This is a genomic window from Streptomyces sp. NRRL F-5650, from assembly GCF_000721365.1.
Taxonomy (GTDB): Bacteria; Actinomycetota; Actinomycetes; order Streptomycetales; family Streptomycetaceae; genus Streptomyces; species Streptomyces ardesiacus.
In genome coordinates this window covers 56,837-114,507 of sequence record NZ_JOGV01000008.1, presented here as the reverse complement: position 1 = coordinate 114,507, position 57,671 = coordinate 56,837, and the positions used below count along the sequence as shown (strand labels likewise).

General features: G+C 72.0%; 47 protein-coding genes and 1 riboswitch (2 of these 48 running past the window's edge). Of the genes, 32 read left to right on the top strand and 15 right to left on the bottom strand.

From position 1 onward, the window contains the following. Together IG88_RS0110270 and IG88_RS0110265 are read right to left on the bottom strand one after the other, a co-directional pair. On the bottom strand, nucleotides 1-240 hold the 5' end (the start) of the coding sequence (locus IG88_RS0110270; protein WP_031037825.1) for a trypsin-like serine peptidase. The gene continues 975 nt to the left of window position 1, outside the view; 240 of the gene's 1,215 nt are visible here — the first part of the coding sequence; its start codon is at nucleotides 238-240; the stop codon falls past the left edge of the window. 126 nt (nucleotides 241-366) lie between these two features. Further along, a complete protein-coding gene (locus IG88_RS0110265) occupies nucleotides 367-1,599 on the bottom strand; it encodes a trypsin-like serine peptidase (RefSeq protein WP_031037821.1) in 1,233 nt (410 codons plus the stop codon). Nucleotides 1,600-1,955: 356 nt separating this feature from the next. On the opposite strand from IG88_RS0110265, the gene IG88_RS0110260 reads away from it, so the two are divergent. The 4 genes from IG88_RS0110260 (at nucleotide 1,956) to IG88_RS0110245 (ending at nucleotide 8,130) form a co-directional block, all read left to right on the top strand. Further along, on the top strand, nucleotides 1,956-3,236 hold the full coding sequence (locus IG88_RS0110260; protein ID WP_051851866.1) for an aminotransferase class III-fold pyridoxal phosphate-dependent enzyme: 1,281 nt from the start codon (nucleotides 1,956-1,958) through the stop codon (nucleotides 3,234-3,236). A gap of 39 nt (nucleotides 3,237-3,275) precedes the next feature. Continuing rightward, the gene (locus IG88_RS0110255) at nucleotides 3,276-5,210 is read left to right on the top strand and encodes an IucA/IucC family protein (protein ID WP_078861458.1); all 1,935 of its coding nucleotides are present in this window, start codon (nucleotides 3,276-3,278) and stop codon (nucleotides 5,208-5,210) included. After that, nucleotides 5,207-5,899, top strand: a complete 693-nt coding sequence (locus IG88_RS0110250; protein WP_031037812.1) for a GNAT family N-acetyltransferase — start codon at nucleotides 5,207-5,209, stop codon at nucleotides 5,897-5,899. The genes IG88_RS0110255 and IG88_RS0110250 overlap by 4 nt, the downstream gene beginning before the upstream one ends. Nucleotides 5,900-6,117: 218 nt before the next feature. Continuing rightward, nucleotides 6,118-8,130, top strand: coding sequence for an ATP-dependent DNA helicase (locus IG88_RS0110245; RefSeq protein WP_031037810.1), 2,013 nt, complete (start codon nucleotides 6,118-6,120; stop codon nucleotides 8,128-8,130). 107 nt (nucleotides 8,131-8,237) lie between these two features. Here IG88_RS0110245 and lexA read toward each other — a convergent pair whose 3' ends face one another. Next, nucleotides 8,238-9,017: a transcriptional repressor LexA gene (lexA, locus tag IG88_RS0110240; RefSeq protein WP_030402615.1), complete on the bottom strand. Its 780-nt coding sequence runs from the start codon at nucleotides 9,015-9,017 to the stop codon at nucleotides 8,238-8,240. Nucleotides 9,018-9,546: 529 nt separating this feature from the next. Here lexA and nrdR point away from each other — a divergent pair. Further along, nucleotides 9,547-10,095 (top strand): transcriptional regulator NrdR, encoded by a 549-nt coding sequence (gene nrdR, locus IG88_RS0110235; RefSeq protein ID WP_031037806.1) that lies wholly within the window; start codon nucleotides 9,547-9,549, stop codon nucleotides 10,093-10,095. 165 nt (nucleotides 10,096-10,260) lie between these two features. After that, nucleotides 10,261-13,161, top strand: coding sequence for a vitamin B12-dependent ribonucleotide reductase (locus IG88_RS0110230; protein ID WP_031037803.1), 2,901 nt, complete (start codon nucleotides 10,261-10,263; stop codon nucleotides 13,159-13,161). Between the two features lie 76 nt (nucleotides 13,162-13,237). Here the strand turns inward: IG88_RS0110230 and IG88_RS0110225 are convergent, their stop codons facing one another. Beyond that, on the bottom strand, nucleotides 13,238-13,771 hold the full coding sequence (locus IG88_RS0110225; RefSeq protein WP_031037801.1) for a TerD family protein: 534 nt from the start codon (nucleotides 13,769-13,771) through the stop codon (nucleotides 13,238-13,240). A gap of 158 nt (nucleotides 13,772-13,929) precedes the next feature. Here IG88_RS0110225 and IG88_RS38585 point away from each other — a divergent pair, with 158 nt between their 5' ends. From IG88_RS38585 to IG88_RS0110210, 3 genes are all read left to right on the top strand, one after another. Continuing rightward, complete coding sequence (locus tag IG88_RS38585) at nucleotides 13,930-14,544, top strand: YdbC family protein (protein WP_037835696.1); 615 nt, start codon at nucleotides 13,930-13,932, stop codon at nucleotides 14,542-14,544. Between the two features lie 106 nt (nucleotides 14,545-14,650). Continuing rightward, nucleotides 14,651-15,310 (top strand): histidine phosphatase family protein, encoded by a 660-nt coding sequence (locus IG88_RS0110215; RefSeq protein WP_031037795.1) that lies wholly within the window; start codon nucleotides 14,651-14,653, stop codon nucleotides 15,308-15,310. A 12-nt stretch (nucleotides 15,311-15,322) separates the two neighbouring features. Next, a complete protein-coding gene (locus tag IG88_RS0110210; RefSeq protein WP_031037792.1) occupies nucleotides 15,323-16,228 on the top strand; it encodes an ADP-ribosylglycohydrolase family protein in 906 nt (301 codons plus the stop codon). Between the two features lie 293 nt (nucleotides 16,229-16,521). Here the strand turns inward: IG88_RS0110210 and IG88_RS0110205 are convergent, their stop codons facing one another. Further along, nucleotides 16,522-18,069: an MFS transporter gene (locus tag IG88_RS0110205; protein ID WP_031037788.1), complete on the bottom strand. Its 1,548-nt coding sequence runs from the start codon at nucleotides 18,067-18,069 to the stop codon at nucleotides 16,522-16,524. A 187-nt stretch (nucleotides 18,070-18,256) separates the two neighbouring features. Between IG88_RS0110205 and IG88_RS0110200 the strand changes: the two genes are divergently transcribed. The 3 genes from IG88_RS0110200 to IG88_RS0110190 all read left to right on the top strand — a co-directional run bounded on the left by IG88_RS0110200 (nucleotide 18,257) and on the right by IG88_RS0110190 (nucleotide 20,360). Beyond that, on the top strand, nucleotides 18,257-18,877 hold the full coding sequence (locus tag IG88_RS0110200; RefSeq protein ID WP_031037785.1) for a TetR/AcrR family transcriptional regulator: 621 nt from the start codon (nucleotides 18,257-18,259) through the stop codon (nucleotides 18,875-18,877). 81 nt (nucleotides 18,878-18,958) lie between these two features. After that, nucleotides 18,959-19,660 (top strand): ribonuclease HII, encoded by a 702-nt coding sequence (locus IG88_RS0110195; RefSeq protein ID WP_030402606.1) that lies wholly within the window; start codon nucleotides 18,959-18,961, stop codon nucleotides 19,658-19,660. 67 nt (nucleotides 19,661-19,727) lie between these two features. Beyond that, nucleotides 19,728-20,360: a hypothetical protein gene (locus IG88_RS0110190; protein WP_063760604.1), complete on the top strand. Its 633-nt coding sequence runs from the start codon at nucleotides 19,728-19,730 to the stop codon at nucleotides 20,358-20,360. Between the two features lie 324 nt (nucleotides 20,361-20,684). Here the strand turns inward: IG88_RS0110190 and IG88_RS0110185 are convergent, their stop codons facing one another. Further along, nucleotides 20,685-21,299: a hypothetical protein gene (locus tag IG88_RS0110185; RefSeq protein ID WP_031037779.1), complete on the bottom strand. Its 615-nt coding sequence runs from the start codon at nucleotides 21,297-21,299 to the stop codon at nucleotides 20,685-20,687. 286 nt (nucleotides 21,300-21,585) lie between these two features. Between IG88_RS0110185 and IG88_RS0110180 the strand changes: the two genes are divergently transcribed. The 7 genes from IG88_RS0110180 (at nucleotide 21,586) to IG88_RS0110150 (ending at nucleotide 32,427) form a co-directional block, all read left to right on the top strand. After that, nucleotides 21,586-23,745, top strand: coding sequence for a RecQ family ATP-dependent DNA helicase (locus tag IG88_RS0110180; protein ID WP_031037776.1), 2,160 nt, complete (start codon nucleotides 21,586-21,588; stop codon nucleotides 23,743-23,745). 119 nt (nucleotides 23,746-23,864) lie between these two features. Further along, nucleotides 23,865-25,421, top strand: coding sequence for a DUF4192 domain-containing protein (locus IG88_RS0110175; protein WP_031037774.1), 1,557 nt, complete (start codon nucleotides 23,865-23,867; stop codon nucleotides 25,419-25,421). A 52-nt stretch (nucleotides 25,422-25,473) separates the two neighbouring features. Continuing rightward, entirely contained in the window at nucleotides 25,474-26,232 is a 759-nt protein-coding gene (locus IG88_RS0110170) for an NUDIX hydrolase (protein ID WP_031037771.1), read from the top strand. Between the two features lie 67 nt (nucleotides 26,233-26,299). Next, nucleotides 26,300-28,375, top strand: a complete 2,076-nt coding sequence (locus IG88_RS0110165) for an ATP-binding cassette domain-containing protein (protein ID WP_031037769.1) — start codon at nucleotides 26,300-26,302, stop codon at nucleotides 28,373-28,375. Between the two features lie 161 nt (nucleotides 28,376-28,536). Further along, the gene (gene whiH, locus IG88_RS0110160; protein WP_031037766.1) at nucleotides 28,537-29,424 is read left to right on the top strand and encodes a sporulation transcriptional regulator WhiH; all 888 of its coding nucleotides are present in this window, start codon (nucleotides 28,537-28,539) and stop codon (nucleotides 29,422-29,424) included. Between the two features lie 427 nt (nucleotides 29,425-29,851). After that, entirely contained in the window at nucleotides 29,852-31,384 is a 1,533-nt protein-coding gene (locus IG88_RS0110155) for an RNA polymerase sigma factor (RefSeq protein WP_031037761.1), read from the top strand. Between the two features lie 155 nt (nucleotides 31,385-31,539). After that, nucleotides 31,540-32,427, top strand: a complete 888-nt coding sequence (locus IG88_RS0110150) for a S1 family peptidase (RefSeq protein ID WP_031037758.1) — start codon at nucleotides 31,540-31,542, stop codon at nucleotides 32,425-32,427. A gap of 102 nt (nucleotides 32,428-32,529) precedes the next feature. On the opposite strand, the gene IG88_RS0110145 is transcribed toward IG88_RS0110150, so the two are convergent. Next, nucleotides 32,530-32,760, bottom strand: coding sequence for a DUF7455 domain-containing protein (locus tag IG88_RS0110145; protein WP_007445070.1), 231 nt, complete (start codon nucleotides 32,758-32,760; stop codon nucleotides 32,530-32,532). A gap of 440 nt (nucleotides 32,761-33,200) precedes the next feature. Between IG88_RS0110145 and IG88_RS0110140 the strand changes: the two genes are divergently transcribed. From IG88_RS0110140 to IG88_RS0110115, 6 genes are all read left to right on the top strand, one after another. Then, a complete protein-coding gene (locus IG88_RS0110140) occupies nucleotides 33,201-35,324 on the top strand; it encodes a DNA gyrase/topoisomerase IV subunit B (RefSeq protein ID WP_031037755.1) in 2,124 nt (707 codons plus the stop codon). 263 nt (nucleotides 35,325-35,587) lie between these two features. Further along, nucleotides 35,588-36,112, top strand: a complete 525-nt coding sequence (locus IG88_RS0110135) for a DUF1453 family protein (RefSeq protein WP_031037752.1) — start codon at nucleotides 35,588-35,590, stop codon at nucleotides 36,110-36,112. Next, nucleotides 36,109-37,263 (top strand): sensor histidine kinase, encoded by a 1,155-nt coding sequence (locus IG88_RS0110130; protein ID WP_031037749.1) that lies wholly within the window; start codon nucleotides 36,109-36,111, stop codon nucleotides 37,261-37,263. The genes IG88_RS0110135 and IG88_RS0110130 overlap by 4 nt, the downstream gene beginning before the upstream one ends. After that, a complete protein-coding gene (locus IG88_RS0110125) occupies nucleotides 37,260-37,952 on the top strand; it encodes a response regulator transcription factor (protein ID WP_031037737.1) in 693 nt (230 codons plus the stop codon). The genes IG88_RS0110130 and IG88_RS0110125 overlap by 4 nt, the downstream gene beginning before the upstream one ends. Nucleotides 37,953-38,105: 153 nt before the next feature. Continuing rightward, a complete protein-coding gene (locus IG88_RS38580; RefSeq protein WP_420712080.1) occupies nucleotides 38,106-38,606 on the top strand; it encodes a DUF485 domain-containing protein in 501 nt (166 codons plus the stop codon). Next, nucleotides 38,603-40,195: a cation acetate symporter gene (locus IG88_RS0110115; protein ID WP_031037730.1), complete on the top strand. Its 1,593-nt coding sequence runs from the start codon at nucleotides 38,603-38,605 to the stop codon at nucleotides 40,193-40,195. Before IG88_RS38580 ends, IG88_RS0110115 begins: the two co-directional genes overlap by 4 nt. 36 nt (nucleotides 40,196-40,231) lie before the next feature. Here the strand turns inward: IG88_RS0110115 and IG88_RS0110110 are convergent, their stop codons facing one another. From IG88_RS0110110 to IG88_RS0110095, 4 genes are all read right to left on the bottom strand, one after another. Then, nucleotides 40,232-40,912: a response regulator gene (locus IG88_RS0110110; RefSeq protein ID WP_031037727.1), complete on the bottom strand. Its 681-nt coding sequence runs from the start codon at nucleotides 40,910-40,912 to the stop codon at nucleotides 40,232-40,234. Further along, nucleotides 40,909-42,624 carry an ATP-binding protein gene (locus tag IG88_RS0110105; protein WP_031037726.1) on the bottom strand — a complete coding sequence of 572 codons (1,716 nt, stop codon included), beginning with the start codon at nucleotides 42,622-42,624 and terminating at the stop codon, nucleotides 40,909-40,911. Before IG88_RS0110105 ends, IG88_RS0110110 begins: the two co-directional genes overlap by 4 nt. Nucleotides 42,625-42,815: 191 nt before the next feature. Then, entirely contained in the window at nucleotides 42,816-43,763 is a 948-nt protein-coding gene (locus IG88_RS0110100; protein WP_031037723.1) for a sucrase ferredoxin, read from the bottom strand. Between the two features lie 53 nt (nucleotides 43,764-43,816). Beyond that, complete coding sequence (locus IG88_RS0110095) at nucleotides 43,817-45,079, bottom strand: citrate synthase (protein WP_031037721.1); 1,263 nt, start codon at nucleotides 45,077-45,079, stop codon at nucleotides 43,817-43,819. A gap of 135 nt (nucleotides 45,080-45,214) precedes the next feature. Here IG88_RS0110095 and IG88_RS0110090 point away from each other — a divergent pair, with 135 nt between their 5' ends. Continuing rightward, on the top strand, nucleotides 45,215-46,387 hold the full coding sequence (locus IG88_RS0110090) for a citrate synthase/methylcitrate synthase (RefSeq protein WP_031037719.1): 1,173 nt from the start codon (nucleotides 45,215-45,217) through the stop codon (nucleotides 46,385-46,387). A gap of 141 nt (nucleotides 46,388-46,528) precedes the next feature. On the opposite strand, the gene IG88_RS0110085 is transcribed toward IG88_RS0110090, so the two are convergent. Both IG88_RS0110085 and IG88_RS38575 read right to left on the bottom strand, forming a co-directional pair. Next, nucleotides 46,529-46,765, bottom strand: coding sequence for a hypothetical protein (locus tag IG88_RS0110085; RefSeq protein WP_031037716.1), 237 nt, complete (start codon nucleotides 46,763-46,765; stop codon nucleotides 46,529-46,531). A gap of 328 nt (nucleotides 46,766-47,093) precedes the next feature. Continuing rightward, the gene (locus tag IG88_RS38575) at nucleotides 47,094-47,687 is read right to left on the bottom strand and encodes a DUF6082 family protein (RefSeq protein ID WP_234332110.1); all 594 of its coding nucleotides are present in this window, start codon (nucleotides 47,685-47,687) and stop codon (nucleotides 47,094-47,096) included. 315 nt (nucleotides 47,688-48,002) lie between these two features. On the opposite strand from IG88_RS38575, the gene IG88_RS0110070 reads away from it, so the two are divergent. Beyond that, entirely contained in the window at nucleotides 48,003-49,145 is a 1,143-nt protein-coding gene (locus tag IG88_RS0110070; RefSeq protein WP_031037710.1) for a CobW family GTP-binding protein, read from the top strand. Between the two features lie 16 nt (nucleotides 49,146-49,161). Here the strand turns inward: IG88_RS0110070 and IG88_RS0110065 are convergent, their stop codons facing one another. Next, nucleotides 49,162-51,618 carry a DNA gyrase/topoisomerase IV subunit A gene (locus IG88_RS0110065; RefSeq protein ID WP_031037707.1) on the bottom strand — a complete coding sequence of 819 codons (2,457 nt, stop codon included), beginning with the start codon at nucleotides 51,616-51,618 and terminating at the stop codon, nucleotides 49,162-49,164. A gap of 336 nt (nucleotides 51,619-51,954) precedes the next feature. On the opposite strand from IG88_RS0110065, the gene IG88_RS0110060 reads away from it, so the two are divergent. From IG88_RS0110060 to IG88_RS0110045, 4 genes are all read left to right on the top strand, one after another. After that, nucleotides 51,955-53,343 (top strand): M16 family metallopeptidase, encoded by a 1,389-nt coding sequence (locus tag IG88_RS0110060; RefSeq protein WP_037835688.1) that lies wholly within the window; start codon nucleotides 51,955-51,957, stop codon nucleotides 53,341-53,343. Beyond that, nucleotides 53,340-54,728 (top strand): M16 family metallopeptidase, encoded by a 1,389-nt coding sequence (locus IG88_RS0110055; protein ID WP_031037701.1) that lies wholly within the window; start codon nucleotides 53,340-53,342, stop codon nucleotides 54,726-54,728. The genes IG88_RS0110060 and IG88_RS0110055 overlap by 4 nt, the downstream gene beginning before the upstream one ends. 191 nt (nucleotides 54,729-54,919) lie before the next feature. After that, a riboswitch (cyclic di-AMP (ydaO/yuaA leader) is annotated at nucleotides 54,920-55,082 on the top strand. 12 nt (nucleotides 55,083-55,094) lie between these two features. Then, entirely contained in the window at nucleotides 55,095-55,859 is a 765-nt protein-coding gene (locus IG88_RS0110050; protein WP_031037698.1) for a M23 family metallopeptidase, read from the top strand. Nucleotides 55,860-55,986: 127 nt separating this feature from the next. Further along, nucleotides 55,987-56,682, top strand: coding sequence for a GntR family transcriptional regulator (locus IG88_RS0110045; RefSeq protein WP_031037695.1), 696 nt, complete (start codon nucleotides 55,987-55,989; stop codon nucleotides 56,680-56,682). 130 nt (nucleotides 56,683-56,812) lie between these two features. Here IG88_RS0110045 and IG88_RS0110040 read toward each other — a convergent pair whose 3' ends face one another. After that, nucleotides 56,813-57,094, bottom strand: a complete 282-nt coding sequence (locus IG88_RS0110040; protein ID WP_007445064.1) for an HPr family phosphocarrier protein — start codon at nucleotides 57,092-57,094, stop codon at nucleotides 56,813-56,815. A 202-nt stretch (nucleotides 57,095-57,296) separates the two neighbouring features. Between IG88_RS0110040 and IG88_RS0110035 the strand changes: the two genes are divergently transcribed. Continuing rightward, nucleotides 57,297-57,671: the 5' end (the start) of a bifunctional GNAT family N-acetyltransferase/acetate--CoA ligase family protein gene (locus IG88_RS0110035; RefSeq protein WP_031037688.1), read on the top strand. It continues 2,445 nt past the right edge of the window; the window shows 375 of its 2,820 coding nt (coding positions 1-375); its start codon is at nucleotides 57,297-57,299; its stop codon lies beyond the right edge, outside the window.

The window sequence follows — 57,671 nt, the reverse complement described above, 5'->3', positions numbered from 1 at the left end:
GACGTCGATGCCGTGCTTCTTGAGCCTGTCCGCGAGACCGGCCGGCAGACCGCCCTCGCCGCCCGCGTCGCCGGTGCCGGCGGCCCGGGAGGCGTCGGCGGCGGGCTTGGCGTCCGCCTTGTCCTCCTCCGACCCGCCGCAGGCCGTCGCGGTGAGCGCCAGCGCGGCGACCAGGCCGGCGGCGGTGAGTGCGGTGCGCCGGCCGCGCCGTGGCGCGGCGGACGTACGTGTGGAAATCATGGTGCGAGGACCCCCGTTGAAACGTGTGTGTGCATGGTTGTCTGTCCTGGAGCGCGAGCGCGGCGGGGTGCCGGCCTCGGCACGGCACCCCCGCCGTCCTGCCGGTTCAGCTCGGGCGGGACCTGCTCACTGGCCGGCGAACTTGCCGCTCACCGCTTCGAACACGCCCTTGGCCTCCTTGCCGAGGCGCGGGCCGGCCAGCCAGCCGGCCGTCACCGGGCCGATCGAGGTGTTGGAGACCAGCGCGGGCTTGCCGTCGGAGCCCGCGGCGACCCAGCCGCCGCCGGACGAACCGCCGGTCATGGTGCAGCCGATGCGGTACATCGTCGGGTCGGAGGCGTTGAGCGACAGCCGTCCGGGCTTGTCCTGGCACTGGTACAGCTTCTGGCCGTCGTACGGCGGCGCGGCCGGGTAGCCGATCGCCTTCATGCTCTCGACCTCGGGCACGGCGGGCGCGTCGAAGTCCACCGGCAGCGCGTCGCCGACCGTCTCCTCCAGCGACTTGCCGCCGCTGCCCTTCTCCGGCGTCACGTGGATCACGGCGAAGTCGTACGGGGCACCCTCACCGCCGGTCGCACCGCCCTGCTCGATCCACTGGTCCGAGGTCTGCGCCCAGTCGCCCCACCAGACACCGTAGGGAGCGAGCTCCTCCTTGGTGGCGTTCTGCAGCTCGGCGACCGACATGTCGGCGTCGTTGTACGACGGGACGAAGGCGATGTTGCGGTACCAGCCGCCGCTCTTGCCGGCGTGCACGCAGTGACCGGCCGTCCAGACCATGTTGGACTTGCCCGGGTGGGCCGGGTCCTTCACCACGGTCGCCGAGCACACCATCGAGCCCTTGGGCGAGTCGAAGAGGAGCTTGCCGGCCGTGGCCGCGTTGTCGTGGTACTTGGCCGGCACGGCCTCCGCCTCGACGGGGGCGGGCTCCGGGTCGGTGACGCCCTGGTCACCGGAGATGTCGTTGTCGTCGACCTCCTGGTCCGGCTCCTCGGCGTCCCGCATCCGGTCCGGGTCCCACAGGCCCTCGATGATCGGGTTGACGAAGTCCTGCGCCTCGCGCAGCCAGTCGTCCTTGTTCCAGTTCTTCCAGGCGCCGTTCTTCCAGTCGTCGACGTCGATCCCGTGCTCTTTGAGCTTGTCCTTGATGTGGTCCGGGATCCGGATGCCGCCCTTGCCGTCGTCGGCGGCGGCGGTGGCGGAGGCCGAGGCGTCGCCGCCGGCCTCGGGGTCGCCGTCCTCGCACGCGGTGGCGGTGAGCGCTAGCGCCGAGACGAGCGCGACGGCCGCGGCCGTGGAGGGGGCTCCACGCCGCCCGTGTCTGCGCCCGCGCGTGGTGAACGACGGCCGTATGGATCGCATGGTGTTGACTCCCCCTGCTGTGAACGAACGTGGTCCCGCGGTCCGCCGCCGAGCGACGGGGACCGGGAACGGCACCACACACTATGCGGTGGCTGTGGGGGAGTTCCGACGGAACGGCAACGGTTCGGACACAGCCGCCTGACCTGGCACGCGGCGTCCGCGCGGCCGGGAGACCCGGCCGCGCCGCCGCCGCGGGCCGCCAAGTCCCCCACGCGGCAACGATCTTCGGGCGGGCCGTAACCCCGTGAGCGGTCCGCGGTTGGTAGCGGTGGGGGGCCCGCTGTCCGGACGCGGTCCCCCGGGCCCGGGAGTGCCCGGCACGCCGCCGCGTCCGGACAGCGGGAGGTCGACGAGACGTGGCGGGAACCCCTGGCGGGAGCCGGGCGGCCGGAGGCGGGGACGCGGGGCCGGTCGTGGTGGGGAAGCCCGCGGGCGGCGGGCCCGCGCGGACGCACGCGCGTGCTCTCCCGGTCGTACCGGTCCGCGCGCGGGGGCTCACCATCGAGGGCGCCGACGGCCGCCGCTACCTGGACTGCGTCTCCGGCGGGGGAACCCTGGCCCTGGGACACAACCACCCCGTCGTCCTGGAGGCGATCCGCGCGGTGCTCGATTCCGGTGCCCCCCTGCACGTCATGGACCTCACCACCCCGGTCGAGGACGCCTTCGTCACCGAACTGCTGCGCACCCTGCCGCCCGGACTCGCCGGTCACGCGCGCGTGCGGTTCTGCGGCCCCACCGGAACCGATCCGGTCGCCTGTGCCGTCTCGCTGGTGCGCGCCGCCACCGGACGCTCCCGTGTGATCTCCGTCCCCGGCGAGCCGTTCCCCGACGAACGGTTCCCCGACCGGCCGTTCCCCCACGACGGAGAGGCCGGCCAGGAGCCGCCCGCGGGACTCCTCCTGGAGCCGGTCCGGAGCGAGGCCGGGGTGTTCCCCGCCGCGGACGCCCTGGTACGGCGTCTGTGCGCCCGCACCGCCGAACAGGCCGTCGCGCTCGTCGTCGACGAGAGGGAGACGGGCGTCGGCCGGACCGGCGCCTACTGGGCGTTCGAGCACAGCGGGGTCACGCCCGACGTGCTGATCCTCGCCAAGGCGATCGGCGGCAGCCTGCCGCTGGCCGCGGTGGTCCACCACGAAGACCTGGGCGCCACCGCGGACCGTCCGGTCACCGCGCCCGCCGAAGGGACCGGCGCCGGCGCCTTCCGGGGCAACCAACTCGCCCTGGCCGCGGGCGCCGCCACCCTCGCCCACGTCCGCGAGCACCGCCTCGCCGAGCACGCCGCCGCACTGGGCGGCCGGATGCTGGGCCGACTGCGCGCCCTGGCCGCCGAGTCCGCGTGCCTCGGTGACGTACGCGGGCGGGGTCTGATGGCCGGCATCGAGTTGGTGTCACCGGACGGCACGCCCGGCACGCCCGCGCAGCTCGCCGCCGCCGTCCGCCGGGAGTGTCTGCGCCGGGGGCTGATCGTGGACGTCACGGGGCCGGGCGCGAACGTCGTACGCCTGCTGCCGCCGCTCATCGTCACCGAGGAGCAGATGTCGGCCGTCCTGGACCGGCTCGCCGACGCCGTGCGGGCCGTGGACCGTCACCGCTGCGGCGCCGCGACCGCGATACGCGCCGGGCGCGGCCCGCGATGACACCCACCGCCCGGACACAGCACGCCAGGAGGACCCGCGTTGCACCCCCACTCCGCCTCCGGACCGGCCCCCGCGGTCGCCCCCGCCCCCGGGGGCCCCGTTGACCCGGCGCCCCCGGCCGCCGCCGAGGCCCTGCCGGTGCCGGCCCAGGCCACGGCGTCCCCGGCGGACCCGCTCGACCACCTCGATCCGCACGCCGCCGCCGATGCCGCGGCCACGGAGAACCTGATCCGCTGCTGGGCCCGCGAGACCGGCGCGCCCGCCCCCGGCGACGGCCTCCTCCGGGTGCCGCTCCCGGCCTGCGGCACCGCCCTGACCGTTCCGGTCCGCTACTGGTCCCCGACCGGTCTGCACCGCTTCGGCCCCCCGCGCCTGGCCGGTGCGCCCGCCTCCGCGCCGCCCGTGGACGCGGTCACCCTCGCCGCGCTGCTCGTACGCGAGACGGCCGGCGCCGCCGGGCCCGAGGGTCCCGACCTCGTGGCGCGCGTCGCCGACTCCGTCCGGCGCACCGCCGTGTTCCTCCGGGAACGCGCGGAACCGCCCCCGGACGGACCAGGAGCCCGGCGCCGCGGCGCGCAGGACCCCGGCGGAACCGACCTCTTCCTCGCCGCCGAACAGGCGCTCGTCCTCGGGCACCCGCTGCACCCCACCCCCAAGAGCCGCGCGGGGCTCACCGAGGCGGAAGCCCGCCGGTACTCCCCGGAGCTGCGCGGTTCCTTCCCCCTGCACTGGCTGGCCGTCGACCCCCGCGCACTGTCGACCGACTCGGCCTGGACGGAACGCGGCCGCCCGGTTCCGGCCCCCCGGCTCACCGCGCGCCTCGCCGCGGACGGCCCGGCACCGCCGGAAGGCTACGCCCTGCTGCCCCTGCACCCCTGGCAGTTCCGCGCGGTGCTGCACCGGCCGGAGGTGACCGCGCTGCTGGACGCCGGCCTGGTCAGGGACCTCGGCGCCCACGGCACGGCGTGGCACCCCACCTCCTCCGTGCGCACCGTCCACCGCACGGGCGCCCCCGCCATGCTCAAGCTCTCGCTGGCCCTGCACATCACCAACTCCCGGCGGGAGAACCTCCGCAAGGAACTCCACCGCGGTGTCGAGGTGCACCGGCTGCTGCGCCGCGGACTGTCCCGCCAGTGGAAGGCGGCCCACCCGGGCTTCGACGTCGTCCGCGACCCGGCCTGGCTCGCCGTCGACGCAGCGGACGGCATGCCGGTGCGAGGGCTCGACGTCGTCGTCCGGCACAACCCCTTCCGGCCCTCCGACGACGTCTCCTGCGTGGCCTCCCTCGCCGCGGTCCGGCCGCACGCCCGGACGGCGGACGGGACGGCCGCGCGCTCCCGGCTGGCCGAGTGCGTCACGCGGCTCGCCGCACGGACCGGCCGGCCGCGCGGAGCCGTCGCCGTCGAGTGGTTCCTGCGCTACCTCCACCACGTCGTCCGTCCCGTCCTGTGGCTGGACGCCCACACGGGGATCGCGCTGGAGGCGCACCAGCAGAACACCCTGGTCCTGCTGGACGCGGAGGGCTGGCCCTCGGGCGGCCGCTACCGCGACAACCAGGGTTACTACTTCCGCGAGTCCCGCCGCGCGGAACTGGAGGCCCGGCTGCCCGGCATCGGCGAACACAGCGACACCTTCGTGGCCGACGACGTCACCGACGAGCGTTTCGCCTACTACCTCGCCGTCAACAACGTGTTCGGACTCGTCGGCGCCTTCGGCTCCCAGGGGCTCGCCGACGAGGGAACACTGCTGGCCGCCTTCCGCCGCTTCCTGGCCGGGCTGGCCGCCGGCCCGGCCCCCCTGGGAGGTCCGCTGCCCGCCCGCCTCCTCGACTCGCCGGTCCTGCGCTGCAAGGCCAACCTGCTCACCCGGGTGCACGGCCTCGACGAACTCGTCGGCCCGGTGGACACCCAGTCCGTCTACGTCACCGTCGCCAATCCCCTGCGCGCCTGCTCTTCCGAAGGAGTGACCCCGTGAACCCCACCGACGCGAGCGCGGACGACACCCTGGACCTGCACCTGCCGGACGAGTTCCTCGCGCTCCTCGGGGGCGCGGGCGACGACCGCGCGAACGCGGCCGGGGCACATGCGCGCGCCGACCTCCTCGACGGCCTCGCCGACTGGGGGCCGGTCACCACCCCCGTCGGCGTGTTCCACCTGGTGCCCGCCGACGTCGAACGGGACGCCGCGCTCGTCTCCCGCTGGATGAACGACCCCGCCGTCGCCGCGTACTGGGAACTGGCCGGACCGCGCAGCGTGACCGCCGAGCACCTGCGCGCCCAGGTGACCGGGGACGGACGCAGCGTCCCGTGCGTCGGAACGCTGGACGGGGTGCCGATGAGCTACTGGGAGATCTACCGGGCGGATCTCGACCCGCTGGCCCGGTACTGCCCGGTCCGCCCGCACGACACCGGCCTCCACCTGCTGATCGGCGACGACGCCGACCGCGGCCGGGGCAGGGGCACCGAGCTGATCAGGGCCGTCGCCGGCCTCGTCCTCGCGCACCGCCCCGCCTGCACGCGCGTGCTCGCCGAACCGGACGTCCGCAACCGGGCGTCCGTCGCGGCGTTCCTGGGCGCCGGGTTCCGGCCGGCGGCCGAGGTGGACCTGCCGGGCAAGCGGGCCGCCCTCATGGTCCGCGAACGGACGGGCCCGCAGTCCCCGTGACGCGCGGCGCACCTCGCCGTCTCCCGCCACGCCCGCAGGCAGCCCGTCCAGGAGGCCCCCGTGTCCCGCCCGTCACCGCGGTGCCCCGTGCCGCCGCAATCCCCGCCGTCCAAGCGGTCCCGCACGCCGTCGTTCCCGCGTCCCGGCACGCCATTTCCGTCCCGGCCGGCCGCCTCGCCGCCCCGATTGTCAGTGCCGGGCCGTAGGGTGGTCGCGCTATGACGAAGCCCTCACTCCCCGAACTCCTGCACGCCGCCGTCGCCGCCGTCGGCGGCACGGAGCGTCCCGGCCAGGTGGCCATGGCCGAAGCCGTCGAGGAAGCCATCGACAGCGGCTCCCATCTGCTGGTCCAGGCCGGCACCGGCACCGGAAAGTCGCTCGGCTACCTGGTGCCCGCGCTGGCGCACGGGGAGCGGGTGGTCGTGGCCACGGCGACCCTGGCCCTGCAGCGCCAGCTCGTCGAGCGGGATCTGCCCCGCACGGTCGACGCGCTCCACCCCAAGCTGCGTCGCCGCCCGGAGTTCGCGATGCTCAAGGGCAGGTCGAACTACCTGTGCCTGCACCGGCTGCACGAGGGCGTCCCGCAGGACGAGGAGGAGGGCCTCTTCGACCAGTTCGAGGCCGCCGCCCCCACCAGCAGGCTGGGCCAGGACCTGCTGCGGATGCGCGACTGGGCCGGCGAGACGGAGACCGGTGACCGCGACGACCTCACCCCGGGTGTCTCCGACCGCGCCTGGTCCCAGGTCTCGGTCTCCTCCCGGGAGTGCCTGGGCGCCTCGAAGTGTGCCTACGGCGCCGAGTGCTTCGCCGAGACGGCCCGCGAGCGCGCCAAGCTCTCCGAGGTCGTCGTCACCAACCACGCCCTGCTCGCGATCGACGCCATCGAGGGCGCGCCCGTCCTGCCGCAGCACGAGGTGCTGATCGTCGACGAGGCGCACGAGCTGGTCTCCCGGGTCACCGGCGTCGCCACCGGCGAGCTGACCCCCGGCCAGGTCAACCGGGCGGTGCGCCGAGCCGCGAAGCTGGTCAACGAGAAGGCCGCCGACCAGCTCCAGACCGCCGCCGAGGGCTTCGAGCGGCTGATGGAGCTGGCGCTCCCGGGCCGCCTCGAGGAGATCCCCGAGGACCTGGGCTACGCCCTGATGGCGCTGCGGGACGCCTGCCGTACGGTCATCTCGGCCATCGGCAGCACCCGGGACAAGTCCGTGCAGGACGAGGACGCGGTCCGCAAGCAGGCGCTGGCCTCCGTGGAGTCCGTGCACGACGTGGCGGAGCGGATCACGAACGGCTCCGAGTGGGACGTCGTCTGGTACGAGCGCCACGACCGGTTCGGAGCCTCACTGCGTGTCGCTCCGATGTCCGTCTCGGGGCTGCTGCGGGAGAAGCTCTTCACCGACCGCTCGGTGGTCCTGACCTCCGCGACGCTCAAGCTCGGCGGCGACTTCAACGGCGTCGGGGCCTCGCTGGGCCTCGCCCCCGAGGGCACCGAGGGCGACGACGTGCCCCAGTGGAAGGGCGTCGACGTCGGTTCCCCCTTCGACTACCGCAAGCAGGGCATCCTCTACGTCGCCAAACACCTGGCCCGACCCGCCCGGGACGGCGACCGCGGCGACATGCTCGACGAGCTGACCGAGCTGATCCAGGCGGCGGGAGGCCGCACGCTGGGGCTGTTCTCCTCGATGCGCGCGGCCCAGATGGCCGCCGAGGAGCTGCGCTCGCGCATCCCGGAGTACCCGATCCTCCTCCAGGGCGAGGAGACCCTGGGCGAGCTGATCAAGAACTTCGCCGCCGATCCGCGGACCTGCCTCTTCGGCACCCTGTCGCTGTGGCAGGGCGTCGACGTCCCCGGGCCGAGCTGCCAGCTCGTCGTCATGGACAAGATCCCGTTCCCGCGTCCCGACGATCCACTCATGAGCGCCCGCCAGAAGGCGGTGGAGGAGGCCGGGGGCAACGGTTTCATGGCGGTCGCCGCGACGCACGCCGCGCTGCTGATGGCGCAGGGCGCGGGCCGGCTCGTCCGGGCGTCCGGCGACCGCGGGGTGGTCGCCGTACTGGACCAGCGGCTGGCGACGGCCCGGTACGGGAGCTATCTGAAGGCGTCCCTGCCCGATTTCTGGTTCACCACGGACCGCAACCAGGTCCGCAAGTCGCTCGCCGCGATCGACGCGAAGGCCAAGCAGGCCGAGGCCGCCGAGGCCGAGCGGACCGAGGAGCAGACGCAGGACGACTGAGGGGGCGGGGGCCCGGGTACAGCGCGGGGCCCCGGAACCGGCGCAGAGGTTCCGGGGCCCGGTCGGATCGGCGGGGCGCTGTCGCGCGTACCCGCCCGCCGTGGCGCTCAGACGCGGCGCAGTACGGCCACCACCTTGCCGAGGATGGTCGCGTCGTCACCGGGGATCGGCTCGTAGGCCGCGTTGTGCGGGAGGAGCCAGACGTGGCCGTCCTCGCGCTTGAAACGCTTGACGGTGGCCTCGCCGTCGAGCATCGCGGCCACGATGTCGCCGTTCTCGGCGACCGGCTGGCGGCGGACCGTGACCCAGTCGCCGTCGCAGATCGCGGCCTCGATCATCGAGTCGCCGACGACCTTGAGGACGAACAGCTCGCCGTCGCCGACGAGCTGCCGGGGGAGCGGGAAGACGTCCTCGACGGACTCCTCGGCGAGGATCGGGCCACCGGCGGCGATGCGCCCGACGAGCGGCACGTACGACGCGGCCGGCTTTCCGGCGGTGTCCGTGGGCTGCACCGACGCCGCCTGGTCGGAGCCGCGCACTTCGTAGGCCCGCGGGCGGTGCGGGTCGCGACGCAGGAAGCCCTTGCGCTCCAGTGCCATCAGCTGGTGTGCCACGGACGAGGTGCTGGAGAGGCCGACGGCCTGGCCGATCTCGCGCATCGACGGCGGGTACCCACGCCGCTGCACCGAGTCGCGGATGACCTCGATCACCCGGCGCTGGCGATCGGTGAGCCCCGAGCTGTCCGCCCGGATGCCGGGAGGTCGCCCCGGCAGGGAGCGCTTGTGCCCCTCGGGATGCGCGGCGTCGCTCATCGCGTGTACCGGCTCAGGTCGGCCCTGGGGGCGTTCCTGGGCAGTGATGGTGGCACTGTCGGCGGTGGTGGTCACGTCGGCCCCTCTCGATGGTCTCCCTGCTGCACAACGGTAGTAGCTTTCGAAAGGTTGCGCCAAACACACGTTCGAGTGAAAAACCGCGAATCCCTCGCCCGTATTGCATGTCTGGGTGTATGGCTACCGTGGTGCCTGGCGGACAAAAGGGCTGATTGCTGTACTCTTCACCGCCGTGGTGACAACCTCCGGGATGTCGCCCCAGTCTGCCATCCGGCAGCCCGTTCGACGGGGTGGGGCTCCCATCTGTTGCGGTAGTCCCACGTCCCCTCCTCGCGGCGCCCACGGTATCTCCGCATTGCTTCCGGTCGTCCCGGTGCGGGCGCGCACGCACAGGCGCGACACGCGTGCACGGCGTGTTTGTTTGAGCCAATCACCACATCTAGTGGTTGGATTGCATCTGTAGCCCACAAGTTGTGGTCCCCCGGGTCTTCGAGCCCGTCGCGATCGCCTATGCTGGGGGCTGCTTCGAGGGGCTCACAGGGCCTTTCGAGGCTGTTGAGTCTGCTGTGAGGAGGGTTCGGAGTCCATGCACTGCCCCTTCTGCAGGCACCCCGACAGCCGTGTCGTCGACAGCCGTACGACCGACGACGGCACGTCGATCCGCAGGCGCCGCCAGTGCCCCGACTGCTCCCGCCGGTTCACGACCGTGGAGACGTGCTCGCTCATGGTGGTGAAGCGGTCCGGGGTCACCGAACCGTTCAGCCGCACCAAGGTGATCAACGGTGTGCGCAAGGCCTGTCAGGGCCGGCCCGTCACCGAGGACGCGCTCGCCCAGCTCGGCCAGCGGGTCGAGGAGGCGGTGCGGGCGACCGGAAGCGCCGAGCTGACCACCCACGACGTGGGGCTGGCCATCCTCGGACCGTTGCAGGAACTCGACCTCGTCGCCTATCTGCGATTCGCCTCGGTCTACCGGGCGTTCGACTCGCTCGAGGACTTCGAGGCCGCGATCGCGGAACTGAGGGAGACGACGGGGCGGCCCGGCGGAGGCGGCGACGCCGGCGCGGGGAGCCAGGAGAACGACCGCGGGTCCACGGGGGCGGGACACGTCCCCGAGCCCGCAGGCGCCGCCGACTGACCGGCGGGCCGGACCCGGACTTCGGCGCCCGGGCCCGGCCGGACGGCGGCGAGCAGAGACCTGTTGCGGGCGCAGCGAGAGATGCCCGCAACACCAGACAGAACACCGTGCCCACGGGAACAATCGGGGCACTTCAGGGCGTTTTCGCCCGTACAGGGAGGCGGCATGACAGAGACGGCGAGCGGTCCGGCACGGAGTTCCCGAGCCAAGGCCACCAAGGCGGGCAAGGGACTCCGCGTCGAGCGCGTCCACACCACTCCCGGCGTCCACCCCTACGACGAGGTGGCCTGGGAGCGTCGTGACGTCGTCATGACCAACTGGCGCGACGGCTCGGTCAATTTCGAGCAGCGTGGCGTCGAGTTCCCCGAGTTCTGGTCGGTGAACGCGGTCAACATCGTCACCAGCAAGTACTTCCGGGGCGCCGTGGGCACCCCGCAGCGCGAGGTGAGCCTCAAGCAGCTCATCGACCGCATCGTGAAGACGTACCGGAAGGCCGGTGAGGACAACAAGTACTTCGCCTCGCCCGCCGACGCCGAGATCTTCGAGCACGAGCTGGCCTACGCCCTCCTGCACCAGATCTTCAGCTTCAACAGCCCGGTGTGGTTCAACGTCGGCACGCCCCAGCCGCAGCAGGTCTCGGCCTGCTTCATCCTGTCCGTCGACGACTCCATGGAGTCGATCCTCGACTGGTACAAGGAAGAGGGCATGATCTTCAAGGGCGGCTCGGGCGCCGGCCTGAACCTCTCCCGGATCCGCTCCTCCAAGGAACTGCTCTCCTCCGGCGGCAACGCCTCGGGGCCGGTCTCCTTCATGCGCGGCGCCGACGCCTCGGCCGGCACCATCAAGTCCGGCGGCGCCACCCGCCGCGCGGCCAAGATGGTCATCCTCGACGTCGACCACCCCGACATCGAGGACTTCATCGAGACCAAGGTGAAGGAGGAGGAGAAGATCCGCGCCCTGCGTGACGCGGGCTTCGACATGGACCTGGGCGGCGACGACATCACGTCCGTCCAGTACCAGAACGCCAACAACTCGGTCCGCGTGAACGACACGTTCATGAAGGCCGTGCAGGACGGCGGCAAGTTCGGCCTGACGTCCCGCATGACCGGCGAGGTCATCGAGGAGGTCGACGCCAAGGCGCTCTTCCGCAAGATGGCCGAGGCCGCCTGGGCCTGCGCCGACCCCGGCATCCAGTACGACGACACGATCAACGCCTGGCACACCTGCCCGGAGTCCGGCCGCATCAACGGCTCGAACCCGTGCAGCGAGTACATGCACCTGGACAACACGTCCTGCAACCTCGCCTCGCTGAACCTGATGAAGTTCCTGAAGGACGACGGCAAGGGCAACCAGTCCTTCGACGCCGAGCGCTTCTCCAAGGTCGTCGAGCTCGTCATCACCGCGATGGACATCTCCATCTGCTTCGCGGACTTCCCGACCCAGAAGATCGGCGAGAACACCCGCGCCTTCCGCCAGCTCGGCATCGGCTACGCCAACCTCGGCGCCCTGCTGATGGCGACCGGCCACGCCTACGACTCCGACGGCGGCCGCGCGCTGGCCGGTGCCATCACCTCCCTGATGACCGGCACGTCGTACCGCCGCTCCGCCGAACTCGCCGCGATCGTCGGCCCGTACGACGGCTACGCCCGCAACGCCAAGCCGCACCTGCGGGTCATGAAGCAGCACTCCGACGAGAACGCCAAGGCCGTCCGCATGGACGACCTCGACACGCCGATCTGGGCCGCCGCCACGGAGGCCTGGCAGGATGTGCTCCGCCTCGGCGAGAAGAACGGCTTCCGCAACTCGCAGGCATCCGTCATCGCCCCGACCGGCACCATCGGTCTCGCGATGTCCTGCGACACCACCGGCCTCGAGCCCGACCTCGCCCTGGTCAAGTTCAAGAAGCTGGTCGGCGGCGGCTCGATGCAGATCGTCAACGGCACCGTCCCGCAGGCCCTGCGCCGCCTGGGCTACCAGGAGGAGCAGATCGAGGCGATCGTCGCCCACATCGCCGAGCACGGCAACGTGGTCGACGCCCCCGGTCTCGCGCACGAGCACTACGAGGTGTTCGACTGCGCGATGGGCGAGCGCTCCATCTCCGCGATGGGCCACGTCCGCATGATGGCCGCGATCCAGCCGTGGATCTCCGGCGCCCTGTCCAAGACGGTCAACCTGCCCGAGTCGGCCACCGTCGAGGACGTCGAGGAGGTCTACTTCGAGGCCTGGAAGATGGGTGTCAAGGCGCTCGCCATCTACCGCGACAACTGCAAGGTCGGCCAGCCCCTGTCCGCCAAGACCAAGTCGGTCAAGGACGCGGAGAAGGCGGAGATCACCGAGAAGACCGAGGCGGCCATCCGCGAGACGGTCGAGAAGGTCGTCGAGTACCGCCCGGTCCGCAAGCGCCTCCCGAAGGGACGCCCCGGCATCACCACGTCCTTCACCGTCGGCGGCGCCGAGGGCTACATGACCGCCAACTCCTACCCGGACGACGGTCTCGGCGAGGTCTTCCTCAAGATGTCCAAGCAGGGCTCGACCCTCGCGGGCATGATGGACGCCTTCTCCATCGCGGTCTCGGTCGGCCTCCAGTACGGCGTGCCGCTGGAGACGTACGTCTCGAAGTTCACCAACATGCGCTTCGAGCCGGCCGGCATGACGGACGACCCGGACGTGCGGATGGCCCAGTCGATCGTCGACTACATCTTCCGTCGTCTGGCGCTGGACTTCCTGCCCTTCGAGACCCGCTCCGCGCTCGGCATCCACTCCGCCGAGGAGCGCCAGCGCCACCTGGAGACGGGCTCGTACGAGCCGTCCGACGACGAGCTGGACGTCGAGGGCCTGGCCCAGTCGGCGCCGCTCGCCCAGGTGAAGGCCGTCGCCACGCCGAAGGCCGAGGCCGAGGCTGCCAAGCCCGCTCCGCAGCAGGCGCACACCAGCGCCGAGCTGGTGGAGATGCAGCTGGGCATCCAGGCCGACGCCCCGCTGTGCTTCTCCTGCGGCACGAAGATGCAGCGCGCCGGTTCCTGCTACATCTGCGAGGGCTGCGGCTCGACCAGCGGTTGCAGCTGAGCGCGACCGTCCGTAGCGGCTCATGAGTAAGGGGCGACCGCCATGGGGGTCGCCCCTTACTCATGCACCCGCACCGTCAAGGCCGGTGCGCCTGGCCCATCACCCGGGTGAAGGCCGCGGGATCCCCCTCGAACCCGTGCACGCCGGCCCGGAAGCCCCAGGCCCCCGTCTCGTCCCGGACGAATTCCGCGACCGTGGCCGCGGTGGCCCCCCGGACGCCGCCGAAGTCCTCCGAGGCCAGGTCCGTGTATCCCTCACGGATGCGCAGGCCCGGGTTGGCCACGTCGGCGAACGTCCGGCCCTCGGTGTGCTGCTGGATGACGACGCCCACCACCACGCGCGCGTACCGGGCGTCGAGCCGTTCCAGCTCCAGCGTCATGACCTCGTCGAAACCGAAGCCCTTGCCGTCCTTGCTGTCCCGGTTGAGGTAGATCGTGCCGTCGGGTGAGCGACTGTCGAAATGCACCACGTAGGCGGGGCTGCCGTACGGATCGCCGGCCGGATAGGTTCCGGCGACGAGGTCCAGGTCGGCGGCCGGCTGTCCCGCCGGACTCGGGTCCCACCGCAGTGCGACCTCGACCTTGCGCATGCCCTTGCTGAGGCCGTTCACAGACTTCCCCTTCCCAGGTCCCCCGCCCTGTCCGGCCACCCGAACTGCCGGACGGTGACGGCCGGTTGTCCATCCTGCCACGCACCGGGACCACGGTGCGGGCAAGCGGTCCGCCGGAGAGCCACCGGTGCCCCGTTTCCTGGCCTTACCATGGCGCGGTGCTGGTCAAGTGGATTCGCTGCACCGTGGTGGACCGCCGCGGTTTCGAACGGGGGCAGCGGAAGTGGGCGGGGCTTCCGGGGGAGCCGGGTTTCCGGGGACAAGGGGGTGGCTGGAGCAGGGCGCGGCCGGACGTGGCGCACGTCTTCGCCTTCTGGGAGAGCCGTGCCTTCTACGACTCCTTCATGGCCCGCTCCCACGACCGACTGGCGTCGGCGCAGGTGGGCACCTTCAAGGACGCCCAGGTGCGGCTCTTCGACCACCGCTTCGACGTGAAGACCGGCTTCGAGCCGCGCTTCCACGACGCCGACCTGCTGCGCGTGGCGCTGTGCCGGGTCCACGAGGAGCGGTCCGAGCACTACGTCCTCATGCAGGAGAAGGTCTGGAACCCGGCGATGGCCGGCTCGCCGGGCATGATCCGCGGCCTGTTCGGCGAGGCCCCCGGGGACGGCTACAACGAGTACCTCGTCCTGTCCATGTGGCTGTCGGCCGCCGAACACGGGAAGTACCGCACCGAGCGAGTGGAAAGGCTCGCCCTGCGCGCCCAGACGGAGGCCGACATCGCGGCCCTGACCGGCGACATCGTGCAACTGGAGCCCTCCTGGACCGTTTGAGGCCCGGGCCCCGCCCGGTCTCGGCCAGGTGTGGAGACTGTGTGACGTACGCCGTACGGGGCCGTACGAGTGCCTGATTCCGGCCGACTCGATCTAGGGTTCTGGCATGGCACGACCACGGCGCATCGTTCTTGTCCGGCACGGCGAGTCGGTCGGCAACGTCGATGACACCGTGTACGAGCGCGAGCCCGACCACGCGCTGGCCCTCACCGACCGCGGCCGGGAGCAGGCCGAGGAGACCGGCAAGGGGCTGCGCGAGGTGTTCGGCCGCGAGCGGATCAGCGTCTACGTCTCCCCGTACCGCCGCACCCACGAGACACTCCGCGCCTTCCACCTGGATCCGGACCTCATACGGATACGGGAGGAGCCCCGGCTGCGCGAGCAGGACTGGGGCAACTGGCAGGACCGCGACGACGTGCGGTTGCAGAAGGCCTACCGGGACGCCTACGGGCACTTCTTCTACCGCTTCGCGCAGGGCGAGTCCGGTGCGGACGTGTACGACCGCGTCGGCAACTTCCTGGAGAGCCTGTTCCGCAGTTTCGAGGACCCCGACCACCCGCCGAACGTGCTCCTGGTGACCCACGGACTCGCCATGCGGCTGTTCTGCATGAGGTGGTTCCACTGGACGGTCGCGGAGTTCGAGTCGCTGTCCAACCCCGGGAACGCCGAGATGCGGATGCTCGTTCTCGGCGAGGACGGCAAGTACACCCTTGACCGGCCCTTTGAACGCTGGCGAGATCCGGAACCGTACGGGATCACCGGATAGAGTGGCAGGGCGATGACCGCTCATTCTTCTCCTCACGGGCGCCTGGACCGCGCCCTTTCCAGCCTGCGCGGACTGGCGGTGGGGGACGCGCTGGGCTCACAGTTCTTCGTTCCCGCGAACTATCCGCTGCTGGGGCGGCGCGAGCTGCCGCCCGGCACCTGGCAGTGGACGGACGACACGGAGATGGCCTGTTCCGTGGTCTCGGTCCTGGCCGCCCACCACCGCATCGACCAGGACGCGCTGGCCCTCTCCTTCGCCCGGCACCACGACTTCGACCGGGGGTACGGTCCCGCGGTCAACCGGCTGCTCCGGCTGGTCCGGGAAGGCGGCGACTGGCGCGAGCTGGCCGCGGCGCTGTTCAACGGCCAGGGGTCCTGGGGCAATGGCGCGGCCATGCGCATCGCTCCGCTGGGGGCCTGGTACGCGGACGATCCGGAGCAGGCGACCCACCAGGCGGAGATCTCCGCCTACCCGACGCACCAGCACCGTGAAGCGGTGGTCGGGGCCATGGCCGTCGCGGCGGCCGCGGCGCTGGCCGCGGACCCGGCCGGGCCGCCCCCGGCGCACGTGCTCCTCGACGGGGTGATCTCGCTCGTTCCGAAGAGCGCGGTGGGTGCCGGGCTGCGCCGCGCCCGGGACATGCTCGACTACGGCGACGCGGCCACGGTCGCGGCGGTCCTGGGCTGCGGTCGTCGTACGACCGCACACGACACGGTGCCCTTCGCCCTCTGGTCCGCTGCCCGCGCGCTGGGGCGGTACGAGACCGCCTTCTGGACGACCGCGCAGGTCGGCGGAGACGTGGACACGACCTGCGCCATCGTGGGCGGGGTGGTCGCGGCCGGTGAGGCGGGGGCGCCGCCGGCGGAGTGGACGGAGCGGGTCGAGGCGCTGCCCGCCTGGATGACGGCGTCGGTCTGACGGTCTCCGAGGTCCCGCAGGGTCTGACGGTCTCCGAGGTCCCGCACGGACTGACGGGTTCCGAGGCGCCGAACGGAACTCTCCGTGTGCGACGGGAACTCTCCGTGTTCGCCCGTCCGTTGTCATGACAACCGCTGTGCGGGGCGTCCGTCCCGTGCCGGCACGGGACGGACGTGAGGGAGGTGGTCATGGAGGCGCTGTCGGTGTTCGCCGTGCTCCTGTGTGCCTGGTGCTTCCGGCGGGCGTGCGAGACGCCCGCCGGTGGTACCCGCTCGGTCCGCGGTCTGGTGGGGTCAGCCCACGCCCGGACCGGCCGAGCCGGACAGGGCCTCCAGGTCGCTCCTGCGCACCCGGATCACCAGCCACGCCGTGGCCAGCGCGAGTACGGCCATGGCGGCGGCCGGGACGAAGGCGGCCGAGATGCCCTGTGCCAGTACGTCGTGGGACCAGGGCGCCGGCAACTGGTGCGTCTGGGCGAACTGCGCCTTCTGTTCGGGCGAACCGTTGGTGAGGAAGTCCGGGATCTGCTTTTCCGCCTCGTCCTTGCTGGCCGTGCCGAAGACCGTCGTCAGGATGGCGAGGCCGATCGATCCGCCCACCTGCTGCATCGCGTTGAGCAGCCCGGACGCCGCGCCCGCCTCGTGCGGGGCGACCCCGGAGACCGCGGTCAGCGTCAGCGTCACGAAGTTCAGCCCCATACCGAGGCCGAAGATCAGCATCGGTCCCAGGACGCCGCCGACATAGGAGCTGTCGGAGCTGATGAGGGCCTGCCAGCCGAGCCCGATCGCCGCGAGCGTCGAACCCGCGATCATGAACGGCTTCGGGCCGAAGACGGGGAGGAACCTCTGCGACACACCCGCACCGATCGCGATCACGACCGTGACCGGCAGGAAGGCCAGACCGGCCTGGATGGGCGTGTAGCCGAGCACGTTCTGCACGAACAGCACGATGTAGAAGAACATGCCGAACATCGCCGCGGCCAGGCTCAGCATGATCACATACGTGCCGGAGCGGTTGCGGTCGGCGAACATCTTCAGCGGCGTGATCGGTTCCTTGGCCCGCTGCTCGATGAGGACGAAGGCCAGCAGGAGAACCGCGGCGGCCGCGAAGGAGCCGACGGTCAGGCCGTCCCGCCAGCCCTCGTCCGCGGCCCGGATGAATCCGTAGACGAGAGAGGCCATGCCCGCGGTGGAGGTCACCGCCCCGGCTATGTCGAAGCGGCCGGAGTGCCGTTCGGACTCGCTGATGTAGAGCGGCGCGAGGACGGCGATCAGCACACCGATCGGCACGTTGACGAAGAGCACCCAGCGCCAGTCGAGCCACTCGGTGAGCATGCCGCCCGCCAGCAGGCCGATGGCGCCGCCGCCCGCGGAGACGGCGGCGAAGACACCGAAGGCCCGGTTGCGTTCCGGCCCCTCGGGGAAGGTGGTCGTTATGAGGGCCAGCGACGTGGGCGACGCGATCGCGCCTCCCATGCCCTGAAGGACCCGCGCCGCCAGCAACTGCCAGGGTTCCTGTGCGAAGCCGCCGATCAGCGACGCGAAGGTGAACAGCAGGATGCCGGTCATGAAGACCCGGCGCCTGCCGAGGATGTCACCGGCTCGGCCGCCGAGCAGGAGCAGGCCGCCGAAGGTGAGCGTGTACGCGCTGACGACCCAGGTGAGGTCGGTGGTGCTGAACTTGAGAGCGTTTTGAATGTGCGGGAGCGCGATGTTCACAATCGTCGCGTCGAGTACGACCATGAGTTGGCAGGCCGCGATGACGGCGAGTGCGATGCCGGGATGCCCCTCCCGGCGGGCCGCCCCAGGCTTTCGGTCATTGAGCAGAGAAGAGGTTGTCACGATGTGTCCCCCACGGATCACTTAGTGAACGCTCGCGTTCACTGTTGCCGCAACGTTAGTGACTCGGCGACAGTGAACGCAACCGTTCACTTATTGAGGGTGTCGCGCGTTCCGTCCCCCGTCACGACCGCACGACACGCACCTTGTCCCCGAATACCCCTTTTCACCGCTTTTGGAGACGTGCGACATGGTTGCTTCGCACTGGGCGGCCGCCTCCCCCCAGACGCCGTCCCGTCGGCGTGGCGCGGTCCTGGAGCGCGCCATCCTCGAGGCCGCGCTGGACCAGCTCGGCACCGTCGGCTGGAACGGGCTGACGATGGAAGGCGTGGCCGCCGGCGCGCAGACGGGCAAGGCGGCCGTCTACCGCCGCTGGCCTTCCAAGGAGGACCTCGTGGCGGACGCGCTGCGCTCCGGCCTGCCGGACTTCGACACGGTTCCCGACCTCGGGAGCGTGCGCGAGGATCTGCTGGAGCTGTGCCGAAGGGCGCGTGACGCGATGTTCTCCAGGCCGGGATTCGCCCTGCGTTCGGTCATTCACGAATGCGACAGCACGCAGGCCGAGCGCTTCTACGCGGTGATCACCAAGGGTGTCGTGGAACCGACGCTCACGATGATCTGCGAGGTCATCAACCGCGGAATGGAGCGCGGGGAAGTCCGTCGTGACGCGGCCAACGGATACGTCTTCGACGCGATCCCGGCGATGATGATGTATCGGTCGAAGATTTGTGCAAGTGAATGGACGGATCGCGAGCTCGAGGATCTGATCGACCAGTTGATGGTCCCGCTGCTGCGTCCCGACGGTTCCTGACCCGGCCCCGGGGCGGACCGGGTCCGCTCCGGGCGACCGGGGTGTCGCGCGGCGAACGCGGCGGCGTAGGCTAGGGGCGCCATGCCGTACGAACCACCTACTCACACCGTCGAGCGCTCCCTTCGCGCCACGACCGGAGCGAAGATCATTGCCGGTGTCGACGAGGTGGGGCGCGGTGCGTGGGCCGGTCCGGTCACCGTCTGTGCCGCGATCACCGGACTGCGCCGCCCGCCGGCCGGCCTGACCGACTCCAAGCTGCTCACCGTCAAGCGGCGCACCGAACTCGCCGTGGAGTTGCGTACCTGGGTCACGTCCTACGCCCTGGGGCACGCCTCTCCGGAGGAGATCGACGCGCTGGGCATGACGGCCGCGCTGCGCCTGGCGGCGGTGCGGGCCCTGGAGACCCTCCCGGTCCGCCCCGAAGCCGTCATCCTCGACGGCAAGCACGACTATCTCGGGGCGCCGTGGCGGGTTCGTACGGTGATCAAGGGTGATCAGTCCTGCGTGGCTGTCGCGGCGGCCTCGGTGCTCGCCAAGGTTCAGCGCGACAAAATGATGGCCGAACTGGGTGTCGACCATGCAGACTTCGGATTTGCGGACAACGCCGGGTATCCGTCGCCCGTGCACAAGGCCGCACTGGAGGAGCGGGGCCCCACCCCGCACCACCGGTTGTCGTGGGCGTATCTTGATGCGCTGCCCCAGTGGCGGCACCTCAAGAAGGTCCGCAGTTGGGTGGACGGAAGCGCTCCGGAAATCGAAGGCCAGCTTGGCTTCGACTTCTGACGGTTCGGCTCGCAGCATGTGCCACCCGCCGACGCGAGCCGCACCAACGTTTGATAAACATCAGCTCATGCCTCTCATTCCCGAGGAGCCTCAGATTCACGAGAAGGCCCAGGGTCCCCGCGCCACTCCGGCCAGTGGCCGCACCGCGCCGACCCCCCGCCCCGTACCCGGCCCCCGTCCCGCGGCTCCGCCGCGCCCCGGCCGTCCCGGCCCGGTGCGGCCGGCCCCGCCGGCGCAACGCGCCCCGCGCGATACGGCCGTGGCCAAACCCGGACCCTCGGGACCGGCCACCCCGGCCGCCACGGCCGCCGCTCCCCAGATCCAGTTGATCCCGGCCACGCCCGACGGTGCGCTCGACGCCGCCGAAGAGGCCGTGGACCTGTTGCTGGACTCGGGCCGTACCCCCGGTGACGTGCTGGTGATCACTACCGGCGACCCTCACCCGTGGGCGGCACACGAACTGTCCTTCGGCGATGCCGCCTACTGGGCGCAGCACGACGCGGGCGACGACGTCTTCTACGCGGACGCCGCCGTCGCGGACCGTGCCGCGGCGCGGGCCGTGGTCGTGGTCGCGCTCAACGGCGGTCCCGAGGCCGCCGCCGTCACCGCCCTCACCGTGGCCCACTCCCGGGCCGGCGCCCTGCTGATCGTCTGCGGTGACCCGCAGCGGATCAACTCGGTACTGGGCGCCGGCGTCTGAGCAGGCTTCGCCGAGCGCGGCGGCCGCAGGGGTGACACCAGGGGCGTCGGGCCGCAGTCCCCGTGCAGGGTCAGGGTCGGCTCCGGCGCCTCGCGTGCCCCGATGCCACGGCGCGTTGTGCGATCCGATCACGACGCGCTGCACGGGCTCGGCCCGACGCGCGGGACCGGTGGACGAGCCGGCAGTCCGGGCCTGAGCGGCGTACCGGTGACGCCGGGTTCCGCTGCGGTCCGGGGCGCAAGCCGCGTACGGTCCGGGGCACGGGCGAGCCGTGTCACCGCTCGGGCGCGGACGAGTGCGTCGTGGCCCCGGGCCCGCCGGTGTTCAGCGGGCCGCCGCGCGGCGCAGCACGTCCGAGGCGACACCGCCGGTGCGCGGGGGCGGAGGAGGTGCCTCCGCAGTGGCGAAGGGCTCCGGAGCCGATGCCGCGTTGGGCCGCCGCCCGCCGCGGCCCTCGCCGAGCACCTGCCAGCCGTCCCGCGTCAGCGTGATGTACGCGCCGCAGCGCAGCCCGTGCAGCGTGCACGCGTCTCGCAGGCCCCACATCCACGCGCCGTCCTCCTGCGTCCAACGGGCGTCGCCCTCACGGCAGTAGAGCAGCACGGCGGTGCGCACCGGGGTGCGGCGCCGCAGGTCGTGCGGGATGACGCGGCGAAGCTGGGAGAGCAGCGCGTTGCGGAACACCCAGCCGTCGGCCGGGGAGCGGCGGCTGGTGAACGAGGCGCTGGCGCGCAGTCGTTCGTCCGGGTCGAGTACGGCCACGACCGCCGTCGCCGGTGCGGGACGGTGCCGTGAGTGCAGCCCGCTGACGACCTCCCGGGGATTGCGCAGCAGCGGGATTCCGGCGGCGGCCCACTCCGCCGGTTCGAGCATGCGAGTGGCGGAAGCGGCGGACGACGAAAGCGAGGCCGCCGAGGACGGAGCGAATCCGAAGGTCACGTTCCTCCCTTCGGCTACGCGCCCACACTGCGGGCAGGGTCGGATTCGGGGAGCGCGCACCGCAGCGAAGCCCTGCCGGAGCACGGAAGGACCGTGCGGGGAGCGGACTTCAATTCTTCCTGTCGAACTGGGTTGCGGCAACGAGCAATTGGGGCCGGGGCCCTTTATCGGCTGATCTGCCTCCTATATCCCTACCCGGAGTGCCGCCGGGCGACGCACGGGACGGGCACGCGATCGGACCGCCGCGGATTCGCCGATTGTCAGTGCCATCGGGTTGCATGGGGATATGGACCACGTGGAACTCCGTACCGAAGCCGATGCCGTCCTCGCGGAGCTGGTCGGCGATCACGAGGGGTCGGCGCGGCTGCGGGAGGACCAGTGGCGGGCGGTGGCGGCCCTGGTGGAGGAGCACCGCCGTGCTCTGGTGGTGCAGCGCACCGGCTGGGGCAAGTCGGCCGTGTACTTCGTCGCCACCGCACTGCTGCGCCGGCGTGGGGCGGGCCCCACGGTGATCGTCTCGCCGCTGCTGGCGCTGATGCGCAACCAGGTGGAGTCGGCGGCACGGGCGGGGATCCGGGCGCGCACGATCAACTCGGCCAACCCCGAGGAATGGGAAACGATCTACGGGGAGGTCGAGCGGGGCGAGACCGACGTCCTCCTCGTAAGCCCGGAACGCCTCAATTCCGTGGACTTCCGGGACCAGGTGCTGCCGAGGCTCGCGGCCACGACCGGACTGCTCGTGGTGGACGAGGCGCACTGCATCTCCGACTGGGGTCACGACTTCCGCCCGGACTACCGCCGGCTGCGCACGATGCTGGCCGAGTTGCCGGCCGGGGTGCCGGTGCTGGCCACCACCGCGACCGCCAACGCGCGGGTCACGGCCGACGTGGCCGAGCAGTTGGGCACGGGCGGTGAGGACGCGCTGGTCCTGCGGGGCCCGCTGGACCGCGAGAGCCTGCGGCTGGGCGTGCTCCAGTTGCCCGACGCGGCGCACCGGCTGGCCTGGCTGGGGGAGCGGCTGGGTGATCTGCCGGGTTCCGGGATCATCTACACCCTGACCGTGGCGGCGGCGGAGGAGGTCGCGTCGTTCCTGCGGCAGCGCGGACACCCGGTCGCCTCGTACACCGGGAAGACGGAGAACGCCGACCGGTTGCAGGCGGAGGAGGACCTGCTGGCGAACCGCGTGAAGGCGCTCGTGGCGACCTCGGCGCTGGGTATGGGCTTCGACAAGCCCGACCTGGGCTTCGTGGTGCACCTGGGCTCGCCGTCGTCGCCCATCGCCTACTACCAGCAGGTGGGGCGTGCGGGACGCGGTGTGGACCACGCCGACGTCCTGCTGCTGCCGGGACGGGAGGACGAGGCGATCTGGGCGTACTTCGCCTCCGTGGGCTTTCCTCCGGAGGAGCAGGTGCGGCGCACGCTGGCGGTCCTGGCGGAGGCGGGGCGGCCGATGTCGCTCCCGGCCCTCGAACCGTTGGTGGACCTGCGGCGTTCACGCCTGGAGACGATGCTGAAAGTCCTGGACGTGGACGGCGCGGTCAAGCGGGTGAAGGGAGGCTGGACCGCCACGGGCGAGCCATGGACGTACGACGCGCAGCGGTATGCGTGGGTGGCGCGGCAGCGGCAGGCGGAACAGCAGGCCATGCGGGACTACGTGGCGACCACGGGGTGCCGGATGGAGTTCCTGCAGCGACAGCTCGACGACGAGAAGGCGACTCCGTGCGGCCGCTGTGACACCTGCGCCGGCCCCTGGCTCGACCCGGCCGTCCCGTCCGCGGCCCTGGCGGCGGCGACGGGCGAACTGGAGCGTCCTGGTGCGGAGGTCGAGCCGCGCAAGATGTGGCCGACCGGGCTCGCCGCGGTGGGCATGGACCTCAAGGGCCGCATCCCCGCGGGCCAGCAGGCCCTCACCGGGCGGGCGCTGGGACGGCTGTCGGACATCGGCTGGGGCAACCGGCTGCGCCCGCTACTGTCGGCGCAGGCGGCGGACGGACCGGTCCCGGGCGACGTGCTGGACGCAGTGGTGACGGTGCTGGCCGACTGGGCCCGCTCCCCGGGCGGCTGGGCCGACGGCTCTCCCGACGCGGTGGCCAGGCCCGTGGGCGTCGTCGCGATGCCCTCCCGCACGCGGCCCCAACTGGTCTCCTCACTGGCCGAAGGCGTGGCACGCATCGGCAGGCTTCCGATGCTGGGCCACCTCGCCCACACCGCCCACGCCGACGAGCACGCCGCCCACCGCAGCAACTCCGCCCAGCGGCTGCGCGCCCTGGCGGAGTCGTTCACCGTGCCGGACGACCTCGCCACGGCCCTGGCGGGGACTTCCGGCCCCGTCCTGCTCGTCGACGACTACACCGACTCCGGCTGGACCCTGGCGGTGGGCGCACGCCTTCTGCGCCGGGCGGGCGCCGACCAGGTGCTCCCGCTGGTCCTGGCGCTGGCGGGATAGAGCCGAGGACACCGCGTCGCGAAGCCGTCGTGCCGCCGGACCGGGTGAAGTGATGTGTCCCTGCCGAGAGTTATCCACAGGGCTCAGCGGGATTCGCCGATCCGCGAGATCGTCGAGTCATGACGAACCACAGTGAAACGACCGGATCCCACGAGAACGGTGACATCCCGGGCCCCAGGCATCCGGACCGCGCCCCGCAGGGCAGCCCCGGGGACGAACAGCAGGTCACCCTGCGCACCCCCGCCGAACTCGCCGACGCCCTGCCGTACCTGCTCGGTTACCGCCCGGAGGACAGCATCGTCCTGGCCGCCCTGCGGGACAGGGACGGGCGGGGCCGCTTCGGCGGTCGCGCGCGCCTGGGCATCCCGGCCAACCCGGACGACTGGGCGGGCGCGGCCGGGCAACTGGTCCACGGCCTGGTGACCGGGAGCGAGCGGCGAGGGGCGCGACCCGAGCAGATGGTCGCCTACCTCTGCCAGGAGCCGGGCCCCGGCGAAACCGGACGGGAGGTGATGGAGCGGCTGCGGCCGCTGGCCCAGAAGCTGCGTGTCGAGTGCGGTGCCCTCGACGTGCCCGTCGTCGAGGCCCTGTGCATCTCGGCGGGACGCTTCTGGTCGTACTGCTGCGACGAGGAGGCATGCTGCCCCGCGGAGGGCCTCCCCATGGGGCTCCCGGGTACGTCGGTGGTGGCCGCGGCGGCCACCTACGCCGGCATCCAGGTGCGCGGCACGCTGCGCGAGCTGCGGGCCAGGATGCTTCCCCGGGAGGACGCGGCGGCGGCCGAGCAGACCGCCGCCCTGGACGCGGCCGCCGCGACGCTGGTCTCCCGGATCCTGGACGCCGCCGGCCGCGCGGAGGTGGCCGAGGAAACGCTCGGGACGGCGGAGCGGGTCATGCGACGTCTTGCCGCGGCCCCGCCCGTCTCCGGCGTCCCGGCCGAGGACCTGCGCGACGACCACCTGCTCGGGCACGAGGAGGCCGCCGCACTGATCCTCGGGCTCCAGGACCGTACGACACGTGACCGCGCGGCCGCGTGGATGGAGGGCGACGAGGCGGCCCCCGCGATGCGCCTCTGGCGGGCCCTGGCACGTCGCTGCGTCGGGCCGTACGGCGAGCACGCCGCGGCGCCCCTCACTCTCGCGGGCTGGGTCGCCTGGTCCACCGGTGACGAACTGGAGGCACGGGAGGCACTGGCCATGGCCCTGGGCGCGGACCCCGACTACCTCTTCGCCCGGCTGCTGCACCAGGCGTGCAACGAGGGCCTCGATCCCGAGTCCGTCCGCCGCTGTCTGCGCGAGGGGAGGAAGGGCGGAGCGGGCACGGGAAGCGGTAATCCGGGCGGTGACGGGCGCGGCGGCGCGGCCGTGCAGGGCGAGCAGGACGAACGCTCGTCCACCCCGCCGCCGGACCGTCGGCGCCGCTCGCACGTCCCCGCCCCGCGCAGCGCCGCGTCGGCGCACGGCGTGCGACGCCGCGCCAGGGCGCACGCCCGCCAGCCGGGCGCCGCGATCGTACGCCCACGCACCCCCTCCGGAGGCGACCGCCCCGGGACCGCGCGGACGGACCGGACCCGCCCCCGTCCCTCCCGGGCGGCGGCCACGGGCAGGCACGACACGCGCCCGCACGCGGCGGGCAGGGGCGAGAGCGCGGCGGACGGGGACGGTGAGCGCCCCTGAAGCGGGTCGTGGAGGGCGTGTTTATCGTCAGGGAGACGACTATGATCACCGCATGGCCTACGACCCGTCAGCCTTTCCGCCCTTCGCCGTCACCGTGGACCTCGTCGTGCTGACCGTGCGCCGCCACTCCCTGTGCGCGCTGGCGGTGCGCAGGGGCGAGCCGCCGTTCCAGGGCCGTTGGGCTCTGCCCGGCGGGTTCGTGCGGGCCGGCGAGGACCTGGCGCAGGCCGCGGCGCGGGAACTGGCCGAGGAGACCGGGCTGTGCGTCCACGACCCGGTCGCGCCGGCCCAGGACAACGGTGCCCATCTGGAACAGCTCGCGACCTACGGCGACCCCGACCGCGACCCCCGGATGCGCGTGGTCAGCGTCGCCCACCTCGCACTCGCCCCCGACCTGCCCGCACCACGGGCGGGAGGTGACGCCAGCAACGCCCGTTGGGCACCGGTCGAAGAGCTGCTTGAGCAGAGCGGTTACGGCCACGACGGCGAGGGGGTGGCCCCGCTCGCCTTCGACCACGCCCGGATCCTGTCCGACGGGGTGGAGCGAGCCCGCTCCAAGATCGAGTACTCGTCGCTGGCCACCGCCTTCTGCCCGCCGGAGTTCACCGTCGGCGAGCTGCGCCGCGTCTACGAGGCGGTGTGGAGCGTCGTGCTGGACCCCCGCAACTTCCACCGCAAGGTGACGGGCACGCCGGGGTTCCTCGTGCCCACCGGCGGGACGACCACCCGGCAGGGCGGCCGTCCCGCGCAGCTCTTCCGGGCGGGCGGCGCGACCCTCCTCAACCCGCCGATGCTCCGGCCCGAGGTCTGACGCCGAGCCCGGCCGGCGGGCCGTGCGATGCCCGAAAAACCGGATATCGCACGCTATCTTGCTACGGGTGATCCAGGCCTTCGGACTGACCAGCAACCCCCGCAAGGAGCTCTTGCCCGCCGTCGACGACGTCTCGTTCGAGGCGTGCGCGGGCCGCGTCACCGCGCTGCTCGGAGCATCGGGCGCCGGCAAGACGACGGCACTCAGACTCATGCTCGAGCTGCAACGGGGCCGTGGCCTCACCTACTTCAGAGGCCGCCCCCTGCACCGCATCGCCCATCCCGCCCGAGAGGTCGGCGTGCTGCTGGGCGATGTCCCGGGGCACCCGGCCCGTACGGTGCGCGGCCATCTGCGCATGCTCTGTGCGGCCGCCGGTGTTCCCGTCCGCAGGGCCGACGAGGTCCTGGAGTCCGCCGGTCTCGAGAGCCTGCGCGACGAACGTCTCGGTGCGCTCTCCCGGGGTATGGACCGTCGGCTCGGTCTGGCCTGCGCGCTCGTTCCCGACCCGCACACCCTGGTCTGCGACGACCCCGCCGGTGCCCTCTGTGCCCAGGACGCCCGGTGGCTGCACGGCGCGCTGCGCGCGCACGCCGCCCAGGGCGGCACGGTCCTGTTCAGCACGCCGGATCCCAAGGAGGCCGCGCGCAACGCCGACCACGTCGTCACGCTGGAGAAGGGCAGGGTCGTCGCCGACCAGGAGGCGGCGGAGTTCTCCCGCACCCGGCTGCGTCCCCGCGTCGCCGTCCGCACCCCGCACGCCGCCCGCCTCGCCGCTCTGGTGGCCAAGGAGGCGCGAACGGCACGCCGTTCGGTGGAGGTGGTGCCCGAGGGCGGCAACCGGCTCGCGGTGTACGGCAGTACGTGTGCCGACATCGGGGAGACCGCCTTCCGCAACGGCATCCTCGTGCACCAACTGGCCGACGAGGTGGGCGACATGGGGCCGGGCGCCGGAGCGGTCCCCGCTGCCCGGAACCAGGAGCGCGGGGAGACGGACGGTGACCGTGCACAGGTCGCCGGGACGCAGGCCGCCGGAGCGCCGGCCCCGCCCCGCACCGCGCCCTCCGGTGCCCCGCGGCATCCCCACGCGGGCCTCCGGCAGACGTCCGCCACGGAGGGAGGCGCGGACACGACCGCGGCCGAGACCGTCCGGCACAGGACTCCTGGCCCCCGGCGGGCCCTCGCCCCCGAGGGCGTCGCCCACAGTGCCTCCGAGGGCCCGGGGTCCGGCCCCGGCGACGCTCCCGATGCCTCCGACGCTCCCGATGTCTCCCGGCACCGCGCATCGCGCCCGTTCGGCGCCCGCCTCGCCGGCTCGGTGAGGGGGGTCCGGGACGAGGCCGTCACGCTCCCGCCCCCCATCGTCGTCCGTTCCTCCCCCAGCCCGCTCCGGCCGCTGCGCTACGAACTCCGTCGCGCGCTCGGCGTCGGCACCGGCTTCGTCATCGGCGCGGTCGTGCTCCTGGTCTCCACCGTCACCGCCGTGATCCTCGCCCGGATCGGGCACACCCCGCAGGCCCGTCTCCTCGCAGCGTGGCCCCAACAGATGCCGTTGCCGCCCGCCGCGCTCGGTGCCGGGCTGCTCGGCGCGCTCGCCTTCGGCGACGAGTTCCGCCACCCCGCCCTCGCGGCGGACCGTGGCACCGTGCCCCGCCGCATGGGGCTGCTCACCGCCAAGCTCGTCGTCTCCGCCGCCACCGCGCTGCTCCTGGCCGCCCTCACCGTGGGCTGCGACACCGAAGTGCTGCGCCTTTTCTACGGGGCCGAACTCGTACAGGTCCCCACCGACTGGCCGGCGCTGAGTGCCGGTTGGCTCGCGCTCGTCGTCGGTTGCGCGTGGTCCGGAGTGCTCGCCGCGGGTGTCTTCCGGTCCACCTCCGCCGGGCTCGCGGCGGTGGTCGCCGTTCCGGTCGTCGTCGTACCGCTCGTACAGAAGGTCTGGCAGGGGCCGTCCGTACGGACCGCCGCCGGTCTCCCGATGCGCGTGCGCGAGTCCCTCCTGACCCAGTGGCCGTTCGGAGGCGAACGGTACGTGGCGGAGGCGCTGCGTCTGGTCGCCCAACCCGTGGGCGGCGCAATGACGTTGTCCCTGACCACGCTGCTCTGCGCGTATCTGCTCACGACCCTGCGCGGCAGGGTCCGGTGACGCCTGTCTCACCCTTCCGTTCCGACCCTGTGCGCAACTCCCCGGGGAAAGCCCATTTCTTTCCGATAAGGCGTCAATTGCGACGGGGTGAGCGATCACCCTTTCGTGTGCTTTTCACCAAAGACCTCAAGGGAGTTGGGAACAGCGCCGACAAAGGATGCGTGAGTACCCTTGCGCACACCATGATGACCGCCGCCCGTTCCGCCGACTCCGGCCTCGCGAACCCGGGCGAACTCGACCGCTACCCGTACGCCGAGACGCCTGCCGTCGACCGCGTCGGAGCGCCCTCCTGGGAAGGAGTGGAGACCGAGCTGGGCCGCGTGGGCCGGCGCACCGCGGGCAACCGTGGCCGCGGGCTGCACGGGCAACTCGTCCAGCAGCTTGGCCAGATGATCGTTTCGGGTGACCTGGGCGCCGACCGCCCGCTGGTGCCCGAGGAGATCGGGCAGCGTTTCGAGGTGTCCCGCACCGTCGTGCGCGAGTCCCTTCGCGTACTGGAGGCGAAGGGGCTGGTCAGTGCCCGCCCGAATGTCGGCACGCGCGTGCGTCCCGTGAGCGACTGGAACCTCCTCGATCCGGACATCATCGAATGGCGTGCCTTCGGGCCGCAGCGCGACGACCAGCGCCGTGAGCTGAGCGAGCTGCGCTGGACGATCGAGCCGCTCGCCGCGCGCCTCGCCGCCGGCCATGGGCGTGAGGACGTCCAGCAGCGGCTGGCCGACATGGTCGGGATCATGGGGCACGCCATGGGCCAGGGCGACGCGCTCACCTTCTCCCGTGCCGATGCCGAGTTCCACACCCTGCTCATCCAGGTCGCGGGCAACCGGATGCTGGACCACCTCTCCGGGATCGTCTCCGCCGCCCTCCATGTCTCCGGCGGCCCGGTCACCGGCTGCGACCGGCCGAACGACGTGTCGCTCGCCCAGCACGGCCGCATCGTCGACGCCCTCGCCACCGGCGACGGCGCGGCGGCCGAGGCGGCCATGCGCCAGCTCCTGACCGTCCACCCCGAGGTGGAACGCGTGGTGCCCGCCCCGCGCGAGCACTGACCGCCTTCCGCCGCAGCGGCGCGGTCCGGGCACGCCAAACCCCTCCTGTGGCAGTGGCCGGACCGCCGCCGTCACCGTCGGGCCCCGCGGAGCCGCTCGTGGTTCCCCGGGGTCCGACGGTGTGATGAGAGGCTGAGCCGTCCCGTCATGGCCGGGCGTGCGAGTTGGCGACCCGGTTCCTTCGTATCTGACCGGTTTTGATCGCTTACGGGGTGTGACTCGGGCCACGCGGATTGGGCGTAACGCTCGTGGGAACAACACGATGACCTAAGAGGTGACAGCCGCGGAAGGAATACGGACGCCGTTCACGGCGCTGTGCATCTCCCCGGCCCGCCCGCACCGTCGGCCCATCCCCAAGCCGGTGGTCGGCTCCCGTCCGCCGTGGACGGAGCCGGAAGCCGTTTTTCAACGTTCCGAGAGGTTGTTCGTGTCGGCCAGCACATCCCGTACGCTCCCGCCGGAGATCGCCGAGTCCGTCTCTGTCATGGCGCTCATTGAGCGGGGAAAGGCTGAGGGGCAGATCGCCGGCGATGACGTGCGTCGGGCCTTCGAAGCTGACCAGATTCCGGCCACTCAGTGGAAGAACGTACTGCGCAGCCTCAACCAGATCCTCGAGGAAGAGGGTGTGACGCTGATGGTCAGTGCCGCAGAGCCCAAGCGCACCCGAAAGAGCGTCGCAGCGAAGAGTCCCGCCAAGCGCACCGCCACGAAGACGGTCGCGGCGAAGACGGTGACCAGCAGGAAGGCGACCGCGCCCGCCGCTCCGGCGGCGCCCGCCGCAGAGCCCGCCGCCGAGGAAGAGGCGCCCGTCAAGAAGACGGCGGCGAAGAAGACCACCGCCAAGAAGGCGACCGCGAAGAAGGCGACCGCCAAGAAGACGGCGGCGAAGAAGACCACCGCCAAGAAGGACGACGCCGAGCTTCTCGACGACGAGGCGACCGAGGAGCCGAAGGCCGCGGCGGAGGAGCCCGAGGGCACCGAGAACGCGGGCTTCGTCCTGTCCGACGAGGACGAGGACGACGCTCCGGCCCAGCAGGTCGCCGCGGCCGGCGCCACCGCCGACCCGGTCAAGGACTACCTCAAGCAGATCGGCAAGGTCCCCCTGCTCAACGCCGAGCAGGAGGTCGAGCTCGCCAAGCGCATCGAGGCCGGGCTGTTCGCCGAGGACAAGCTCGCGAACTCCGACAAGCTGGCGCCCAAGCTCAAGCGCGAGCTGGAGATCATCGCCGAGGACGGCCGCCGCGCCAAGAACCACCTGCTGGAGGCCAACCTCCGCCTGGTGGTCTCCCTGGCCAAGCGCTACACCGGCCGCGGCATGCTCTTCCTGGACCTCATCCAGGAGGGCAACCTCGGTCTGATCCGCGCGGTGGAGAAGTTCGACTACACCAAGGGCTACAAGTTCTCCACGTACGCCACCTGGTGGATCCGCCAGGCGATCACCCGCGCGATGGCCGACCAGGCCCGCACCATCCGTATCCCGGTGCACATGGTCGAGGTCATCAACAAGCTCGCGCGCGTGCAGCGCCAGATGCTCCAGGACCTGGGCCGCGAGCCCACTCCGGAGGAGCTGGCCAAGGAGCTCGACATGACCCCGGAGAAGGTCATCGAGGTCCAGAAGTACGGTCGCGAGCCCATCTCGCTGCACACCCCGCTGGGCGAGGACGGCGACAGCGAGTTCGGTGACCTCATCGAGGACTCCGAGGCGGTCGTCCCGGCCGACGCGGTCAGCTTCACCCTCCTGCAGGAGCAGTTGCACTCCGTTCTCGACACCCTGTCCGAGCGCGAGGCCGGCGTCGTCTCCATGCGCTTCGGTCTCACCGACGGCCAGCCGAAGACCCTCGACGAGATCGGCAAGGTGTACGGCGTCACGCGTGAGCGCATCCGCCAGATCGAGTCGAAGACGATGTCGAAGCTGCGTCACCCGTCGCGCTCCCAGGTGCTCCGCGACTACCTCGACTAGGTCGCGGCAGGCAGTACGAGCGTCACCGAGTGCCAAGGAGGCCCGGTCCCGTCAGGTGCGGGACCGGGCCTCCTTCGCGCCGGGCAGCGGGTGCGCGACAGGGCGTACTGGATCACTCTGGGTGTCTCGTGACCACCTAGGAGTGAGGAGCCCGCATGCGTCGTCTCTTGGCCCGGACACTGGCCCGGCCGCTGGTGCTGGCGGCCGCCGCGACCGCGATACCGCTGGGGTCGGCCGTCCCCGCGGCCGCCGACAGCATCGTCGTCGGAGGCTTCCCGGTCGACGTGTCCGACAGCCCGTGGACCGTCGCCCTGTCCAGTCGTGACCGGTTCGGGGGTACGCGGGCGGGACAGTTCTGCGGGGGAGTGGCCGTCGGCCGGACCACCGTGCTCACCGCGGCCCACTGCCTGGGGGAGGAGGTTCTCGGGTCCCCGCCGGAGCAGGTGGACGACCTGCGGGTCATCGCCGGACGGACCGACCTGCTGTCGGACCGGGGGCGGGAGATCCCCATCCGCTCCGTCTGGGTGAACCCGGAGCACGACGACCGCAGCAACGCGGGCGACTTCGCCGTCCTGACCCTGTCAGAAGCCCTTCCCGCCGGATCGGTGATAGGGATGGCGTCGGAAGGTGACCCTGCGTACACGCCCGACACGGGGGCGCTCGTGTACGGCTGGGGGGACACCTCGGGTGCGGGGGACTATGCGAACGGCCTGCACGCGGCCCGGGTGCGGGTGCTGTCCGACGCGTCCTGCGAGCGGGCGTACCCGGGCAACGACGAGGGGCGGTATCTCCCGAGCACCATGCTCTGTGCCGGGCAGGAGACCGGGGGCCGCGATGCCTGCCAGGGGGACAGCGGGGGGCCGCTGGTCGGTCAGGGAAGGCTCATCGGCCTGGTGTCGTGGGGGAGTGGCTGCGGACGCCCGGGCAGCCCGGGGGTGTACACGCGCGTCTCCTCGGTGCTGCGGACACTGGGATGGGACGGTACGGCCACGAAGCAGGACGGTACGGCCACGAAGCAGCGGGGAGCGCCTGACGGGCGGTGAACGCCTGCGGGCACGAGTACGGGCGGCCTGCCTCCGGAATCCGGGGGCGGGCCGCCCGCTCATCGGCCTGTGCCGATTCGGCTCGTCGTCGGGCGCGTTGAGTCAGCGTTCTTCCTCGGCGGAAGATGCCGGAACAGCCGTCAGCCGCTCCGTCTCGTCCTGTATCTCAGCGGCGATCTTCTTGAGTTCCGGCTCGAACTTGCGACCGTGGTGGGCGCAGAAGAGCAGTTCTCCGCCGCTCAGCAGGACGACGCGCAGGTAGGCCTGGGCGCCGCAGCGGTCGCAGCGATCGGCGGCCGTCAGCGGGCTTGCGGAAGTCAGAACAGTAGTCACGTCGCCTCTTCTCTAGCTCGACGAGCTGTCGTACCAGGGTCAACATCCAACCAGCCCCAAAACGTTCCCGCTCGTGGCTTTTCCTCGAAAAAAATTTCCGAGGGGCCGGCTGTTGCCGATTGGCGGCGAATGTGCCGTATTGCGTGTCTGTGTGTCGTACGGGTTCGCGCAGTCGGTCAGTGTCGGTCCCGCCGGCTGGGTTGCCGGTTTGTTCATGAGGACGTGCCCGGAGCCTAAATGGTTCATGCCTCGAAGGGAACGTGATGTGTACTTCACCCCATCGAGGGATCGAACAGGTATGCGATCGTGGACTAGGGTGAGTCGGCGACGAGGGTGGCGTTACAACGGCTCTACCAGGCATCGGTACCCTCTGACCGGTGAACCGAGCCACGCCCTTACCCAGCGGGGCCCCATCTGAAATTCAGCGAGGAGCGAACCGCGTGACCGCCGAGACATCCGTGCCGTCCACTGCGCTGCTGGCAGGAGCAGACCGGGACGGATCCAACTACACCGCGCGGCACCTGCTCGTCCTCGAGGGGCTCGAGGCCGTGCGCAAGCGTCCGGGCATGTACATCGGGTCCACCGACAGCCGTGGCCTGATGCACTGCCTGTGGGAGATCATCGACAACTCCGTCGACGAGGCCCTGGGAGGTTACTGCGACCACATCGAGGTGATCCTCCACGACGACTCCTCTGTGGAGGTCCGTGACAACGGCCGGGGCATCCCCGTCGACGTCGAGCCCAAGACCGGGCTGTCCGGCGTCGAGGTCGTCATGACCAAGCTGCACGCCGGCGGCAAGTTCGGAGGCGGCTCCTACGCGGCCTCGGGCGGTCTGCACGGCGTCGGCGCCTCCGTGGTGAACGCCTTGTCCGCCCGCCTCGACATCGAGGTGGACCGTGGCGGGCACACGCACGCGATCAGCTTCCGCCGCGGGGTCCCGGGCACGTTCGCGAAGACCGGCCCGGACGCGAAGTTCGACCCCGGGAACGGGCTGCGCAAGGCCAAGAAGATTCCCAAGAGCCGCAGCGGCACGCGCGTGCGGTACTGGGCGGACCGGCAGATCTTCCTCAAGGACGCCAAGCTCTCCCTGGACACGCTGCACCAGCGGGCCCGCCAGACGGCGTTCCTGGTGCCCGGGCTGACCATCGTCGTCCGGGACGAGTTCGGTCTCGGCGACGGCGGCAGCAAGGGCGAGGAGTCGTTCCGCTTCGACGGAGGCATCAGCGAGTTCTGCGAGTTCCTGGCCAGTGACCGGCCCGTCTGCGACACCCTCCGCTTCAGCGGGCAGGGCTCCTTCAAGGAGACGGTCCCGGTGCTGGACGAGGAGGGGCAGATGACCCCCACCGAGGTCACCCGCGACCTCGGCGTCGACGTCGCCCTGCGCTGGGGCACCGGCTACGACACCACCCTCAGGTCCTTCGTCAACATCATCGCCACGCCCAAGGGCGGCACCCACGTCGCCGGCTTCGAGCAGGCGGTGACGAAGACGATGAACGAGGTGCTGCGCACCAAGAAGATGCTGCGTGTCGCCGAGGACGACATCGTCAAGGACGACGCCCTGGAGGGGCTCACCGCGGTCGTCACCGTCCGGCTCGCCGAGCCGCAGTTCGAGGGCCAGACCAAGGAGGTACTCGGCACCTCGGCGGCCCGCCGGATCGTGAACAACGTGATCAGCAAGGAACTGAAGGCGTTCCTGACCTCGACCAAGCGTGACGCGGCCCAGCAGGCCCGGGTGGTCATGGAGAAGGCCGTCGCAGCGGCCCGCACCCGCATCGCCGCGCGTCAGCACAAGGACGCCCAGCGTCGCAAGACGGCCCTGGAGTCCTCCTCGCTGCCCGCGAAGCTCGCCGACTGCCGCAGCGACGACGTCGACCGCAGCGAGCTGTTCATCGTCGAGGGCGACTCCGCGCTGGGCACGGCCAAGCTCGCCCGGAACTCCGAGTTCCAGGCCCTGCTGCCGATCCGCGGCAAGATCCTCAATGTCCAGAAGTCGTCCGTGACGGACATGCTGAAGAACGCCGAGTGCGGGGCGATCATCCAGGTCATAGGAGCGGGCTCGGGCCGCACCTTCGACATCGACGCGGCCCGCTACGGCAAGATCATCATGATGACCGACGCCGACGTCGACGGCTCCCACATCCGCACCCTGCTGCTGACCCTCTTCCACCGCTACATGCGGCCCATGGTGGAGGCGGGCCGGGTCTTCGCCGCGGTGCCCCCGCTGCACCGCATCGAGCTGGTCCAGCCGAAGAAGGGCCAGGACAAGTACGTCTACACGTACTCGGACCGGGAGCTGCGCGACAAGCTCATGGAGTTCCAGAGCAAGAACATCCGCTACAAGGACTCCATCCAGCGCTACAAGGGCCTCGGTGAGATGGACGCCGACCAGTTGGCGGAGACGACCATGGACCCGCGCCGCCGCACCCTGCGCCGGATCAACCTCACGGACCTGGACTCCGCCGAGCAGGTCTTCGACCTGCTGATGGGCAACGACGTCGCGCCCCGCAAGGAATTCATCTCCAGTTCCGCGGCCACGCTGGACCGGTCGCGCATCGACGCGTGAGGAAGCCCGACGGCGCGTGAAAGCCCGACGGCGCGCGAGGAATCGTGCCGCCGACGGACCGGGTCCGGAGCCATTGCCGGGCCCGGTCCGCCGTATGCGGCCCGGACCGTCGCCCCTCCACCCGTGGGTGGAGCGCAGGGACGGGCAGCGCTCCACCCATGATCCACCCGGACTCCGATTCCGTGACCTCGCCGTTTCCGTAACGTCGAAGGTGCCGGCGGGACCGCCGTCGGCGTCTCCCTTCTTCCGTTCACGGAGGCACGATGTCCGGGCTCCTCGACGCGTTGGCCATCACGGCGGCTGCCGCCCTGGTGATCACCCGGCAGTTCCGCGCAAGCCGCATCGACACCGACCGGCGCTGGTGGGTGCTGCCCGTGGTGCTGGCAGTCGTGGCTCTGCGCGAACCGGGCATGATCGACGGTCACCACCAGAGCGCGGCCGTGCTGATCCTGGCCGCCGAAATGATCGTCGGCCTGGTCACGGGCGCCGGCTGGGCCTGGACCACCCGGATATGGACCGAGGCCGACGGTGCCGTGTGGAGCCGGGGCACCCGGGCGAGCGTCGCGGTGTGGGGCGTCGGCATCGCGCTGCGCGCGGTCCTCTACGGGATCGGTGCGGCCCTGGGAGTGCGGCAGGACGGCTCCGCCCTGCTGCTCGCCCTCGCGGTGACCCTGCTGGTCCGGTCCGGCGTCCTCGCCTGGCGCCTTCACTCCCCGGGCCCCGCCGGAGCCCCCGGTCGCGCGTACCGTGACGCGGTGCCCCGGCCCGCCAGGAAGGAACCCGCATGACGGAGAACCTCTGGACGAGGTGGCCTTCCAGGGAGGCGCTCCTGCCCGAAAGCGTCTCCCGGCCCCGCCGCCTGCTCTCCCGGGGAGTGCGGCTGGTGGTGTTCGGGACCCTCCTGTGGGGTGCGTTCACCAGCAGCCGTCTGCACGGCTGGGGCTCGGTCGCGGCAGCCGTCGGTCTTGTGGCCGCCGTCTGTGCGGCCTGGGCGTTCTTCCGGACCACGCTCGCGCACCGCCTGTGGCCGTCCCTGGCGCTCGTCGTCGTCCTGCTCGCGCTCGCGGTCGCCGCCCGGTCCGTGGGGTTCGACGTACCCGCCCTGATCATCTGGTGCGGTTGCGCCGTGGTCGCCCTCGAACGGCTGCCCGTCGCCGCCGCGCTGCCCGTGGCCTCGGTCGCGCTGGCCTCGTACGCCGTGGCCGGCGACGACGCGTGGCTGACCAAGGCCGCGACGGCGGGCGGGCTGGTTCTTGCCGGATACGTCCTGCGGCTCGATGCCGAGGCACGCGGGAGCGCGCAGCGGCTCCTGGCCCAGGAGCGGGCCGCCCGGGCGGCCGAGGCGGAGTCCGCCGCACTGGCGGAGCGGGCCCGTATCGCCCGGGAGATCCACGACGTACTGGCGCACAGTCTCTCGGCGCAGATGGTGCACCTGGAGGCGGCCCGGTTGTTGATCGAGCGGGACGCGGACCGGCAGCAGATTCTGGACCGGGTCGTGGCGGCACGGGGCATGGCCCGCGACGGACTGGCCGAGACCCGGCAGGCGCTGTCCGCGCTGCGCGGGGACCTGACGCCGCTGGAGGACTTCCTGACCCAGCTCGTGGAGACGGCCGGGGGCACCGCGGAAGTCACCATTACGGGGGAACGCAAACCGTTGCCCGCCGAGGCCTCGCAGGCCGTGCGCAGAGTGGCCCAGGAGGCGCTGACGAATGCCCGCAGGCACGCTCCCGGCGCCGGGGTGCGGGTGCGGCTGGACTACGGCGCCCACGAAGTGATGCTGGACGTACGGGACTCAGGAGGTCCGCCCGGGGAAGAATCCGGCACCGCGGGTGGGTACGGTCTGCTGGGCATGCGGGAGCGTGCCGAACTGCTGGGCGGCTCGCTGCGGGCAGGGCCGGGCGAGGAGGGGTTCGTGGTGACGTTGAAGGTGCCCGTATGACCGGGGTGCCCGGGGAGAGGCCCGCGCGGGTGATGGTCGTGGACGATCAGACCGTGGTGCGGGAGGGGATCGTGATGCTGCTCGGACTCCTGCCCGGTGTGGAAGTCGTGGGCGCCGCCGGTGACGGGGAGGAGGCGGTGCGCCTCGTCGCGGAACTCTCCCCGGACGTGGTGCTGATGGACCTGCGCATGCCCCGGTGCGACGGGGTGGAGGCCACCCGCCGGATCCGCGCCGAACACCCCGGGACCCAGGTCGTCGTGCTCACGACGTACGCGGACGACGAGTCGCTGTTCCCCGCATTGCACGCGGGGGCGCGCGGCTATCTCACCAAGGACGCGGGCGGGGACGAGATCGTCCGGGCGGTGCACAGTGTCCTGTCCGGCGAGGCCGGGCTCGCTCCGAGCATCCAACGGCGCCTGCTGGAACGGCTGTCCGAGTCCGCGCCACGGCCGAGCGGCCCTCCCGAGCCGCCGGACGGGCTCACCGCCCGGGAGACGGAGGTGCTGGTTCTCATCGCCGAAGGACTCGACAACCAACAGATCGCGAAGAGGCTGCACGTCTCCACGGCCACGGTGAAGACCCACATCAACAACCTGTTCGCCAAGACCGGCCTCAAAGGCCGTGCGCAAGCGGTGCGTTACGCCTATGGAAAGGGGTTGGTGCGGCCACCGGAGGGAGGAATCACCTGATGGGGTGAAGTGCCCGGGGAAGCGCAGCCGCGGATCCTCGCGCTCTGCCCATCCTGGGGCATGCAGTCAAGCAACGACCGGTCCCGCGGCGCCGGGGGCGGTCCCGAAAGTGCGGCAGGCCACCGTGCCGCGCCGGGCGGGGCCCGCGTCGGCATGGTCCCGAGCCCGCGGCAGGACGAGCTGGGCCACGACGACCTGCGGTACGACGACCCCTGGTACGACGTGCTCGCCTCCGGCTGGGGCGAGCCGACCGGGCCGGGTGTCGCCGAGCCGGCCGTGCCGTCGATGCGCCGGGAAGCAGCGGAGGAGCCGTCCCTGGCCGCGGCCGACGTGTACGTGGAGGTTCAGCGCAGCGCTGCCTTCCAGGAAGTCCGCAGTCGGTACCGCAGGTTCGTGGTCCCGGCGGTCACGGTGTTCTTCCTGTGGTACGTGGCCTACGTGGTGACCGCCACGACGGCCCCCGGGCTGATGGCACGACCGGTGGCGGGCGCGGTGAACGTCGCGATGGTCGCGGGGCTCGGACAGTTCCTCACCACCTTCCTGCTCACCTGGGCCTACGCCCGGCACGCACGGCTGCGCAGGGACCGGCTCGCGCTCGAACTGCGCTGGGACACCCAGGAACTGACGCGTAGCGCGAGAGGCGGTGTGTCGTGACGGGCGACCACCAGACGCTTGCGCTGCTGCTGTTCAGTACCTTCGTCGCCGTCACGCTCGGGATCACCACCTGGGTGGGGCGCCACCGGCAGGGCTCGGCGGAGGAGTTCTACGCGGGGGGCCGGCTCTTCTCGCCGATGGAGAATGGTTTTGCCATCTCCGGCGACTACATGTCGGCCGCCTCGTTCCTCGGCATCTCGGGGCTCATCGCCCTCTACGGCTACGACGGCATGCTCTACTCGGTGGGTTTCCTGGTGGCCTGGCTCGTCGTCCTCTTCCTCGTCGCCGAACTCGTGCGCAACTGCGGCCGGTTCACCCTCGCCGACGTCGTGGCCGCCCGGATGAGGGAGCGGCCGGTGCGGATCGCGGCGGGGACCTCCTCGGTCACCGTCTCCGTCCTGTACCTGGTGGCACAGATGGTGGGGGCGGGCAGCCTCGTCGCGCTGCTGCTGGGCGGCACGAGCGAGGCGGCGCGGACGTGGACCGTCATCGGTGTCGGCGCCCTCATGGTCGTCTACGTGTCGCTGGGCGGGATGCGCGCCACCACCTGGATCCAGATCGTGAAGGCGGTCCTGCTGCTGGGCGGCACGTTGACGCTGACCGCGCTCGTCCTGGTGCGCTTCCACGGCGACGTCGACCGGTTGCTGCGCACGGCGGCCGAGCGCAGCGGCCACGGCGAGGCGTTCCTCGCGCCCGGTCTCGCCTACGGCGGGGACTGGGTCTCCCGCTTCGACTTCATCAGCCTGGGCCTCGCCCTGGTGCTGGGCACGGCCGGGCTGCCGCACATCCTGTCCCGCTTCTACACCGTGCCCACCGCACGCGCGGCACGGCGGTCCGTGGTCTGGTCGATCGGCCTCATCGGCGGCTTCTACCTGATGACGATCGTGCTGGGTTTCGGCGCCGCGGCCCTGGTCGGCCCGGACGCCGTACGCGCGTCGAACGCCGCCGGGAACACGGCGGTGCCGCTGCTCGCCCTGGACCTGGGCGGCGGCGCCCAGTCCACCGGCGGGACGGTCCTGTTCGCCGTCGTCGCCGCCGTCGCGTTCGCCACCATCCTCGCGGTGGTCGCCGGCATCACCCTGGCCTCCTCGGCGTCCGTCGCCCACGACCTGTACGCCTCCCTGCGGGCGCGCCGCGCCGAGCCGCGCAGCGAGGTGGCCGTGGCCCGGGCCGCCGCGGTGGGCATCGGCGCCGTCGCGATCGGGCTCGGCCTGCTGGCACGCGACCTCAACGTCGCCTTCCTGGTGGGCCTCGCCTTCGCCGTGGCCGCCTCGGCCAATCTGCCGGTGCTGCTCTACTCACTGTTCTGGCGTGGTTTCACCACCCGGGGTGCGGTGTGGGCGGTCTACGGCGGTCTGGTGCCGGCCGTGGTACTGGTGCTGCTGTCCCCGGTGGTCTCGGGCAGCCCGCAGGCGCTTTTCCCCGGCGTCGACTTCCAGTGCTTCCCGCTGCAGAACCCGGGCCTCGTCTCGATCCCGCTGGGCTTCCTCGCGGGCTGGCTCGGCACGGTCACCTCCCCGGAGGTCCCGGACGAGGCCAAGCACGCCGAGACCGAGGTGCGGTCGCTGACCGGGGCGGGGGCCGTGTAGGGCCGGTGGCGGCGGCCCCTGTGTCCGGCGGCCGGCTCAGGGGCGGGTCGCCCACGCGTAGCGGTGCTCGGGGCGGCCCGCATCGCCGTACTTGAGGGTCAGCACGGCCCGGCCGGTGCGTTCCAGGAGCTTCAGGTAGCGCTGCGCGGTCTGGCGGCTCACGCCGGTCCGTTCCGCGATCTCCTGCGCCGAGAGCGGTCCGTCGGCCTTCAGCAGGCACTGGCGCACCAGTTCCGCGGTGGTGGGGGAGTGCCCCTTGGGCAGCCCCGGCTCGGACGGTGCCGACAGGGCGCCGAAGATCCTGTCGACCTCGGCCTGCTCCGCCTCGCCGCCCCCGTCCAGGGTGCGGCGCAGCTCCGCGTAGGCCTCCAGCTTGGCGCGCAGTCCCGCGAAGGCGAACGGTTTCACCAGGTACTGGAGAGCGCCCTGGCGCATCGCCGCCTGGACGGTCGACACGTCCCGGGCGGCCGTCACCATGATCACGTCGGTCTGGAGCCCCCGCCGCCGCATCTCCCGGACGACCTCCAGGCCGGTCCGGTCGGGCAGGTAGTGGTCCAGCAGGATCAGGTCCAGGCGTGCCAGCCGTTCCACCGCGGCCAGTGCCTCCCCCGCGCTGTGTGCCTCACCGGCGACACGGAAGCCCGGCACCTTCCCGACGTACGCGGCGTTCACGCGCGCGACCCGCGTGTCGTCGTCCACGACCAGGACCTCGATCATCGGGACTCCTCCTCGGCAGCGGTGGTCACGGGGGCGGTGGTCACAGGGGTGGTGGGGGCGGGCTCCGGATCCTGTCCGGGGAGCGGTCCGGGCTCCGGTTCTGGTTCCGCCAGGGCCTCCGGCAGGGCGACGACGAACTCCGCGCCCCCGCCGCACGCCTCGCCGACGGTCGCGCTGCCCCCCTGCCGCTCGGCCAGGCGGCGCACCAGCGGGAGGCCGATGCCGCGCTCGCGGTGGGCCGAGGGCTCCTTGGTGGACCAGCCCGTCGTGAAGACCAGCTCACGGTGGTCCGCCCGTACGCCGGGTCCGGTGTCGCGCACCGTGAGCGTGACGGCGCGGCCCTCGGCGCGCAGTTCGACCTCCACGCGCGCGTGCGGTGTGCCGGCGGTGGCGTCGAGGGCGTTGTCGACCAGGTTGCCGACGATCGTGACGAGGCCCCCCGGATCGATCAGCCGGTCCGGCAGCCGCGTCCGGTCCGACACCCACAGGGTGACGCCGCGTTCGGCCGCGACCGTCGCCTTGCCGACCAGCAGGGCGGCGAGCAGGGGGTCCCGGATCCGCTCGGTGATCTGTTCCGCGGTGACCCGGTGGTCGCCGACGACCTCGCCGACGAACTCCACGGCGTCGTCGTACATCTCCAGTTCCAGCAGTCCCAGCAAGGTGTGCATGCGGTTGGCGTGCTCGTGGTCCTGCGCGCGCAACGCGTCGATCAGGCCCCGCGTGGAGTCCAGCTCCCGGCCGAGCTGCTCCAGCTCGGTGCGGTCGCGCAGCGTGGCCACGGCGCCGCCGTCGTCGGTGGGCATCCGGTTGGCGACCAGGACCCGCTGGCCGCGCACGGTCAGCAGGTCGGTGCCGGAAACCCGGCCGGCCAGGACGTCGGCGGTGCGGCCCGGGCCGAGCGCCTCGTCGGGGAACCGGCCGACGGCCTCGCCGCCGATGCCCAGGAGGCGCTGTGCCTCGTCGTTGAGCAGCCGCACCCTTCCCCCGCGGTCGAGGGCGACGACGCCCTCACGGATGCCGTGCAGCATGGCCTCGCGCTCCGCCAGCAGGCCCGCGATGTCCGAGAAGGCCAGGTCGCGGGTCTGCCGCTGCACCCGGCGCGAGATGATCCAGGACGCCAGGGCGCCGACGGCCAGCGCGCCGCCGGCGTAGGCGAAAAGGCCGGGGATGGCGTGGATCAGCCGCGCCCGGACGCTGTCGTACGCGATGCCCACCGAGACCGCCCCCACGATCCGGCCGTCGCTGTCGCGCAGGGGTACCTTTCCGCGGGCGGAGCGGCCCAGGGTGCCGTCGTCGATCTCCATGACCTCGCGTCCCGCCAGGGCGTCCCCGGGGTCGGTCGAGACGACCTCGCCGATCCGTTCGGGGTCGGTGTGCGACCAGCGCACGCCGGCGCGGTCCATCACGACGACGTACTCCGCCTTGGTGGCTCTGCGGACCCGCTCCGCCTCCTGCTGCACCGGCCCGTCCGCCGTCGGCCGCGTGGTCCGCAGGTCCCGCACGACCTGCGGCTGCTGCGCGGTGGTCTGCGCGATCGCCAGCGCCCGGCGCATCGCCTGGTCGTCCAGTTGGTCGCCGAGCGGCGCCAGGAACAGCCCGGTCGCGAGTACGGCGACACCCGCGGCGATCGCCAACTGCATCAGCAGTACCTGCGAGAACACCCGCCGCGGCAGGCCCAGGCGCAGTCGGCGTGCGGGGGGAGTGGAGCTCATGGCCATGACGGTACGTGGGGGCGGCGGCGGGTCGTAGTGGGGTGTGGCGCGTATCTCCCGGCGGGCGGTTCGCCGGGCCTCCGGCCGGGACCGCCGGGGCTTGCGCGGTGCCTCCGGGACGGGGACGGCCTCGGGACGGCTTGACCAGGAGGCCCGTCGGCGAGCGGGTCCGTACCCGATCGGTCCGTGCGTCAGCTCGCCAGTGCCGCCGCGGGCACCGGCAGCTCGCGCACCGCGGTGACCTCCATCCGCGCCGGCGCCCCGAGCACCGACGCTCCGCAGCTCTCCGGTCGCGGCGGCACCGACGAGCCCTGTACGACGGTGACCCGCCAGCGCCGGCCGTCGCGGTGGGCCAGGGTCACCTCCCAGCGCGGTGCGGCGCCGTCCGTCCGGACTACCGTCAGTGCCTGGGCGACGTCCTCGGCCACGGCCGACCGCAGGGCCAGCTCGGCCGCCTGTCCGGGGCGTTCCCAGGCGGAGTTCCCGCGGCAGCCCTCCACGACGATCCGGCCCTCCTGGGAACGGTGCAGGATCTCCTTCACGGTGTGCGCCTGGACCCGGCCGTAGACGTAGCCGTGCGGCAGTAACAGCACGGTCGGTGAGAAGCGATGGCCCCCCAGGTGGGTGACCTCCCAGACGCCTTCGGCTCCGGAGGCGGCGACCTCGGCCGCCAGCGGCCTGCCGAGGAGGGCGCAGCACCGGTCGCGTTTGCCGTTGGTGCAGACGAGGGCGAGGGGATCGCCGTGGTGGGGACGGCCGTCCAGTACCGAGTCGAAGGCGTGGTGATCGCCCCGGCCGAGGGCCCCGAAGTCGAGGCCGAGCAGGCGCCGGGGGTCGTCGAGCGTGGTGCCGTGCAGCCACACGTTCCCCGGCACGGTGTGGGCCGCGTACACCCTGCGCGTGTCGGGCGTGCCCCGGTCCGCGTGGCGCCCGGGGCGGCGGATGAGGGCGATGCGTACGCCCGTCCCCTTCGCCGCCGCGTCGAGGGCACGCCCCAGGGCGGGGTCCAGGTGGCTCGAGGTGAGGGCCTTGGCGCCCCAGGGGCCGGGCTGTTCGAGCAGCAACCAGGTCCTCGCGACGGGTGCGGTGCCCGGGAGGGGCTCGTCGAGGTCCCAGGAGGCGGTTGAGCACGTACTCACGGAGGTGAGCCTAACCTGACTTGCGCCCGGGTGACCTCCAGCCGCGCCTGGGGCTACTCCGGCAGAGGGCGCGGCGCCGGTCCGGAGTACAGGCCGCTCGGACGCATCCGCAGGGGGAGCTCCCCGTACTCCTCCAGGGCATGCGCGATCCAGCCCGCCGTACGTGCCACCGCGAAGATCGTCTCGGCCGCGGTGGGCGCCATGCCGGACGACGCGGTGAGCACGGCGAGCGCCAGGTCGACGTTGGCGTGCAGCGGGGCGTGGCGTGCGGCGGTGGCCTGGATGTCCCGGGCCGCAGCGAGCGCGGGCGCCGCCCGTGGGATGTCCTCCAGGAGCGCGAACAGGGCACGCGCGCGTGGGTCCTCACCGGGATAGAGCCGGTGACCGAGTCCCGGGACGCGCCGGCCGGCCCGCAGTTCCTCCGCGACCACCGGGGCCGCGCTGCCCAGTTCGAGCACGTCCAGCAGCATCCGGTGGGCGAGTCCTCCGGCGGCGCCGTGCAGTGGTCCCTCGATGACGCCGAGCCCGGCGGACACGGCGGCGTAGGCGTGGGCCCGTGCCGACGCGGCGACGCGCACGGCGAGCGTGGAGGCCGCCAGATCGTGGTCGACGAGGAGGCAGAGGGCCGCGTCGAGGGCGCGCAGCGCCGGCTCGTCGGCGGGCCGTCCGCTGAGCCGGGTCCACAGGCGGTGGGCGACCGGGTCCCGGTCGTCGCCGTCGCGCAGTACGGGGGGCAGCGCGGCGACGAGGGTGGGGATGAGGGTGCGCGCCGTGCCCAGCACCGAGCCCTCCGACAGGTCGAAGCGGAGCGGGTCCGCGACCGCCGCGGCGATCGCCGCCACGCGGAGCCGGTCGGTGGGCCCCGCGTGTTCGGGCAGGGCGTCGACGGCCCGGCGGGCGGCTGCCACGGAGGACTCCGGGGCGGAGAAGGCGGCGCCGGGACGCAACCGCCCGGTCCAGAGCCACTCGGCCACCTCCTCGTACGTGTGGCGTGCGGCGAGCTCGACCGCGTCGACGCCCCGGTAGTAGTACCGGTCGCTCTCGATGAGCGTGAGGCGGGTGCGCACGGTCAGTTCCTGACCGGTGGCCGGGGCCGCGGAGGTGCCGCGGTCGCGCCGGTTGCGGCGGGCGAGGGCCCGGACCTCCTCGGCGTCGAAGGTACTGCCCCGCGCGCCGGGCGTGCGCCGGCTGCTGAGCTGGCCGCGGCTCACGTACGCGTACACGGTCTCGGGCTTCACCCCGAGCAGCTCGGCCGCCTCCCGGGTGGTCAGGCGGCGCCCGGTGCCGACGGGGTGGTCGGGGGCTTGATCACGCATGGGGTCACCGTATCCGTCCGAGGGCAGCTTGTGTTGAGCGAAAGGCGCTTTGTATTGATTCAATCAATATTGACAGATTCACAGTCAAGTATGGACAGTTGAGTCAAGTTCGAGTTCGGGTTCAAGGAGGTAATCATGTCCGTCACAAGAACCGCAGCCGCCCCGGCGTCCGTCGAGGTGCCGCGCGGGCTCGCCGGTGTCGTCGTGGCCGACACCGAGATCGGCGACGTGCGAGGGCTCGAGGGCTTCTACCACTACCGGCAGTACTCCGCCGTCGAACTCGCCCAGAGTCGCGGCTTCGAGGACGTCTGGCATCTGCTGGTCCACGGCGAACTCCCCGACGCGCGCCAGGGTGCCGCCTTCGCCGCCGAGACCGCGGCGCTACGGAGGCTTCCCGACGCGGTGCGCGCGGCGCTGCCGGCCATCGCCGGGGCCGGTGGCCGCTCCGGCCCGCTGGCCGGCATGCGCACCGGTTTGTCCCTGCTGGGTGCCGCCCTGGGCTTCCGGCCGGTGTACGACCTGACGGACGACCGGCGCCGTCAGGACACCGTGGTGGCCGCCGCGGCGGTGCCGACGCTGCTGACGGCGCTGTACCGGCTGGGGCGGGGGCTCGAGCCGGTGGAGCCCCGGGAGGACCTGTCGTACGCAGCGAACTACCTCTACATGGTGACCGGTGAGGAGCCGGACGAGGCGCGTACGCGCGCGGTCGAGCAGTACTTGATCTCCACCATTGATCACGGGTTCAACGCGTCGACGTTCACCGCGCGGGTCATCGCGTCGACGGGGGCGGACGTCGCGGCGTGTCTCGCCGGCGCGGTGTCGGCGCTGTCCGGCCCGCTGCACGGCGGTGCTCCCAGCCGGGCGCTGGACACCCTGGACGCGATCGGCACCCCCGACCGCATCGACGGGTGGATCCGCGAGCGGGTGCTCGCCGGTGACCGCATCATGGGTTTCGGCCACGCCGTCTACCGCACGGAGGACCCGCGCTCACGGATGCTGCGGGAGGTGGCCCAGCGCTTCGGGGGCCCGCGTGTGGAGTTCGCCGTCGAGGTGGAACGGCAGGTCGAGGCGATCCTCGCGGAGCTGAAGCCGGGGCGCGAACTGCACACCAACGTCGAGTTCTACGCGGGCGTGGTCATGGAACTGTGCGGTCTGCCCCGCGAGATGTTCACCCCGACGTTCGCGGCGGCGCGGGTGGTGGGCTGGAGCGCCAACATCCTGGAACAGGCACGTGACTCGAAGATCATCCGTCCGGCGGCCCGGTACGTGGGCCCCGGCGCCCCGGTCGGGGTGCCGGCGGTGGCCTGAGAAGCGCGAGCGGCCTGGTGCCGTTCGGGCGCCAGGCCTGGTCGGGGGGCGTCGAGCAAGATCGGGGTGCCGGGCTGCTCGCCGGGTGGTGGGTCCGTGTGCGCCGTCGGTGATGGGTACGGCCAAGAACACGGGGTGACGTCAGGCGTCGGGGATGTCCGCCTTGGCCCGGACGAGGGTCTCCCGGCTGATGACCACGATGCGCTCGTAGTCCGCGCGGGAAGCGTCAGCGGGAAGCTCACGCTCAAGGGCCTCGGTGGCCTCGGTGCCGATGACGGCGAAGTTGCCGTCGCTCAGTTCGAACAGGTCGGGGCAGTTGGCTCCTGAAGCACTGCCACGGGCACTTGGCGGCACACCGATACGGCGCACGATCTTCAAGGGAGTACCGGTCCTTACATGGGATCTGGGCATCTCAGTGGGCAGGGCACTGCCGCTCTGCCTCAAGCAGTGCCGTCACGGCTGAGCCTACTCATGGCCCCCGCCCGCTCACCGCCGACGCGACCTCAGCCTCCCCTGGGGAACGCGCTGTTGCTCTCCTCGGGGGCCATGGGGGTCATGGGGGCCATGGGTGCCGTGGGAGCGGGAGACGTCGACGCGGCACCGTTCAGCGACAGCGCGCACAGGACAGTCACGGCGGCTGCCGCTGCCATGACGCCGGCCGCGATGCCTTCTCGGCGGGACGTGTGAAGGGTGAAGGTTGCGAACGTCATGACGCCATGAACGGAGAAGGTTCCGAACGCCATGACGCTAGGACGACGGGGGTTTGCCGACCACCCACCACTCGTCCGTGTCGGCTGCTTCCTCCAGGTCGCTGATGAGGCCGTCCACCAAGCGGCCGATCCGTGCCTCGTCGGACGACTGCTTGAGCGTCGCGCTGGCCCCTCGACGCCTCCCAGTACTCACGCATGATCGGGTTCTGGAAGAGCTCCCGGGCATGTCCGTAGAGTTCCTCCTGGTCCAGGATCCCCGCGCGGTACAGGTGGTACAGGTTGATGTACCAGGCGTTGGCGTAGAAGTACTGGCGGCGTTTCCCGGCCGGAATGCCGGAGGCGTAGGTGTCGATCACCGAGGCCAGCGACGTGTCGTCGATGGCCCTGGCCAGGAGTTCCCAGTGCATGCGCTGTTGGTGTGCCAACGCGCTGCGGCGCGAGACGATCTCCTCGAGTTCCAGCCGTCGTATCCGCAGGCGTTCCGCTTCCAGCCCGCGCTGACGCACTGCCAGCGTCAGGCATGCAGCAGCCGCCAGCATCCCGGCCGCGGCGGAGCCGAACCTCCCCATGACGTTCTTCCGTGTGGCCATGTCAACCCCCGAATCAGGCGACCGCACACCGGTCGTCGAGTACGGGTCGGCTGACGTGGACCGGCGAGCGATGGGTGGTGCTGCCTCCAGAGTGCCGAGCGGCGTTGATCGACAGGGAGGCGGAGAGGCGGCGCACGGAAGGAAGCGAGGGTCGCACGGTCCGGCGCCACGCAGAACGTCTGCCCACCATGTGCTGCTAACAATCGTTCACTCCGCGGGCACTCCGCCGGCTCGTATCCTGAGCAGGCAATTCCGTACGTGGACGTACGCGCTGCCGCGGGCCGGCGTACGCGTGGGTGAGAGAGAGGTCGCACGGTGGGGCAGCGCCCGACTCCGCAGCAGATCCCGGTCGTCGTACTCGCCGGATTCCTCGGCTCCGGGAAAACCACCCTCCTCAACCACCTCCTCCACCGCAGCGGAGGCAGCCGTATCGGCGCCGTCGTCAACGACTTCGGGTCGATCGAGATCGACGCGATGGCCGTCGCCGGCGCCCTCGGCGACTCCACCGTGTCGCTGGGCAACGGATGCCTGTGCTGTGCCGTCGACGTCAGTGAACTCGACGGGTACCTGGAGCGGCTGGCCCGCCCCGAGACCGGCATCGACGTCATCGTCATCGAGGCCAGCGGCCTCGCCGAACCGCAGGAACTGGTGCGCATGCTGCTCGCCAGCGAGCAGCCGGGGGTCGTCTACGGCGGGCTCGTCGAGGTCGTCGACGCCGCCGAGTTCGACGACACCCGCGCCAGGCACCCCGAGATCGACCGGCACCTGGCCCTCGCCGACCTGGTCGTGGTCAACAAGACCGACTGGGCCCCCGACGCCGAGCGCGTGCTGTCCCTCGTGCACTCGCTCGCCGACGGTGCCGCCGTCGTCCCGGCCACCTACGGCCGAGTCGACCCCGAGTTCCTGTACGACTGCCGGCCCAGCGAGGAACGCGTGGGGCAGCTGTCCTTCGACGACCTGTACGACCACTCCGAGGGCGGGGCGCACGCCGGGCACCTGCACGCCGCCTACGACACCCTGTCCTTCGTGTCCGACCGCCCGCTCGACCCGCGCCGGCTCATGCGCTTCCTGGACAGCAGGCCCGAGGGCCTCTACCGGATCAAGGGGTACGTCGACTTCGGCCCCTACGACACGCGGAACCGGTACGCGGTCCACGCCGTCGGACGCTTCCTGCGCTTCTACCCGGAGCCCTGGACGGCCACCGAGGCCGCCGGCCCCGCGGTCCCCGCCGACGGCGCCGGTGTCCGCCGCACCCAGCTCGTGCTCATCGGCACCGGCATCGACACGGCGGCCCTCGGCACGGCCCTCGACGCGTGCCGCCGGGACGCCGACGCCCCGCCCGCCGACGAGCACGGCATGTGGGGCGTCCTGCGCTACGTGCCCGACGGCGAGGAGCCCGACGCGGAAGAGCCCGACGCAGCAGGGCCCGACGGCGAGGAGCCGCCGGGCACCCCCTAGGCCACCCCGGGCCGCTCTAGGCCGGTCCGGCCACCACCGACACCGTCTTCGGCAGCGACACACCCGAGCCGTCGCGGCGCGGGTCGATGTCCGGGAGCTGGGCGGGCGTGCCGTTCTTCTGCGCGGCGAGTGCCGGGGTGGCACCCGCCCAGGCGAGGGCCAGGCAGTCCTCGCCCTTCAGGAACCGCTGGCAGCGCACACCGCCCGTGGCACGGCCCTTGCGCGGATACTGGTCGAACGGCGTCAGCTTGGCCGTGGTCTGCACGGAGTCGTCCAGGGTGCCGCGCGATCCGGCCACCGTGAAGACCACCGCGTCCGCCGCCGGGTCCACCGCCGTGAACGAGATGACCTTCGCGCCGTCGGCGAGCTTGATGCCCGCCACACCGCCCGCTGGACGGCCCTGCGGGCGGACCTGCGAGGCCTGGTAGCGCAGGAGCTGCGCGTCGTCCGTGATGAAGACGAGGTCCTCGTCGCCGGTGCGCAGCTCGGCCCCGCCGACGACACGGTCGCCGTCCTTGAGGCTGATGACCTCCAACTCGTCCTTGTTGGACGGGTAGTCGGGCACCACGCGCTTGACGACGCCCTGTTCCGTGCCGAGCGCCAGCCCCGGAGAGGACTCGTCCAGCGTGGTCAGGCAGACGACGTCCTCGTCGTCCTCCAGGGACACGAACTCGGCCAGCGGTGCGCCACCCGCGAGGTTGGGCGCCGGCATGGACTCCGGGAGCTGGGGCAGGTCCACGACGTTCACCCGCAGCAGCCGGCCGGCGGACGTCACCACGCCCACCTCTCCGCGCGCCGTGGACGGCACCGCCGAGACGATCAGGTCGTGCTTGACCCGCTTGGCACCCGCCTGCGTCACGAGCGGCTCGGCGTTCGCGGTGCGGGCCAGCAGGCCCGTCGACGACAGCAGCACCCGGCACGGGTCGTCCGCCACCTGGAGCGGCACGGCGGCGACCGGGGCGCCGCCCGACTCCAGCAGCGTCGTACGGCGGTCGGTGCCGAACTTCTTCGCCACCGCCGCCAGTTCGGCCGAGACCAGCTTGCGCAGCTCGGCGTCCGAGTCGAGGATCCGGGTCAGCTCCTCGATCTCCGCGTTCAGCCGCTCCTTCTCGGACTCCAGCTCGATGCGGTCGTACTTGGTGAGCCGGCGCAGCGGCGTGTCCAGGATGTACTGCGTCTGGACGTCGCTCAGCGAGAAGCGCTCCATCAGGCGCTGCTTGGCCTGCGCGGAGTTCTCGCTGGAGCGGATGAGGCGGATGACCTCGTCGATGTCGACCAGGGCGGTGAGCAGGCCCTCCACCAGGTGGAGCCGGTCGCGCTTCTTGGCGCGGCGGAACTCGCTGCGGCGTCTGACGACGGTGAAGCGGTGGTCGAGGTAGACCTCCAGCAGCTCCTTGAGGCCCAGGGTGAGCGGCTGGCCGTCCACCAGGGCGACGTTGTTGATGCCGAAGGACTCCTCCATGGCCGTCAGCTTGTAGAGCTGCTCCAGGACCGCCTCGGGCACGAAGCCGTTCTTGATCTCGATGACCAGGCGCAGACCGTGCTCGCGGTCGGTGAGGTCCTTGACGTCCGCGATGCCCTGGAGCTTCTTCGAGCCGACCAGGTCCTTGATCTTCGAGATGACCTTCTCGGGGCCGACCGCGAAGGGCAGCTCGGTGACGACGAGACCCTTGCGGCGGGCCGTCACGGTCTCCACGGAGACCGTCGCGCGGATCTTGAACGTGCCGCGGCCCGTGGCGTACGCGTCCCGGATGCCGGTCAGGCCGACGATCCGGCCGCCCGTGGGCAGGTCGGGGCCCGGCACGTGCTTCATCAGCGCGTCCAGGTCGGCGTTGGGATACCGGATCAGGTGCCGGGCCGCCGCGATCACCTCGCGCAGGTTGTGCGGCGGCATGTTGGTGGCCATGCCGACCGCGATGCCGGAGGCGCCGTTGACCAGCAGGTTCGGGAAGGCGGCGGGCAGCGCCACCGGCTCCTGCTCCTGGCCGTCGTAGTTGGGGGCGAAGTCGACGGTGTCCTCGTCGATGGACTCCGTCATCAGGCCGGCGGCCTCCGCCATCCGGCTCTCGGTGTACCGCATGGCGGCCGGCGGGTCGTCGTTGCCCAGCGAGCCGAAGTTCCCGTGGCCGTCCACCAGGGGCACGCGCATCGAGAACGGCTGGGCCATGCGCACCAGCGCGTCGTAGATCGACGCGTCGCCGTGCGGGTGCAGCTTGCCCATCACCTCGCCGACGACCCGGGCGCACTTCACGTAGCCGCGCTCGGGCCGCAGGCCCATCTCGTTCATCTGGTAGACGATGCGGCGGTGCACCGGCTTGAGGCCGTCGCGGGCGTCCGGCAGCGCACGGGAGTAGATGACCGAGTACGCGTACTCGAGGAAGGAGCCCTGCATCTCGTCGACGACGTCGATGTCGAGGATCTTCTCCTCGTACGAGTCGTCGGGCGGCGGGGTCTTCGTACTACGGCGGGCCATCGCTGCCGGCTCCTTGCTGAAGCGTGAACGGTGATCTGACGCGGTCCATTGTGGACTGCGGCACTGACAGCGACCGACCAGGACCCGTCACGGGCTGCCCGGCCCGGCGCTGCCCGCAGGGTACGCCCTCGTGCCGGGCCGCCGTCCCCGGCGGCCCGGCGGCCGCCTGCTCGCTCTCGGCGTACGCGGGCCGGGAACTCCACCGGCGGCCCGCACGCTTGCATACAGTGGCAGGATCGGTGGAATTCCGCAGTTCCGCCCAATGATTCACCACGTGGTCCACCGGGTGCCCCACCCGGTGGCTCCGCCAAGGATTCCGCGATCGAAGGGACGTACATGCCCATGGGTCACACGGCCACAGCCCAGGCAGGCTCCGGCGGCCTGACAGCGACCGAGCACCGCCTGGCCAACGGCCTGCGCGTGGTGCTCTCCGAGGACCACCTGACCCCGGTCGCGGCGGTGTGCCTCTGGTACGACGTCGGCTCGCGCCACGAGGTCAAGGGGCGCACCGGTCTGGCTCACCTTTTCGAGCACCTGATGTTCCAGGGCTCCGCCCAGGTCAAGGGCAACGGCCACTTCGAGCTGGTGCAGGGCGCCGGCGGCTCGCTCAACGGCACCACCAGTTTCGAGCGGACCAACTACTTCGAGACCATGCCCGCCCACCAGTTGGAGCTCGCGCTCTGGCTGGAGGCCGACCGCATGGGCTCCCTGCTGGCCGCCCTGGACGAGGAGTCCATGGAGAACCAGCGGGACGTCGTCAAGAACGAACGCCGCCAGCGCTACGACAACGTCCCCTACGGCACGGCCTTCGAGAAGCTGACCGCCCTCGCCTACCCGGAGGGCCACCCCTACCACCACACGCCGATCGGCTCGATGGCCGACCTGGACGCGGCCACCCTGGAGGACGCGCGCGCGTTCTTCCGCACCTACTACGCGCCGAACAACGCGGTGCTGTCGGTCGTCGGCGACATCGACCCCGAGCAGACGCTCGCCTGGATCGAGAAGTACTTCGGCTCCATCCCCTCGCACGACGGCAAGCAGCCTCCCCGGGACGGCTCGCTGCCCGACGTCATGGGCGAGCAGGTCCGCGAGGTCGTCGAGGAGGAGGTCCCGGCCCGCGCCCTGATGGCGGCCTACCGCCTGCCGGAGGACGGCACGCGCGCGTGCGACGCGGCCGACCTGGCCCTCACCGTGCTGGGCGGCGGCGAGTCGTCCCGCCTCTACAACCGGCTCGTACGCCGCGACCGCACGGCCGTGGCGGCCGGGTTCGGGCTGCTGCGGCTCGCCGGGGCGCCCTCCCTGGGGTGGCTGGACGTGAAGACCTCCGGTGACGTCGAGGTGCCGGTCATCGAGGCCGCCGTCGACGAGGAGCTGGCCCGGTTCGCCGAAGAGGGGCCCACGGCCGAGGAGATGGAGCGCGCCCAGGCCCAGTTGGAGCGCGAGTGGCTGGACCGCCTGGGCACCGTCGCCGGCCGCGCCGACGAACTGTGCCGGTACGCCGTCCTGTTCGGCGACCCGCAGCTCGCCCTGACCGCCGTGCAGCGGGTGCTGGAGGTGACCGCGGAGGAGGTCCAGGAGGTCGCCAAGGCCCGCCTGCGCCCCGACAACCGCGCGGTGCTCGTCTACGAGCCCACCGCCCCGGCCGGCGAGACCGAGGCCGACGAGACCAGCGTCACCGTTCCGGTGACCGACGCCACCGACGAGAACGAGGAGGCGGCCAAGTGACCGAGCTCGCCACCATGGACTTCCACGCACAGCCGCAGGCCGGCGAGCCCAAGCCCTGGGCGTTCCCCGCCCCCGAGCGCGGCAGCCTGGGCAACGGCCTCACCGTGCTGCGGTGCCACCGCCCCGGCCAGCAGGTCGTCGCCGTCGAGGTGCTCCTGGACGCACCGCTGGACGCCGAGCCGGCCGGACTCGACGGCGTCGCCACCATCATGGCGCGCGCCTTCTCCGAGGGCACCGACAAGCACTCCGCCGAGGAGTTCGCCGCCGAGCTGGAGCGCTGCGGTGCCACCCTCGACGCGCACGCCGACCACCCCGGCGTCCGGCTGAGCCTGGAGGTGCCCGCCTCGCGCCTCGCCAAGGGCCTCGGCCTGCTCGCCGACGCCCTCAGGGCGCCCGCCTTCGCCGACGGCGAGGTCGAACGGCTGGTACGCAACCGGCTCGACGAGATCCCGCACGAGCTGGCCAATCCCTCCCGCCGTGCCGCGAAGGAGCTCTACAAGGAGCTGTTCCCGGCCGACTCGCGCATGTCCCGCCCGCGCCAGGGCACCGAGGAGACGGTCGCGGCGGTCGACTCGGCCGCCGTACGCGCCTTCTACGAGCGGCACGTCCGCCCCGCCACGGCCACCGCCGTGGTCGTCGGCGACCTCACCGGCGTCGAGCTGGACGTGCTGCTCGGCGAGACCCTGGGCGCCTGGACCGGTGCGGCCGCCGAGCCGCGCCCCGTGCCCCCGGTGACCGCCGACGACCGGGGCCGGGTCGTCATCGTCGACCGTCCCGGCGCCGTCCAGACGCAGTTGCTGATCGGCCGCACCGGCGCCGACCGGCACGACCGCGTCTGGCCCGCGCAGGTCCTCGGCACCTACTGCCTCGGCGGCACCCTCACCTCGCGCCTGGACCGCGTCCTGCGCGAGGAGAAGGGCTACACCTACGGCGTCCGGGCGTTCGGCCAGGTCCTGCGGTCCGCGCCGGACGGCACGGGCGCCGCGATGCTCGCCATCAGCGGCTCCGTAGACACCCCCAACACCGGTCCCGCCCTGGAGGACCTGTGGACCGTGCTGCGCAAGCTCGCCGCGGAGGGGCTCACCGACGCCGAGCGCGACGTGGCCGTGCAGAACCTGGTGGGCGTGGCTCCGCTCAAGTACGAGACGGCGGCAGCCGTGGCGGACACGCTCGCCGACCAGGTCGAGCAGCACCTGCCCGACGACTTCCAGGCCACGCTCTACCGCCAACTGGCCGCCACGGGCACCGTGGAGGCCACGGCGGCGGTCGTGAACGCCTTCCCGGTGGACCGCCTCGTGACGGTCCTCGTGGGCGACGCGGCGCAGATCAAGGAGCCCGTCGAGGCCCTCGGCATCGGTGAAGTCACCGTGGTGGCGGCCGAGTAGCGGGCACGCGCGCGCGGCGGCCCTGTGACCGGAGTGTCACCAGGGCCGCCGTTTGTCCGGATTGGGGGAGTGGTTGCCCGTCTGCCCTGTGGCGTGCGCTACAAAAAGCCTGTTGCGTTTGAGGATTGAACGCAGCCGCGTTTAGCGTCGTCCGGGCTGTTCGTCAGGCAGTGCGCCGCACCCGCGGCACCGGACAGTCATCGCCGAGTCCCCGTACGGCGCGAGCCAGGGGAGCCGGGGACCCACCGCAGTCCCTGGGGTGAATCGGACGCCCGCGCGCAGCGAGGGGGTCCGTAGGAGACCTTCCACCTCCGAACCCGTCAGCTAACCCGGTAGGCGAGAGGGAAGGAAAGGACAAGCCTCTACATGGCGTTCACGCGCGCCACCGGGAAGCACCGCCGCCCCAGCCGGGCGCACCGCACCACCGCCCGCGCCGCGGGAGTCGCGGCCCTCGCCACCACCGGCGTCGTCGGCACCCTCGCCGCTCCGGCGCTCGCCGCCGAGCCCGAGGTGGAGCAGAGCGGACTCACTCCGGTCGTCACCATCGGCGACTCCATAGCCGACGAGGTCGATGCCCAGGCCGTCGCCCAGAAGCAGGCGGCCGTGGACGCCGCCGCCCGTGAGGCGGCCAGGGAAGCGGCCCGCGAGCGGGCGGCCGAGGCGGCCAAGGAGGCGCGCGAGGCCAAGGAGCGCGCCGCGCGGGAGGCGGAACGCAAACGCCTGAACACCTTCGTCGCGCCGATCACCGCCTCCTACGTCTCCACCGCGTACCAGGCCGGCAGCTCCCTGTGGTCCTCGGGCAGCCACACCGGCATCGACTTCCACGCCTCCAGCGGCACGTCCGTGCACGCGGTCGGCGTCGGCACCGTGGTGGAGGCCGGCTGGGGCGGGTCGTACGGCAACCAGGTCGTGATCAGGATGCACGACGGTACGTACACGCAGTACGGGCACCTGTCCTCCATCGGCGTCTCGGTCGGCCAGTCGGTCGAGCCGGGCCAGCAGATCGGCCTCTCCGGCGCCACCGGCAACGTCACCGGACCCCACCTGCACTTCGAGGCCCGTACCAGCCCCGAGTACGGCTCGGACATGGACCCCGTCGCCTATCTCCGCTCCCACGGCGTGAGCGTCTGACGGCCGCATTCGAAAAGCCCCGGCTCCTGGAGTCGGGGCTTTTCGCATTCCTATTCGCTTGATTGGCCTAGAGTCACTGGACATGCGTCCATCGTCGACGTTTCAGGGATCCAGACGGAGGTCGGTCATGCGTATTCCGGCGCATTCTGTGTGCACGGCGATCCGGGACGACATAGTCGCCGGCGTCCACGGTCGCGGCAGCCGGCTCACCGAGGAGATCCTCGCCCGCCGTTACGGCGTCTCGCGCGTCCCCGTGCGTGAGGCCCTGCGCACGCTGGAGGCGGAGGGCTTCGTGGTGACCCGGCGGCACGCGGGCGCCTGCGTCGCGGAGCCCACCGAGCAGGAGGCCGCCGACCTGCTGGAGACCCGAGCGCTCCTGGAGCCGCTCGCCGCCTCGCGGGCCGCCCGGCGGCGCACCGAGGCCCACCTCAGGGTGCTGCGCGGCCTGGTCCGGCTGGGGCAGGAACGGGCCAGGCACGGCACCGGCGAGGACCTGCGACCGCTGGGCGGCTGGTTCCACGAGACCCTCGCCCGGTCGGCCGGCAGCCCTTCCCTGGCGGCGCTGCTGACCCAGCTGCGCCACAAGATCGCCTGGATGTACGTCCAGGACGTCCCGGCCGGGCCGGTGAAGTACTGGGCGGAGTACGGCGCGATCGTCGACGCGGTGGCCCGGGGCGACAGTGAACGGGCGCGGGCGCTCATGACGCTGCACACCGAACGGTCGGCGTCGGCGTACCGGCTGCGATTCGCCTCCGGTGGCGGGCGGACGGAGCGCGTGAGGAATGCGCAACACCGCGTAAACACGGCGGGTCTCCCGAAGTAACACGAGTGCCGTAGAAAAGGGCCGGGGAATTCAGGGCTGTTCCGGGCTGCTTTTCTTTCGGTCGGAAGGGAAAAGAAGAAAGGCCCGTCCGGTGGTTCCGGCGGGCCTTTCGTGCTGCTGTCCGTCACGCTCAGACGGTCTCGGGAAGCTCCTCGAGCCCCTCGGCGACCAGCTTCGCCAGCCGGTCCAGGGCGGCCTCGGCACCCTCGGCGTCGGAGGCGAGGACGATCTCCTCGCCGCCCTGGGCGCCGAGACCGAGGACGGCCAGCATGGAGGCCGCGTTGACGGGGGACCCGTCGGCCTTGGCGATCGTCACCGGGACGCCTGTGGCCGTGGCGGCTCGGACGAAGATGGAGGCGGGGCGGGCGTGGAGACCCTCGGCCCAGCCGACGTTGACGCGGCGCTCAGCCATGTGATGCTGCCCTTCAGGTGTTCAGAGCGGTCAGGTTGTCTAGACCAGTCTTGTCTAGACCAGTTTCCCACATTGTGAAGCGGGCCCGGGACGACCGCGTACGCCGTCCCGTGCGATGCCCGGACCGCGGCCTCGGTCCGGTCTTCCGTTGTCCACAGACTGCCCCGCGCCGTTGTCGTACGCGAGCCGTAGTCTGGGCCCCATGCAGACCTCGTCGGACCGGCACGAGTACCCCGCCCACTGGGAAGCCGACGTGGTGCTGCGCGACGGCGGCACCGCGCGCATCCGCCCCATCACCGTTGATGACGCCGAGCGCCTGGTCAGCTTCTACGAGCAGGTCTCCGACGAGTCGAAGTACTACCGCTTCTTCGCGCCGTACCCTCGCCTGTCCGCCAAGGACGTCCACCGCTTCACGCACCACGACTTTGTGGACCGGGTGGGACTCGCGGCCACCATCGGCGGCGAGTTCATCGCCACCGTACGCTACGACCGGATCGGCCCCGGCGGAACACCCGCCGCCGCCCCGGCCGACGAGGCCGAGGTCGCCTTCCTCGTCCAGGACGCCCACCAGGGGCGC

Excerpts from the sequence above, each read along its gene's own strand:
- IG88_RS0110265 (WP_031037821.1), bottom strand. The coding sequence starts at position 1,599 with ATGCGATCCATACGGCCGTCGTTCACCACGCGCGGGCGCAGACACGGG.
- IG88_RS0110245 (WP_031037810.1), top strand. The coding sequence starts at position 6,118 with ATGACGAAGCCCTCACTCCCCGAACTCCTGCACGCCGCCGTCGCCGCC.
- nrdR (WP_031037806.1), top strand. The coding sequence starts at position 9,547 with ATGCACTGCCCCTTCTGCAGGCACCCCGACAGCCGTGTCGTCGACAGC.
- IG88_RS0110230 (WP_031037803.1), top strand. The coding sequence starts at position 10,261 with ATGACAGAGACGGCGAGCGGTCCGGCACGGAGTTCCCGAGCCAAGGCC.
- IG88_RS0110215 (WP_031037795.1), top strand. The coding sequence starts at position 14,651 with ATGGCACGACCACGGCGCATCGTTCTTGTCCGGCACGGCGAGTCGGTC.
- IG88_RS0110210 (WP_031037792.1), top strand. The coding sequence starts at position 15,323 with ATGACCGCTCATTCTTCTCCTCACGGGCGCCTGGACCGCGCCCTTTCC.
- IG88_RS0110200 (WP_031037785.1), top strand. The coding sequence starts at position 18,257 with ATGGTTGCTTCGCACTGGGCGGCCGCCTCCCCCCAGACGCCGTCCCGT.
- IG88_RS0110195 (WP_030402606.1), top strand. The coding sequence starts at position 18,959 with ATGCCGTACGAACCACCTACTCACACCGTCGAGCGCTCCCTTCGCGCC.
- IG88_RS0110190 (WP_063760604.1), top strand. The coding sequence starts at position 19,728 with ATGCCTCTCATTCCCGAGGAGCCTCAGATTCACGAGAAGGCCCAGGGT.
- IG88_RS0110180 (WP_031037776.1), top strand. The coding sequence starts at position 21,586 with ATGGACCACGTGGAACTCCGTACCGAAGCCGATGCCGTCCTCGCGGAG.
- IG88_RS0110175 (WP_031037774.1), top strand. The coding sequence starts at position 23,865 with ATGACGAACCACAGTGAAACGACCGGATCCCACGAGAACGGTGACATC.
- IG88_RS0110170 (WP_031037771.1), top strand. The coding sequence starts at position 25,474 with ATGGCCTACGACCCGTCAGCCTTTCCGCCCTTCGCCGTCACCGTGGAC.
- IG88_RS0110150 (WP_031037758.1), top strand. The coding sequence starts at position 31,540 with ATGCGTCGTCTCTTGGCCCGGACACTGGCCCGGCCGCTGGTGCTGGCG.
- IG88_RS0110135 (WP_031037752.1), top strand. The coding sequence starts at position 35,588 with ATGTCCGGGCTCCTCGACGCGTTGGCCATCACGGCGGCTGCCGCCCTG.
- IG88_RS0110130 (WP_031037749.1), top strand. The coding sequence starts at position 36,109 with ATGACGGAGAACCTCTGGACGAGGTGGCCTTCCAGGGAGGCGCTCCTG.
- IG88_RS0110125 (WP_031037737.1), top strand. The coding sequence starts at position 37,260 with ATGACCGGGGTGCCCGGGGAGAGGCCCGCGCGGGTGATGGTCGTGGAC.
- IG88_RS38580 (WP_420712080.1), top strand. The coding sequence starts at position 38,106 with ATGGTCCCGAGCCCGCGGCAGGACGAGCTGGGCCACGACGACCTGCGG.
- IG88_RS0110110 (WP_031037727.1), bottom strand. The coding sequence starts at position 40,912 with ATGATCGAGGTCCTGGTCGTGGACGACGACACGCGGGTCGCGCGCGTG.
- IG88_RS0110105 (WP_031037726.1), bottom strand. The coding sequence starts at position 42,624 with ATGAGCTCCACTCCCCCCGCACGCCGACTGCGCCTGGGCCTGCCGCGG.
- IG88_RS0110095 (WP_031037721.1), bottom strand. The coding sequence starts at position 45,079 with ATGCGTGATCAAGCCCCCGACCACCCCGTCGGCACCGGGCGCCGCCTG.
- IG88_RS0110090 (WP_031037719.1), top strand. The coding sequence starts at position 45,215 with ATGTCCGTCACAAGAACCGCAGCCGCCCCGGCGTCCGTCGAGGTGCCG.
- IG88_RS38575 (WP_234332110.1), bottom strand. The coding sequence starts at position 47,687 with ATGGCCACACGGAAGAACGTCATGGGGAGGTTCGGCTCCGCCGCGGCC.
- IG88_RS0110065 (WP_031037707.1), bottom strand. The coding sequence starts at position 51,618 with ATGGCCCGCCGTAGTACGAAGACCCCGCCGCCCGACGACTCGTACGAG.
- IG88_RS0110060 (WP_037835688.1), top strand. The coding sequence starts at position 51,955 with ATGCCCATGGGTCACACGGCCACAGCCCAGGCAGGCTCCGGCGGCCTG.
- IG88_RS0110050 (WP_031037698.1), top strand. The coding sequence starts at position 55,095 with ATGGCGTTCACGCGCGCCACCGGGAAGCACCGCCGCCCCAGCCGGGCG.
- IG88_RS0110045 (WP_031037695.1), top strand. The coding sequence starts at position 55,987 with ATGCGTATTCCGGCGCATTCTGTGTGCACGGCGATCCGGGACGACATA.
- IG88_RS0110040 (WP_007445064.1), bottom strand. The coding sequence starts at position 57,094 with ATGGCTGAGCGCCGCGTCAACGTCGGCTGGGCCGAGGGTCTCCACGCC.